Genomic DNA, 55302 nt, shown 5'->3' with positions numbered 1-55302 from the left:
AAAACCCCGGCCACGCGAAGTCGATCGTCCAGAAGATCATCGACGCCGCCGCCGCGCGCGAAGCCGCCAAGCGTGCCCGCGAACTGACCCGCCGCAAGGGCGCGATGGACATCGCCTCGCTGCCGGGCAAGCTGGCCGACTGCCAGGAGCGCGATCCCAGCAAGTGTGAACTGTTCCTAGTCGAGGGCGACTCCGCAGGCGGCTCCGCCAAGCAGGGCCGTGACCGCAAGACGCAGGCGATCCTGCCGCTCAAGGGCAAAATCCTCAACGTCGAGCGCGCGCGCTTCGACCGCATCATCTCGTCGAAGGAAGTCGGCACGCTGATCCAGGCCATGGGCACTGGAATCCGCGACGACTTCAACCTCGACAAGCTGCGCTACCACAAGATCGTCATCATGACCGACGCAGACGTCGACGGCGCGCACATCCGCACCCTGCTGCTGACGTTCTTCCACCGCCAGATGCCCGAGATCATCCGCTCCGGTCACCTGTTCATCGCCCAGCCGCCGCTGTTCAAGGTCGCGAAAGGCCGCTCGGAAGTCTACCTCAAGGACGCCGCCGCGCTCGACCGCTACCTGGTCGAGGCGGGCACCAACGGCCGCGTGCTGGAAAGCTCGGGCGGCGCGCGTTCAGGCAAGGACCTGGAAAACCTGGTCGAGCATGCGATCCGCATGCGCAACCTGATGGCCTTCGTGCCACGCCGCTACGACCCCGTGCTGATCGAGGCGCTGGCCCTTTCCGGCGCGCTCGAGGCCGACATCGAGCCCGCAGCCCGCCGCACCGCGCTGGCCGAGACCGCCGCCTGGCTGCAGCGCGGGGACACCGAGGCCCGCTGGAGCGCAGCCCTCACCGAGGACGGCAACGTCGAGATCGAGCGCCTGTGGCGCGGCGTCACCGACCACCACAAGATCGAGGCCGCCTTCCTCACCAGCGCGGAAGCCCGCAAGCTCGCGCGGCTCGTGGCTGAAAACGCCGAGGTATACTCCGGTAGCGCCCGCTTCGTGCGCGCCACTGCCGCCGCCGAAACGAGCGAGCCCGAGCCCACCGAAGCCGGCGAGGCCGACGACGAGAACGCCGCGACCGAAGCCGCACCCGTGCGCCTGACCAAGGGCGACGATGCGATCACCCGCCCCAGCCAGCTCCTCGAACTGGTGCTCGCCGCTGGCCGCAAAGGCCTCTCTATCGCGCGCTACAAGGGGCTGGGCGAGATGAACGCCGACCAGCTCTGGGAAACCACGCTCGACCCCGACAATCGCATCCTGCTGCAGGTGAAGGTGGAAGACGCCGACGTCACCGACGAGATCTTCACCCGCCTGATGGGCGACATCGTCGAGCCGCGCCGCGACTTCATCCAGGAAAACGCGCTGAACGTCGCCAACCTCGACGTCTGAGGCACTTCATCTCTGACCGAGATTTAATCGGCTCCTTGCTGACGACGGCGATTTGCTTCGCTACCTTGCCCTCGCGCGCCTCCATCTGTTCGGATGCGCGAAGGCAAGGGGCAATAATGAAGACGGGAACGGGCCGGAAGTCCGGGGGACGCAGGCTGTTGCTTGCGCAATTGATCATGGCCCAACTCGCGGTGATCGCATCGCCTTCGGGAGGGGCCGTGCGGGCAGATCCAGGCGCAATCCTGAACACGGCACTGGCTCAGGCCCAGCAGGCGTTTCGTCGTGGCGATTGCGCCAGTGTACTCGGCAACCTTTCCCCCATTATCACGGGCCGCGAGTTTCCATCCCTTCCCGATCGGACCCGGAGTTCCGCGCTCTTCATGGCGAGCCTGTGCGAAGCGCAGACCAGCCGTTTTGACGAGGCGCTGCTGCATATTCGCGCTGCCACCACGCTGCCGGCCGCCCCGGCGGAATTCTGGATCGCGCGCCTGCGCATCGAAATCTACTCCGCCAACCCTGCCGACGCAGTCTCCACGCTCGAAAAGCTGCAACGTGGCATACCGGGCGCGCTGAGCCGCCTCGAGGTGACGTGGCTCCACGCGCTGAACCGCCGCCTCAAGGGGATGCCGTCTGGCGCCGCCGCCCGCGACCGCCTCCTGGCCTTCGTCAGCGACCCGGCTTTCGTTGCAGCCCGCTACGATCCCGGCTTCGAATACATGTTCCTCGACAACGCGCGGCGGCTTGCGATCTCCGGCGACCGTGCCGGCGCACAGGCACAGGTCGACCGCCTGAGCAGCCATGTGGCCCTCATCACCGCCAGCCTCGACCCGGCGCTGCGCTTCGCGGTCCCCCCGGACTACGACATGCGGGCCGCGACACGCCGCGAGATCGCGCACCTCGAACGGTTGAGTGCGGAAAGGCCGAGCCTGCTCGCGCTGGTCATCGCCCAGGCCGAGGCCCACCGCGCGATAAACGAGCCGGACAAGGCGCTGGCGTTACTGCTGTCGGCGGCGCCGGAAGGATCGCTCGCTCCGATGTTCACGGACCGAGCGGCCAAGCTCAACTGGTGGTGGGACGAACTGGCCTCCACTTATGCGCACCTGGGCCGCTACGACGACGCAGTGGCGGCGCTGAAATCGGGGATGAAGGTCGGCGAACATGGGAATTTCAACGTAAGCCAGTTGCTCAACCTCGCCTCCCTGCAGCTTCGGCTCGGCAAGCCGCAGGACGCGCTCGATACGCTCGCCGGTCAGGAAACGGCGCTGGGTGCGGGGTCGAGTCCTTACGGCAAGATGGTCTATCGCCGCATACATGGCTGCGCGGCAAAGCGGACGGGCAAGGCGGACATCGCCGCGCAGGATTTCGCATACGCTCTGGCGCACCGGCAAGACGAGCCCAGCAACCTGGTGGCGATACAACTGTGCATGGGCGACCTCGACGGCGCGGCCGCGTCCATCATCGCGCGTCTCGACAATCCCGAGGAGCGCGGCGACGCGCTCCGCGACCTGAGCACATATGAAGACTGGCCCGCTAACATACCGCCCAGCCCGGACCTCGCCGCCGATGCGAGCCTGCTCGCCCGCCCCGATGTGCGGGCAGCGATAGAACGGGCCGGCGGGATACGGATCTTCAACGTGCTGCCCCGCGCACTCTGAGAGGCATTCGCTTACCCCGACACCCCCTTGCCCGGCGCGATTGCTGGTGCATTATGGCCGCGAACAGGGAAGGGCGCGACATCTCGCTCTTTCACGCCGGGAGGGCATGCGTCGAGCCAAACGGGGCGAAGCATGGGCGTCGCTTTTCGTCGTAGCAGGGGACATCGGCATGGATCGGCAGCAAACGCGCATCGAAGATCGTCTGGTAGCGGATGAGGCCGGGGAGGAACTCGTTTCGCGCGGCTACAACAGGCGCGATTTCGGGCGGATCGCAGCGCTGCTCGGCGGCGGCATCGCGGTAGCGCAGGCAGCGCCCGCCATCGCGCAGGCACCACGCCCGGTGCCGGGCATGGTCCGTCTCGAATCGAACGAGTGCTGGACAGGCCCCTTCCCCGTCGGGGCCGACGCGGCGATGCGGGCGATCGCACAGAGTAACCGCTATGAACCCGACGCCGACCGCGCAAAGCTGTTCGCCGCTGTCGCCGCGGTCGAGGGCATTCCCGCCGACCGCATCCTCGCCTGGCCGGGATCGAGCGACCCGCTCTGCCGCAGCGCAGTGAGCTTCGCCTCGCCCACGCGCGGCATCGTAACGGCGGACCCGACCTTCGAGCCGATCTGGATGACCGGAGAATGGCTCGGCGCGAAAGTGTCGAAAGTCCCGCTCACGCCAGACAACAGCCACGACGTGCGCGCCATGCTCACCGCCGATCCCAGCGCGGGGCTCTACTACGTCTGCTCGCCCAACAACCCCACGGGTACGCTGACGCCGGTCGGGGACATCGCCTGGTTGGCCGAAAACAAGCCGAAGGACGCGGTGATCCTCGTCGACGAGGCGTACATCCACTTCGCCGGCGCGCCCAGCGCCGCGAAGCTGGCGGCGACCCGCGACGACGTGATCGTCATGCGCACCTTCTCGAAACTGTTCGGCATGGCCGGCATGCGTCTCGGTCTGACCTTCGCGGCGAAGGCGCTGCACGAGCGGATGATGCGCTACGACGGCCCGCTGGTGACCGAGATGCTGCCGATGACCGCCGTCGCCTGTGCCACCGCCTCGCTACCGCTCGCCGACCAGATTTCGGCGCGGCGCGCGCAGATGGTTTCCGTCCGTGACGAGACCATCGCCCACCTTACCCGGCGCGGGCTGAAAACGGTGCGCGGCAGCCGCGCCAACATGTTCATGGTCGAATGGAAGACCGCCACTCCGAAGGAGATGACGGCGGCGTTCCTCGCGCAGGGCGTACAGATCGGCCGCTCGTGGACCGCGCTGCCGGCGATGTCCCGGATCACCGTGGGTTCGGGCGAGGACATGCAGAAGTTCCGGCTGGCGCTTGATCGGATACTGACGGCCTGAGGCCTCACCTCGTCCCCGCGAACGCGCGGACGGGGGCCCTGTCGAGGCGATAGCTCGCCGTGGGCGCCTACCGCGCCCTGTTCAGACGCGAGGTGGCTCGGCCTCGCCGGCGATCCCCGGTGGAGCCAGGGACGACGTATCGATTCGGCGCCTCAGTTCTTGACCTGGCAGCTCATGCCCGCCGCCTTCATGCCCGAGCACAGCGAACGCGCGGCGGCGGCGTCGCCGGGGACGGCCTGGAGGCGGTAGACGGTACCGATGTCGGCCTGGCCCTGGACGATGCGGTGGCTGACGCTGCCGAGCGGTTCATACTGCGATTTGAGCGTGACCCAGCCCGCCTCCGCCTGCTCGCGCGAGGCATAGGCGCCGACCTGCACACCGACGCCGCCGACCGGCGCAGCGGCAAGCGCCGCGGCGGAGGGCTTGGCTTCGGGCCTGGCGGACGGCGGTGCCATCGTTTCGAAGCCCGGTCCCGGCGTCTTGGCGCTGCCGTCGATCTGCGGGGCGCGCGACTGGCCCTCGGCGACGGCGAAACTGGTGTCCCCGGTGCCGGCGACGACTTCGCCGCCCGGGTTCTCGGGCTTGACCTTGTAGGGCTCCTTGGGCGCGGCGATCACGCCGCCATCGGCGACCAGCACCTGTTCGGGCCGGCTATTGATGACCCAGAAAACGGCCGCCGCGATCAGGGCGAGCGCGACCACGCCGAGACCCGCCAGCAGCAGGCCCTGGCCCATGCCGGGCTTCTCGTCCTCAAGCTCCTCGTCGTCGCCTTCGAGCCAGGGGAGGCGGACCTCCTCTTCGCCCATGTCGAGCCTGCCCGGCTCCTCAAAACCGGTCTGGAAAGGCGGCGCAACGCCGGCCTCGCCATGCGGCTCGAAGTACGGCGTCGTCGGAGACCCGTCGCCGAAGACGGGGTTCTTCTTCGCCGGCCGGGGGAAGTAACCTTCGTCAGCGCCCGCCATAACCTACATTTCCTCCACCGCCTCGACACCGAGCAAGGCCAGCCCGTTACGGACAAGTTGCCCGATCTGCGCGGCCAGGAAAAGCCGCGCTTCCGTAAGCTTACCATCAGCCACGTTAATAAAGCGCTTGTCCACCCGGTCGTTACCCAGGTTCCAGTAGCCATGGAACGCTGCCGCCAGGTCGCCGAGGAAGAAGGCGATGCGGTGCGCTTCGCGTGCGGAGGCGGCGGCTTCGACGATGCGCGGGAACTGCGCGGCCAGCTTCACCAGCTCCAGTTCCTCCTCGCCGAGCAGTTCGACGTTGTCGCCGGACGGCGCGAAGCCTGCTTCCGCGCCCTTGCGCAGCGTCGAGTGGACGCGGGCATTGGCGTACTGGACGTAGAACACCGGGTTGTCCTTCGAGGCTTCGACCACCTTGGCGAAGTCGAAGTCCATCTGCGCCTCGGGCTTGCGGGTCAGCATGGTGAAACGCACCACGTCCTTGCCCACTTCGGTGACGACCTCGGCAAGCGTCACGAAGTTGCCCGAGCGCTTGGACATCTTCACCGGCTCGCCGTTGCGCAGCAGCTGCACCATCTGGACGAGCTTGATCTCGAACGGGGTGGCGTCGCCATCCGCACCGGTCATCGCGGCGACGGCGGCCTTGATGCGCTTGACGGTGCCTGCGTGGTCCGCGCCCCAGATGTCGACGAGGGCATCGGCGTTCCGGGCCTTCTGGAAGTGGTAGGCGAGGTCGGCGCCGAAATAGGTCCAGGTGCCGTCCGACTTCTTGATCGGGCGATCCTGGTCGTCGCCGAACCGGGTCGAGCGGAACAGCGGCAGTTCCACCGCTTCCCAGTCGTCGAGCGTCTTGCCTTTGGGCGCCTCGAGCACACCGTCGTAGACGAGGTCACGCGCGCGCAGCCAGGCTTCCGCCTCGTCGGGCTTGCCCGAGGCCTGGAGTTCGGCTTCGGAACTGAACAGGTCGTGGTGGATGCCCAGCAGCGCGAGATCCTCGCGGATCATCACCAGCATCGCGGCGACGGCCTTCTTCTGGAACAGCGCCAGCCATTCCGATTCGGGCGCGGCGGCGTACCGGTCGCCGAACTCGGCGGCGAGGCTCTGGCCGACGGGCACGAGGTAGTCGCCCGGGTACAGCCCCTCGGGGATCGCGCCGACGTCCTCGCCGAGCGCCTCGCGGTAGCGCAGGTGCGCCGAGCGGGCGAGCACCTGTACCTGCCCGCCGGCGTCGTTGACGTAGTATTCGCGGATGACCTTGTGGCCCGCGAACTCCAGCAGGCTGGCCAGCGCGTCGCCCACCACGGCGCCGCGGCAGTGGCCCATGTGCATCGGCCCGGTCGGGTTGGCCGAGACATATTCGATGTTCACGGTGGTGCCGCCGCCCATGACCGAGCGCCCGTAGTCGGCGCCGAGGTCGGCGATAGTGCGCAGTTCGGCGAGCCACGCGGCGGGCGACAGGCGCAGGTTGATGAATCCGGGTCCGGCGATCTCGGCCGAGGTCACCGAATCGAGCTTCGACAGTTCGGCGACCAGCGCCTCGGCAAGGTCGCGGGGCTTCAGGCCGGCGGGCTTGGCCAGCACCATCGCCGCGTTGGTCGACAGGTCGCCGTGCGCGGTATCGCGCGGCGGCTCCACCGTGATCGCCCCTCGCTTCAGGCCCGCCGGCAGCGTGCCTGCTGCTTCCAGCGCATCGAGCGCGGCGTGGAGGTGCCCGGTGAAGGCGGCGTAAAGGGTCTGCGTCTTGCTCATGCGGGCGCGGATAGCCGAACTGTGGGCAAAGGGGAACAGGCGCAAGGCGACACCGGGTTTACACCGTTTACACGGTCCTGGGGCAAAACGGTGTCAACTTGCGGCGTATGAACCCGTCCGGGTGTCAACTTGCGGCCCAAAGTGTCAACTTGGGCACCGGAGGCGTCAACTTGCGCACGGGATGTGTCAACTTGCGCGGGCACCCGGGTGTCAACTTGCGCACCAAGCGCCCGCCCCTCGTCCCAGACTTCCGCGAAGCCCTCACCCAGCCGCGCGCGCAGGTAATAGGCCGACTGCCGGCTCATCCCCACCCCCCGCGCGGCTTCGGCAACCGTGGCCCCGCGAGCAAGCGCATGCAGGAAGGCGAGCGCCTTGTCCCGGGTCCAGCGGTACTGGGCGTTGGGACGGCGGGCGGAGCGGGGTCGCGGCGTGGTCATGGCGGCGAGCGTAACGCGGGCCGGGGTATGTAGGAAAACGATGACCGCCATTAAAATCCTGTCGTCATCCCAGCGAAGGCTGGGATCGCTTTCCTCACCATGTACCCTGTCGTCATGGGCGGCTGGACGTACATCCTCACCAACAAACCACACGGCGTGCTCTATATCGGCGTGACCAGTGATCTAGCCGCCCGAATGGCGCAGCACCGTGCGGGAACTGGCTCCGCCTTCTGCCGGAAATACGGTTGGACCCGGCTGGTGCTGGCGGAGCCGCACGCCGAGATTGTGGCAGCGATCCGGCGGGAAAAGGCCCTCAAGGCGTGGAAGCGGGACTGGAAGGTACGGCTCATCGAAGCCGGCAATCCCGATTGGAGCGATATCTTCGAGCGTCTGGTGTGAGCGAGGGCGATCCCAGCCTTCGCTGGGATGACGGTAAGGGTTGGAGTGACGCTGAAGAAGTCGGTGCGGTGGAGGATGGATGACGGGAAAGGAGAGTCTCACCCCCTGTCAAAACCGCCCGTTTTCCGGTAACGGGCCCGCCATGCCCACCATCACCGCCCCCCAGACCTACCGGGTCAAGAGCTTCGGCTGCCAGATGAACGTCTACGACGGCGAGCGCATGGCTGAGCTGCTGGCCGAGCAGGGTATCGCGCCCGCGCCCGAGGGCGAGGATGCCGATCTCGTCGTGCTCAACACCTGCCACATCCGCGAGAAGGCCGCCGAGAAGGTCTATTCCGACATCGGCCGCCTGCGCCGCGCGGACGGCTCCAGCCCGCTGATCGCGGTCGCCGGCTGCGTCGCGCAGGCCGAGGGCAGCGAGATCATGCGCCGCGCGCCCGCCGTGAAGATGGTCGTCGGCCCGCAGGCCTACCACCGCCTGCCCGAGATGATCCGCGAGGCCGGCGAAGGCCGCCGCGTCACCGATACCGACATGCCGGCGCAGACCAAGTTCGATGCCCTGCCCCGCCGCCGCAAGTCCGGACCGAGCGCGTTCCTCACCGTGCAGGAAGGCTGCGACAAGTTCTGCACCTACTGCGTGGTGCCCTATACGCGCGGCGCCGAAGTCTCGCGCCCGCACGCCGCGCTGGTCGAAGAGGCGAAGCGCCTCGTCGATGCCGGCGCGCGCGAGATCACGCTGCTGGGGCAGAACGTCAACGCCTGGACCGGCGAGAACGCCAAGGGGCATAGCGTCGGCCTCGAAGGCCTGATCCGCGACCTGGCGGCGATCCCCGACCTTGCCCGCATCCGCTACACCACCAGCCACCCGAACGACATGACGCAGGGCCTCATCGACGCGCACGGCGACACGCCCAAGCTGATGCCTTTCCTCCACCTGCCCGTGCAGGCGGGGAGCGACCGCGTGCTGAAGGCGATGAACCGCAGCCACACGGTCGACAGCTACCTCGCCATCCTCGAGCGCTTCCGCGCGGCGCGGCCCGACATCGCGCTGTCGGGCGACTTCATCGTCGGCTTCCCCGGCGAAACCGACGCCGAGTTCGAGGAGACGCTGAACGTGGTCGACGCGGCCCGCTACGCGCAGTGCTTCAGTTTCAAATACTCGCCCCGCCCCGGCACCCCGGCGGCGACGATGGACGGGCAGGTCCCGGCCGAGGTCATGAGCGAGCGCCTCACCCGGCTCCAGGCCGCGCTCATGCGCGACAGTCTCGCCTTCAACGCCCGCGCTGTCGGCAAGACCTGCGAAGTGCTGGTCGAGCGCAAGGGCAAGCTGCCCGGGCAGTGGGTGGGCAAGTCGCCGTGGCTGCAGTCGGTCCATTTCAGCGCGGATGCCGAGATCGGGCAGATCGTCTCCGTCGAGATCACCAGCAGCGCCCTCACAAGCCTGGGCGCGGTGCCGCTGGCGATGTTGGCGGCGTGAACGGACCAGAACCGCTCGTCCTCGTCCCCGGCCTGACCTGCGACGCCGAAGTCTGGCGCGCGCAGATGGAGGGGCTTTCCGGCGCGGCGACGATGACGATCGCCGATACGCTGAGCGACGACAGCATCGCCGCCATGGCCCAGCGCCTGCTGGACACGGCGCCCGAGCTTTTCGCCCTCGCCGGGTTTTCGATGGGGGGCTACGTGGCGATGGCAGTCGCGGCCCGCGCGCCGGAGCGGGTCACCCGCCTCGCGCTGCTCGACACCAACGCCGGGGCCGATGACGCGGGCCGCGCCGCCGTGCGCCGGGCCGCGGTGCGCACCGCGCGCGAGCGCGGGTTCGAGACAGTGCTGCGCGGCAGCCTCGGCCTGCTGGTCCATCCGGACGCCGATCCCGCCCTGGGCGAAGCGGTGGTGGCGATGGCGCTACGGGTGGGCATCGATGCCTTCGAGCGGCAGCAGGCGGCGATCATCGGCCGGCCCGACGCCTTGCCCGGCCTCGCGGCGATCGGCGTGCCGGCGCTGGTGCTCGTGGGCGCGCAGGACCGCACCACCCCGCCCCGCTATGCCGAGGAAATCGCTGCTGCCATCCCCGGCGCGGTGCTGCGCAAGATCGAGCGCTGCGGTCACATGGTGACGATGGAGCAGCCCGAAGCCGTCAACGCCGCGCTGCGCGAATGGCTTGCCTCCTGACGAAAGACGGCCCCGGAGCGATGGGCTCCGGGACCGTCCCTGCGTTCCGCCGTGGCGGAGAATCAGCTTACCAGAAGAAGCTGTTGTAGGCCGTCACGACACGGCCGGTCCGAGTATTCACCATGACCACGTCGTTACCGTAGCGGACCCAGCGGTGGCCGGCGCGCGGGGCGGGCAGGCGGTAGGTCGAATAGTTGCGCACCCAGTAGCGGTCGCCGTAATAGGCGCGGTCGAAGCGGTGGCCGACCGCGACAGGGCGGTAGGCGTAGCCGCGCGGGCCGACGTAGGCGGGGCGCTTGTAGGTATTGCGGTGGCTCTGGCGATAGTCGCGCCAGTCCTCGCGCAGTTCCTGGCGCGAATCGCGTACGTCGCGGCGGGCGTCGCGGACGTCGCGCTGGCTGCCGTAGCGCTGGGCATCGCGCAGGTCGCGCTGGTCGCGGCGGACATCGCGCGAACTGTCGCGGACTTCGCGGGCGCTCTGGGCCGAGGCCATCGTCGGAACCGCCAGGGTAGGAAGGGCAACGCTCGCGGCGATCGCGGCGAGGAAGAACTTGCGCATGGTGACATCTCCTTATTTTTATCGTCGACTTCGAGGGCCGGAGCCTGAGCAGGGCGAACCGGTCTTCTGTAGGCAAAGCTGCGCGTAACGCCCTGAACGACCCGGTAACATCACGTGCAGCGACCGGTCATAAGTGTCGCACCCCTGCGACAGTTGCCGGGGCAATTGCTTTTTTGTCGGCGAACCGCCCGGTTATCCCCCACGAAACGAAAAGTTTTCCGACGCCCCCTCCTTGCCTGCCGGGCCATGCGGAGCCATCTTCACGATAGAACGAGAGAGCAATCCTACCTGAAAGGAGCGCATGGCCCGCAAAGCAGCACGTGCCGTTGATCCGGCGCAGTTCCGCCCAGAGACTCACCGCCGGGCGCGTGTCGAAATAGAGTTCGACGAACCCACGCTGCTGGGGGCCGTGTTCGGCCAGTTCGATGCGAACTTGGTGCAGGTGGAGAACCGCCTCGGCGTCTACATCGCCGCCCGGGGCAACAAGATCCAGATCGAAGGGCCCGACGATTCCGTCGCCCGCGCCCGCGACACGCTCAAGGGCATGTATCACCGCCTCGAGATGGGCCAGGACCTCGACGCCGGGGCCATAGAATCGCTGATCGCCATGAGCTCCGAACCCACCCTCGAAGGCATCATCTCCGGCGACACCGGCGGCGAAGCGCCGATCATGATCCGCACGCGCAAGAAGACGATCGTGCCGCGCTCGGCGACGCAGATCGAATACATGCGCGCGCTGGCCCGCACCGACGTGATCTTCGCGCTCGGCCCGGCCGGCACCGGCAAGACCTACGTGGCGGTCGCGCAGGCGGTTTCGCAGCTCATGACCGGCTCGGTCCAGCGCCTGATCCTCTCGCGCCCGGCTGTCGAGGCGGGCGAGAAGCTGGGCTTCCTGCCCGGCGACATGAAGGACAAGGTCGACCCCTACCTGCGCCCGCTCTACGACGCGCTGTACGACTGCATGCCGCCCGAGCAGGTGGAGCGCCGCCTCGCCAACGGCGAGATCGAGATCGCCCCGATCGCCTTCATGCGCGGCCGCACGCTGGCCGATGCCTTCGTCATCCTCGACGAGGCGCAGAACACCACGCGCGAGCAGATGAAGATGTTCCTCACCCGCTTCGGCCAGAACAGCCGGATGGTGGTCTGCGGCGATCCCAAGCAGATCGACATCCCCGGCGGCGAGCGCATGAGCGGGCTGGCCGACGCGGTATCGCGGCTCGAAGGGGTGGACGGCATCGCCGTCACCCGCTTCACCGTGGCGGACGTGGTGCGCCACCCGATCGTCGGCCGCATCGTCGAGGCCTACGAGGGTAAGACGGAGTAGTTGGAAAGCGCCGCCCCCGACCGGGGCGGCGCTTTCAACCGCTTACTCCGGCTCTGCATCCATCACGGCATCTTCGGCGTTGTCCATCACCGCTTCGCCGGCATCGTCGGTCACGACATCGTCGGCAGCCTTCGCCGCCTCGTTCTCGTCGAGCTTTTCGCGCGAGATGCCGAGAATTTTGGCCAGCTTGTCCTTCTCCGCGTCCGACAGATCGGCGAAGGTTCGCGGCTTGGGCAGCCCGGCGGTGGCGTCCTTCACCTTGCCGATGATGGCGGGCATGGCCTTCATCATCTGCGGCATGAAGGCGGTCATCTTCTCCATGACGTCGGGCGACATCATGATGAGGTACGAATCGGCAGCATAGGCCTTGCCGGTCGGCGTCGCGAAGAAGCGGTTCATCTCGGCCAGCTGCCCCCCGTCGAAACGCCGGGCATAAGCGCTGGCGAGGCCGCTGCGGATTTCCGGCTCGAACGTGGTCATCAGCCCCATCATCTCGTCCATCATCGCGCGGGTCGAGAGGCGCATGCGCTCCTTGTAGGCGGGGTCGTAGATTTCCATCATCTCGGCGAGCGAGCCCTCGCCCAGCGTCTCGGTATCGACGCCGGTCATCCCGGCGAGGTCCTTCAGGGGCAGGCGCATGGTCGAATCCATGATCGTGTCCATGAGCTTGTCCATCGTCCCGCCCATCATCCGGCCGTAAGTGCCGGCGGGGAACACGTAGTCGACGGTCTGCCGCGCGGCGGCGAGGCGCGCCGGATCGACCGGCGCGGGCGCGACCGGCGCAGGCTCCGCGGCGAGAACGGGAGCCGCAAGGGCAAGGAAAGCCGCACCGGCGGCGGCAAGGACAGGACGCATCGGAAATTCCCCCAGAAGCCCGCACGAACGGGGCCGGCACAGGCTAGACCGTTCGTGTGACAGGGAAAATCGAAATGTGCGGGCGGGCCGTGCGCCCGGTCTAGAGCCCGGCCTGCAGCAGCCACTCGTGGAAAATGCGCACGGGGCGCGATTCCAGCGACTTGGGGCGGCAGACGAACCAGTACCGGTAGGGGCTTTCCACGTCGATGTCGTAGAGCCGCGCGAGGCGGGTGTCGTGGGCACGGCGGAAGTGGTCGTCGTGCATGATGGCGATGCCCAGGCCCTGCGCGGCGGCTTCCAGCACCAGCTGGCCCGAATCGAAGCGGTCGATCGAGGCGGGCTCGAGGTCGGGCAGGCCGATGGCGTTCTTCCACGCCTCGACGCTTTCGGGCAGGTCCTGGTGAATCAGGAAGGTCTGGCGCGACAGCTTGACCTCGTCCGGCACCGGGCCGAGTTCCTCCGCCAGCTCCTTGGAGACGATCGCGAAGACCTTGTTGTGGTCGAGCTGGACGCGGTAATAAGCCGGGTCCGGTTCCTTCGCGAGGATCACGGCCGCGTCCAGCGTGTCACCCACGCGGTCTTCCAGGTGGGCGCCGGTGTCGATGTCGATGTGCAGGCGCGGGTGCAGCTTGCGCAGCTCGGGCAGGCGCGGGAACAACCGCTGGCCGCCGAACAGCGACGGCACGCCCAGATGCAGGCGCAGCACCTGCCCGCGATCGATCTGCGCCTCCACCGCCTCGGCCAGCTCTTCCAGCTTGGGGCCGATGGCATTGTAGAAGGCGAGGCCCTCGTCGGTGAGCTTCATCGCCTGGTGCTGGCGCGTGAACAGCCTCTTGCCGGTGAAGTCCTCGAGCGCGGCGACGCGGCGCGACAGGGCGGACGGGCTGAGCGCGAGTTCGTTCGCGGCAGCCTTGGCGGAACCAAGGCGCACGACGCGCACGAAGGCTTCGAGAGCACGGAGGGGGGGAAGACGGCGTACAGGCAATTTCTGTGTCTTTTCACTCGTTTATGATCGCCCACCGCGGGCGCGGGGACGGCGATTAATTTGCCTCTCTCTCCAATTCTTCCACCGGCGGGTGCAGCCGGAGGCGGGTGACGTGGCGTTCGTTGCCGTCCGTCACCTCGATCCGCCAGCCGCTGTCGTGATCCACGATCGTGCCGACCTGCGGGACCTGTCCGGCCAGGACGAATGCCAGGCCGCCGAGCGTGTCGACGGCTTCCTCGACTTCGGCGAGCCGTGGGTCGATCCGCCGCGCCACTTCGTCGAGTTCGACGCGGGCGTCGGCGTCCCACATACCTGCATCGATTGCAACCAGCAATTCCTCGGGCGCATCGTCGTGCTCGTCCTCGATATTGCCGACGATCTCCTCGACGAGGTCCTCGATGGTGATGATGCCGTCGGTGCCGGTGTACTCGTCGATCACCACCGCGAGGTGGATGCGCTGGGCGCGCATGTCGGCCAGCACGTCGAGCGCCCCGCGCGACTGGGGCACGTAGAGCGGCTGGCGCATCAGCCGCGTCCAGTCGTCCGGCGGCGGGGTTCCGCGCGCGAGCAGCGGGAACACGTCCTTGATGTGGATCATGCCCTTTATCTCGTCGAGCGTCTCGCCGTAGACCGGCAGGCGGCTGTGGCCGTGCTCGGCGAAGGCTTCGACCACCTCGGCCCAGGTGGCGGCGGCCGGGATCGCGATGATCTCGCCGCGCGGGATCGCCACGTCGTCGGCGTCGTGTTCGCTGAAGTGGAGCAGGTTGCGCAGCATCTGGCGCTCGATCGAGGAGAGGTCGCCCTTCGAGGCCGCTTCGGCATCGCCGTCGCCCTCGTGGTCGTTGATGACTTCCTCGATCTGCGCCCGCAGCGACTGGTCGCCGTCGCCCTGGAACAACCGGCGGAAAGCACGCCAAAGCGTGCCGCTACTGTCGCCTTCTCCCGAGCCCGTCTCGGAGTGGCGGCCATTGTCGGCCATTGTGCGTCGTAATCCCTGCTGCCTAGAAACGGTCCCCATATGGGTCGGGAATGCCGAGAATCGCAAGTGCCTTTGTTTCGAGCGCTTCCATCGCCTCGGCATCGGCCTCGCCGGTCTCGTGGTCGTGGCCCGCGAGATGCAGCAGTCCGTGCATGATGAGGTGGGCCGCGTGATGCTCAACCGGCACCCCCTTCTCCGCCGCCTCGCGTGTGCAGGTTTCGCAAGCGAGCGCCAGGTCACCGAGCATTTCGGGGGGGCCGTCGGGATCGAGGTCCAACAGATCGTCCCGCTCCAGCATCGGGAAGGACAGCACGTTGGTCGGCTTGTCCTTGGCCCGCCACTCGCGGTTGAGGACGTGGACCTCGGCGTCGCTGGTGAACAGCACGCTCGCGACGAGGCGCGGATTGTCCAGCTCCGGCGCCACTTCCACCAGCGCCTCAAGCGCGCGCTGCGTGAGGTCGGCCCAGTCGGTCGCGGGGAGCCAGGGTTCTTCGATGTCGATTTCGAGGTCCATGGGCCGGCTTTAACGGCGCGGCGCCGGGCCCCCAAACGAAAAAGGGCGGCCCGACCGGACCGCCCTCCCGTATCGATGCAAACCGAAATCAGCCTTCGCTGATGGTCGCCTTGACGATCTTGCCCGGCTCGCGCGGGGGCTCGCCCTTGGGAAGCGCGTCGACGAATTCCATGCCTTCGACGACCTGGCCCCAGACGGTGTATTGCTTGTCGAGGAAGGTCGCGTTGTCGAACACGATGAAGAACTGGCTGTTGGCCGAGTGCGGATAGCTGGTGCGCGCCATCGAGGCGACACCGCGCACGTGCGGCTCGGCGCTGAATTCGGCCTGCAGGTCGGGCTTCTTCGAGCCGCCCATGCCGGTGCCGTCGGGGCAGCCGCCCTGCGCCATGAAGCCGGGGATGACGCGGTGGAACTTGACGCCGTCGTAGAAGCCCTCGCCGGTCAGTTCCTTGATGCGTTCGACGTGGCCGGGGGCCAGGTCGGGGCGCAGCTTGATCTTGACGTCGCCGCCTTCGCCATTGCCCGTATCGAGCGTGAGGGTGAGAAATTCGTCAGCCATCGCATGTCTCCTTCTGCCGGCGCGCCGGTCCTGATCGGGCGCCGTTGGGCTCGCGCCACGATATAGGGCGCGGCGCGGCAATGTCACCACTCCCCGACAAGGCATCGGGGAAACCGCCGAAGCCGCGCCTTCCCCCTGTTGCAATTGCGAAATAGCTGCGTAGACCGGCCCCTATGAGCGACGCTGACCTCAAGGACGAACTGCGGGACGAAGCGGAAGACGCCGCGCGCCCGGATTCGCCCGAGAATTCCGGCGAATCCGAATCGCTGGACGAGGACAACCGCCTCAAGCCCGAATTCGTCCGCAGCGTTAAGGAAGCCCTCGACGACGAGGATTCCGACCGCGTCTACGACCTCGTCGAACCGCTGCACCCCGCCGACATCGCCGACCTGTTCGAGCTGGTCGACGCGGACGAGCGCCTGACGCTCGCCACCTCGATCCGCGACCTCATGGGCGTGGAGGTCATCGCCGAACTCAACGACTGGGTTCGCGAACTGCTGATGGAGGCGCTGCCCGCCGACGTGGTGGCGGAAATCGCGGGCGAGCTGGATACCGACGACGCCGTCGCCATGCTCGAGGATCTGGACGAGGCGGACCAGCAGGCCGTCCTCGCCGAGATGGAGCCGGAAGACCGCGCCGCCATCGAGACGGCGCTGGCCTTCCCCGAGGAATCCGCCGGCCGCATGATGAGCCGCGACCATGTCGCGGTGCCCGACACCATGACGGTGGGCGACCTCATCGACTACCTGCGCGAACACCGCGAGCTGCCGACCGAGTTCTGGGAAGTGTTCTGCGTCGATCCGATGCACCGCCCGGTCGGCACCTGCGCGCTCTCGTGGATCCTGCGCTGCCCGCGCAACATCCCGCTCTACGACGTCATGGCGCGCGACCAGACCCTGATCCCGGCGGACATGGACCAGGAGGAAGTCGCGCTGCGCTTCCAGAAGTACGCGCTGATCTCGGCCGCGGTGGTCGACCCGTCGGGGCGGCTGATCGGTCAGATCACCGTCGACGACATCGTCCACATCATCTCCGAGGAAGCGGGCGAGGACGCCCTGCTGCTCTCGGGCGCGGGTGATGGCGACATCAACGAGCCGATCCTGCTCACCGTGCGCGCCCGCCTGACCTGGCTGGTGGTGAACCTGGGCACGGCGATGATCGCCTCCTCGGTGGTCGGGCTGTTCCAGGGCGCGATCACCCGCTTCGCGCTGCTGGCGGTGCTGATGCCGATTGTCTCGGGCATGGGCGGCAACGCCGGCACGCAGACCCTGGCCGTGGTGGTCCGCGCGATCGCCACCAACCAGCTGACCGAATCGAACACCGTGCGCATGATCTGGCGCGAGCTGCGCATCGCGCTGGCCAACGGTGCCGCGCTCGGGCTGCTGATCGGGGTCGGGACCGCTCTGGTCTTCGGCAATCCCCTGCTCGGCGCGGTGATCGCCTCGGCCATGGTGATCAACAACCTGGTGGCGGGCCTGATGGGCATCCTCGTGCCGGTGACGCTGGACCGCTTCAACGTCGACCCGGCGGTGTCCTCGTCGGTCTTCGTGACCACGGCGACCGATACCATGGGCTTCTTCTCGTTCCTCGGCCTTGCGGTGCTGACGGGACTCGCCTGACGGCGCCGCGCACCCTATCTTGGCCATGATGCCGCTGCACATGACCAAGATCGCCTTCTCCGCGACAAGCCCCGCCTCCCTGCGCGCATGGCTCGAAAGCCATGCCGGGGCCAACGGGGGCGCGGGCGAAGCGCTGATGACCACGCGCTACCTGCCGACCCGTCATGCCGAGATGATCGGCGGCTCGCTGTTCTGGATATTCGAGCATACGCTGATCGGCCGCTCGCCCATCATCGGCTTCGAGCAGCGCGCCGAGGACGGCCGCTGGCACATCCGCCTCGAGCCGAAACTGATCCCCATCGTCTCCAAGCCCAAGCGGGCCCACCAGGGCTGGCGCTATCTCAAGGACGAGGATGCCCCGCGCGACCTCGGCGAAGGCGAGGACGCGGGCGATGTGATCCCGCCCAGGCTGGCGCGCGAACTGATGAAGCTGGGGCTGGTCTAGAACCCTCCTGCGGGGAGGATCAGCCTATCCCCGGTCCACCCACCAGCGCAGCAGGACATGCGCGACCGCGTATTTCGGCGGCGCCCCGAAGGCACGGCCCACCTCGCCTGCTTCGATGGCCTCCAGCGCTTCGACCACCTCTTCGCGGGTGAACCAGCGGGCGTCCTCCAGTTCGGTGGTGTCGATGGTGATGGCCCCGTCGTCGGTGAAGGCGTGGCAGCCGATCATCAGCGAGGAGGGAAACGGCCACGGCTGGCTGGCAACGTACGTCACGTCGCGCACGCGCACGCCCGCTTCCTCGAACGTCTCGCGCGCGACGGCTTCCTCGATCGTCTCGCCGGGCTCGACGAAGCCCGCGAGCGCCGAGTAGCGCCTCGCCGGAAAGCGCGGCTGGCGGCCAAGGAGCAGCTTGCCCTCGTGCTCGACGGTCATGATCGTGACAGGGTCGACGCGGGGGAAATGCTCGGTGGCGCAGGACGTGCAGGTGCGCTGCCAGCCGCCCTTGGCGAGCACGGTGGCATGGCCGCAGACCGCGCAGAAACGGTGGCGGGCATGCCAGCCGACCAGCGCGCGGGCGCCGCCGTAGGCCGCCAGCTCGCCCGGTTCGAGCACGGTCATCGCGTTCCAGCTCGCCGGGCCGGCATGAGGTCCGCCCGAAGGGTTGGCCGGGGGGACTTCGACGAAGCAGCCGCGCGCCTCGTCGTCGAGGCCGAGGAACACCAGTTCGGCCCCGGATGCGGCATCGGCTAGGCTGCCCCAGTCGAGCAGGCTGTCCGGCGTCAGCACCGGGTCGAGCCCGTCGAGCCGCATGAGCCGGGCCTGCGCGGTCATCAGGGCGGCGATGGCATCGGGGTCGCCGCGGACGTGATCGGCGCGGTCGATGTGCGATCCGGCGAAGGCGATGGGGGCGGATGGGGTGAGCAGCACGTCAGCGGGTCTCCAGGATCGCAAGGACATCGGCCTTCAGCGCCGACTGGAATTCGGGAAGCAGGTCCAGCGCGTCGGGCGGCATGAACTGGACGAACAGCTGCGAGCGCAGGCCATGGACCATGTCGACCATGCCGACCGTCCCGGCCGCGCCCGACCAGCCGTAGATCCCGGCCTCCGCGCCCCGGCCCACGCGCCCGCCCGCGCCGAACCCGGCGGGGCCGCCGAAGCTGGCGGGCATGGTGACGCCGGGCGGCAGTAGGTCCGAGGTGCCGGTACGTACCGCCGCCTCGCCCAGCACGCGCGTGCCGTCGATCGTGCCCATCTGCGCAAGCAGGCGCAGGAACCGGTCGTAGTCGCGCGGGGAACTGACGAGACCCGACCCGCCGAAGGGAAACGCGGGCGCGTCGAGGTAGATCGAGGTCGCGCCCTCGTCGATCGGCAGGAGCACTTCGCCCACCGCGAGGTAATTGGTGGTCAGCCGGTGTGCCTCGCCGGCAGGTACTCGGAACCATGTGCTGGTCATGCCGGCAGGCGCGAAGATCGTGTCTTGGAGGTAGGCATCGAAAGGCCGCCCGGTCACCACCTCGATCACCCGGCCCATCAGGTCGAGGCCCATCGAGTAGCTCCAGCGCGTGCCCGGGTCGGCGACCAGGGGCACCTGCGCCAGCCGGTCGGCAAAGTGGTCGAGCCCCCTGACCGGCGTGCCCCAGTCGAGGCCGGGCGCCGAGAGGCGGCTGATCTGGCCGGGGACGAGACCCCTGCTCTCCATCAGCGCCTTGATCGGCCCCTGCTGGACGATCGTGTAACCGAGCCCCGAGGTGTGCGTCATCAGGTGGCGCATGGTGATCGGGGCGGGAGCGGCGTGCAGCGCAGTGACGGGACCGTCGTAAGTGTCCTGCACCGACATGTGCCGGAACTGCGGCAGGATCTCGTGGACCGGCTGGTCGAGCGCGAGGCGGCCCTCGGAGATCAGCTGCATCGCCGCCATCGCGGTGACCGGCTTGGTCATCGAGTAGATGCGGAACAGGCTGTCCGGCGTCACCGCATCGGCGTCGGTGAAGCCCTCGCTCCCGCGCGCCACGAATTCCGGCTCGCGTCCGGGCAGGCCGAGCGAGGCGACCATGCCGGGGAACTTGCCCGGCCCGGTCCAACGCTCGACCAGCGTGCGGACCTTGGGGAGCAGCTCGGGCTGCGTCGCCGCCCAGGCCAGCCGGGGCATCAGCGCGGCGCCGAGCCCTGCGGCGGCGCCCATGCGCAGGATCGCGCGGCGGTCCATCGCCGCCCCGAGCCGGTCGATCATGCGTCCTCCCTCTCGGCAGCGAGGGCGAGGCGCGCGGCCTTGGCGAACAGCGTGGGAAGGCCAGCTTCGTCCAGCCGGTCCAGCGGCCACCATTCGCCGTCCTCCAGCCCCTCGACCCGCTCGCCAAGGTAGACCGCGAGCTCGAGTTCGAGCGCGAAGTGGGTGAAGACATGCCCGACCGCGCCCGCGCTTTCCCAGGGTCCGGCTATCGGCCCCTCGCCCGAACCATCGGCGCGCGCGGCCCAGCCGTCGTCGGGAAGCGCGCGCATGCCGCCGAGCATGCCCTTGCCGGCGCGGCGCACCAGCCAGACCTCGGCCTGGCCGCCGCGCTCGCGCTCGATCCAGAACGCACGGCCCTTGCGCGTCGCCCTTGCCTTCTTCGCCGCCTTCACCGGCAGGCGCTCGGGCTCACCGCTCGCCCTCCCCGCGCAGCCGGCCGAGAGCGGGCAAAGCAGGCAGCGGGGCGCGCGGGAGGTGCAGACGGTGGCGCCGAGGTCCATCATGGCCTGCGCGAAATCGCCCGCCCGCGCGTCCGGGGTGATGACCTCGGCGTATTCGCGGATAAGCGGCCGGGCTGCGGGAAGCGGCGTGTCGATCGCGAACAGCCGGGCGACGACGCGCTCGACATTGGCGTCCACCACCACCGCGCGCCGCCCGAACGCAATCGCGGCGACGGCGGCGGCCGTATAGGCGCCAAGGCCGGGCAGCGCGCGCAGGCCCTCTTCGGTGTCAGGGAACGCCCCGCCGTTCGCCGCGACTTCGCGGGCACAGGCCAGCAGGTTGCGGGCCCTTGCGTAGTAGCCGAGGCCCGCCCATGCCGCCATCACGTCCCCCTCGGGCGCGGCGGCGAGCGCCTCAACCGTCGGCCAGCGCGTGGTGAAGGCGGTGAAATAGGCTTTCACCGCCGCCACCGTCGTCTGCTGGAGCATGACCTCGGACAGCCAGACACGGTAGGGATCGGGCGCGGGCTCATCCAGCCGCACGCGCCAGGGCAGGGTGCGGCCATGGGCGTCGTACCAGTCCAGCAGGTCCTGCGCGATCCTGGGCGTAGCGGTGGTATCCGAACTGGCGTCCATCCGACCGCTATGGCATTGGAGACCCGGCAATGGAACGGCCATGAAACGGGCCCATAACGGAATCACGGCAAACAGTTGGACAAGGTGGAAAAACCCGGCGCAGGCAAGCCCGCGAAAGCAGCCAAGGTCGCGTCCGGCCTGAAGCGCTACGAGCGCCCGCGCGGCGGCGGCGCACGCCCGATCTCCGAACTCATGCCCGAGGTGGGGCGCACCGCCTTCCGCCGCTTCGGCTTCGTCCAGTCGAGCGTGGTGTCGCGCTGGCCGGAGATCGTCGGCGCCCGCCACGCGCGCGTCTGCTCTCCGGAATCGATCCGCTTCCCCCCCGGTGAAAAGAGCGAGGGCATCCTCCAGCTCGTGGTCGTCGCCGCCCACGCCCCCATGATCCAGCACGTCATCCCGGAAATCATGGACCGGGTGAATCGCTTCTTCGGCTACAAGGCCGTCGCCCGCGTGAAGATCCGGCAAGGCGACGTTAAGCCGCCGCCTGCTTCAAAGCCGCGCACCGCTCCGCCCATGCTCAAGCCGGTGCCGTTCGAACTCGGCGAATCGCTGCGAGACATCGGCGATCCCGAACTGCGCGCGGTGCTGGAATCGCTGGCGCGCAGCATCGAGGCCCGGAAAGACGAAGACTAACCTTAGCGATGGCAGACAAACCCCAGATGAAGACCCGCTCATATCTCCGCATCGCCGCCCTGCTCGCCTGCGCCGCAGCGAGCGTCGCCGCCGCCCCCGCAAAGAAGCCCGCGCAGTTGCCCGCCGGTAAAGTGAACTGGGTCGCCCAGGTCGCGACGACGGCGAACGGCAGCCACCGCTACGGCAATCCGGACGCGCCGGTTAAGCTGGTCGAATACGTCAGCTACACCTGCCCGCATTGCGCTCACTTCCACAAGGAGTCCGACGCGGTCCTGCGCGCCACGGTGGTGCCCAAGGGCCAGGTCTCGGTCACCGTCACGAACTTCCTGCGCAACCCGATCGACCTGACCGTGGCGATGCTCACCAACTGCGGCGATCCCAAGCGCTTCTTCGTGCGGCACAGCGCCTTCTTCGGCACCCAGGACACCTGGCTCGCCAAGGCCGAGGGCTTCAGCAAGGACCAGCAGGCGCGCTGGTATCAGGGCGAAATGCCCATCCGCATGCGCGCCATCGCCAACGATTTCGGCTTCTACGAGAAGATGGAAAGCTGGGGCATCAGCCGCCCGCAGGTCGATGCCTGCTTCGCCGACAAGGCCAAGCTCGACACGCTGCGCGGACAGCAGGCCGAAGTCGAGAAGTTCGGCTTCCAGGGCACGCCCAGCTTCACGCTCAACGGAGAAGTGCTGCCGGCCAACGACTGGGCATCAGTCTCGAAGGCCCTGACCGCCAAGATCGCCGAAACCCGCGCCGGCAACATCTGAAATACGCCCCGGCCGCGCATCGGCTGTGGAGACATCGCGTGCCGGGCATGCCGCCCGCTTTGTCTTCGCAGCCCCCATCGGCTAGCCATGCAACAAGCGTCTACCTAAGGATTCGCCTCCGATGATCCGCAACCGTCTCCGCCTGACTTCACGCCACGCCGTCCTGGCCCTGATCGCCGCGCCGCTGGCCCTCGGCCTCGCCGCCTGCGGCAAGAAGGATGACGCCGCTGCGCCAACTTCGGGCGAGCCGATCGCCAAGGTCGCCGCGCCCGCCGGCAAGGCCTGGGCCGACACCGTCACCAAGACCCCCGAGGGCGGCTACCGCATCGGCAACCCGGAAGCGCCGATCAAGCTGGTCGAATATGGCGCCCTCAGCTGCTCGCACTGCGCCGAGTTCGCCAAGGAAAGCTTCGAGCCCCTGCGCGACGACTACGTCGCCAGCGGCCGCGTGAGCTACGAAATGCGCTACTACATGCTCAACGCGCTCGACGTGCCCGCATCGCTGCTCGCCACCTGTGGCTCGACCGAGGCGGTGATCCCGCTCAGCGAGCAGTTCTGGGCCTGGCAGCCGACCATGTTCCAGAACCTGCAGAGCGCCGACAAGGCCAAGCTCGCCGCGCTGGACGCACTGCCCAAGGAACGCCAGATCGGCGCGTTCGCCGATGTCGCCGGCATGACCGAGTTCTTCGCCTCGCGCGGGATCGCCCGCGACCAGGCCAATGCCTGCCTCGCCGACACGACCAAGGCCAAGGCACTCGCCGACCAGACCCAGAAGGCGACGGACGAGTTCAACATCACCGGCACGCCGACCTTCATCATCAACGGCAACAATGTCGGTTCGATGGGCTGGAAGGAACTGGAAGCCAAGCTGCAGCAGGCCGGCGCGCGCTGATGGCGCGCAGGTAACCCGACAGATGCGCATCCACCGGCTCAAGCTCAGCGGATTCAAGAGCTTCGTCGAGCCGGCCGAACTGCGCATCGAGCCGGGGCTGACGGGCGTCGTCGGCCCCAACGGCTGCGGCAAGTCCAACCTGCTCGAGGCGATCCGCTGGGTCATGGGCGAAAGCTCGCCCAAGTCGATGCGCGGCGGCGGCATGGAAGACGTGATCTTCGCCGGCACCGACAAGCGCCCGCCGCGCGCCTTCGCCGAAGTCGTCCTCAAGGCGGAAACCAGCGCCCGCGCCGACGGCACGCGCGAGGATCTCGAAGTCGTCCGCCGGATCGAGCGCGGCGCGGGCAGCGCCTACCGCGTCAACGGCCGCGACGTGCGCGCCCGCGACGTGGCGCTGATCTTCGCCGACGCCGCCACCGGCGCGCACAGCCCCGCGCTCGTCAGCCAGGGCCGCATCGCCGCCGTCATCGCCGCCAAGCCGACCGAGCGCCGCGCCATGCTGGAAGAGGCGGCGGGCATCGCCGGCCTCCACGTCCGCCGCCGCGACGCCGAACAGCGCCTGCGCGCCACCGAAACCAACCTCGCCCGCCTCGACGACATCATGGCGAGCCTCGACAAGCAGGTCGGCACGCTGCGTCGGCAGGCGAAAGCCGCCGAGCGCTACAAGGCCCTGACCGACCAGATCCGCCTCGCCGAAGCGCGCCTCGTCTTCGCCCGCTGGCGCGATGCCGCCGCCGCCGCCGAAGCCGCGAAGCGCGAAGCGCAGGCCGCCGAAGCGCGGGTGAGCGCCGCGCAGCAGCTTGCCGTCGAAGCACAGTCGCAGCAGGCCGCCGCCGCCGAAGCGCTGGCGCAGGCGCGTGACGAACTGGCCGACCGGCGCGACGACGCCTCGGCGCAGGGGCACCGCATGGCGACGCTGACCAGCCAGCTCGAAGCCGCCGAACAGCGCCTTGCCGACCTCGACCGCCAGCGCACCCGGCTGGAGGAAGATCGCCACGATGCCGACCGCCTCACCCGCGATGCCGCCGAAGCGCTCGCCCGGCTGGAACGCGACCTCGCCGAGGGCGAGAAGCAGTTGGCGGCCGACGAGGCGCAGCGCCCGCGCTTCGCCAACGCGCTGGACGGCGCGGAGCAGGCCGGCCGCGCCGCTGAACTCGATCTTGCACAGGCCACCGCGCGGCAGGCCGGGGTCGAGGCCGAGTGGCGCATCGCCGAGGCCGAACTGACGCAGGCCCGCGCCCGCCAGACCCGCATCGAGCAGGACGCCGCGCGGATCGAGGGCCAGATCGCCGCCCAGCCCGGCGCCGCCGACCTCGACGCCGCCATCGCCGCCGCGCGGGCCAAGGCCGAAGCGGCCGGTGCAGCCGTCGCCGACGCGCGCGAGGGCCTCGACGAGATGCAGGCGCGCAAGGCCGCACTCCAGGCCGAGCGCGATGCCGCCGCCTCCGCGCTCGCCGGAGCCCGCGCCGACCTCACCGGCATCGAGCGCGAACACACCGCCCTCGTCCGCGACCGCGAAGCGCGCGCCAAGGGGGCGAAGGCCGCGCACGGCCTGCCCGTCGCCATCGACGCCCTGCGCGCCGCGCCGGGTTACGAACGCGCGCTCGCCGCCGTGCTCGGCCGCGACGCCAAGGCCCCGCTGGGCGCGGTCCCGGGCGCCGACGGCCGCTTCTGGACGGGCGCGCAGGCCCCCGCGCCGGTCGCCGACAGCCTCGCCGCCCATGTCGCGAAATGCCCGGCGGAACTCGCCGCCCGCCTCGCGCTCGTTCACGTCGTCGAGGCGGATGACGGGCGGGCGCTCAACCCCGGTGAATGGCTGGTGACGCGCGGCGGTGTGCTGCGCCGCTGGGACGGCTTTGTCGCGCGCGGCGAAGGCGCGGCCGAGGCGGCGCGGCTCGAGGCCGAGAACCGCTTCTCCGAACTCGACGCGCAGTTGCCGCCGCTGCGCGAGGCTGTGGCGATTGCCGAAGCCCGCCAGCTCACCGCGCAGCAGGACCTCGCCGCCCTTTCCTCGCAAGCCATCGCCGCCGAGCGCGCGATCGCGGCCGCCGCCGATGCCGAGCGCGGGGCGCTGCGCTCGGTAGACCAGGCCGAGGACGCGCGCAGCCGCCAGCGCGCGCGCCGCGCCGAACTCGACGCAGCCGTCGCCGAACTCGCCGACCAGCGCTCCGCCGCCGCCACCGACGTCACTGCCGCCGAGGCCAAGCTAGCCGCCCTGCCAGACCCTGCCTCGGGCCGCGCCGAGCTGGAAACCGCGCGGGGCCGCAATGCCGAGGCCCGCGCCGCGCTCCAGGCCGCGATGGCCACCCTCGCCGCGCACGACCAGGCGCTCGCCGTCGCGCGCGAGCGCACCACCTCCCAGCGCGGCGACATCCGCGGCTGGCAGGCCCGCGCGGGGGATGCCACCAACCGCCTCGCGCAGATGGCCGGCCGGCTAGAGGAGATCGAGACCGAGCGCGCGATCATCGCCGCCAAGCCCGCCTCGCTGATGGCGCAGATCGAGCAGGGCGAAGGCGTCCGCACCCGCCTTGCCGACGAACTGGCGAAAGCCGATGCCGCCGTCACCACCGCCGCCGAAGCCGCGAAGCGCGCCGACACTGCGCTTTCCGCCGCGCAGGAAACCCTCGCCGCCACGCGCGAGGGCCGAGCCGGGGCGGTCGCCCGCGCCGAGCACGAGGACCAGCGCCGCGTCGAGATGACCCGCGTCTCGGGCGAACGCTTCCAGTGCCCGCCCCCGGTCCTGCCCGAACGCTTCGCCTTCGCTTCCGCCGAAGTCGTCAGCGCCGAAAACGAGGCGGCGGCGATGGAGCGCCTCGTCGCCGAGCGCGAGCGGATCGGCCCGGTCAACCTCGTCGCCGCCGACGAACTGGCCGAGGCCGAGGGGCAACTGGGCACCAGCGCCGCCGAGAAGGCCGAACTCACCGAGGCGGTCAACCGGCTGCGCGGCTCGATCGGCAACCTCAACCGCGAGGGCCGCGAACGCCTGCTCGCCGCGTTCGAGGCGGTAGACGGCCACTTCCGCCGCCTGTTCCAGCAGCTGTTCCAGGGCGGCAAGGCCCACCTCGCGCTCGTCGATTCGGACGATCCACTTGAGGCCGGGCTGGAAATCTACGCCCAGCCTCCCGGCAAGCGCCTGCAGTCGCTCACCCTGCTGTCGGGCGGCGAGCAGGCGCTGACGGCGGTGGCGCTGATCTTCGGCCTGTTCCTCACCAACCCGGCGCCGATCTGCGTGCTCGACGAAGTGGACGCCCCGCTCGACGACGCCAACATCGAGCGCTTCTGCGACCTGCTGGAGGCGATGACGCGCGAGACCGACACGCGCTATCTCGTGGTCACCCACAACGCGGTGACCATGAGCCGCATGCACCGCCTGTTCGGCGTGACCATGGTGGAAAAGGGCATCTCGCGGCTGGTGAGCGTGGATCTGGGCGGGGCGGAGGAACTGCTCGCGGCGCAGTAGGCCACGGATTGACCCGCGCCATTTTCGTAGTTACATTTATTTAACTCGCCAATCCGGTTGCCGACGCTGAAGCTGATTCCTGGATGGGGGAGACATCGGCGTTGGAGATCGAGTTCGACGAAGCGAAGCGCAGCAGGACGCTCGCCGAACGCGGTCTGGATTTTGCCGATGCGCCGCTCGTTTTCGCCAATGAGCATTTCGACCTACCGGACGAGCGGATCGAATATGGCGAAGAACGGTATCTGACGTTTGGCTGGCTGAAGGGCCGGGCCGTCACCATCGTCTGGACACCGCGCGGTTTGCGCCGGCGCATCATTTCAATGAGGTTCGTCCATGGAAAAGAACTCAGAAGCCGCAAAAGAGGAATGGATTGATCCGGACGATGCTCCCGAATGGACCGAGGAGATGTTCCGGATGGCCGCCATCTACAAGGGCGCCCAGCTGATTCGGCCTGCCTCCGGCACACTAAAGTCCCCCGGCCGGCCGGTCTCCGCCCATCCCAAGCGGCAGGTTACGCTGCGGCTCGATCCAGATGTGGTCGAGAAATTCCGTGCCACCGGCAAGGGCTGGCAATCGCGGATCAATGCGGAACTGCGCAAGGCGCTCGGGATCTGACGCCGCGCTTCACCCGCTCCGGAACGCATGGGTGATCGGGTAGCGGCGGTCGCGGCCGAAGTTGCGGGCGGTGAGCTTCACGCCCGGCGGGGCCTGGCGGCGCTTGTATTCGGCAAGGTGCAGCATCCGCTCGACATTGCGGACGGCATCGCGCTCGAAGCCCTCGTTCACCAGCTGCTCGACGCTCTTGTCGTTTTCGACCAGCCCGATGAGGATCGGGTCGAGCACGTCGTAGGGCGGCAGGCTGTCGTCGTCGCGCTGGCCTTCGCGCAGTTCGGCGCTGGGGGCGCGGGTCAGAGTGTTCTCGGGGATCACGGGCCGCGCGGGGCCGAGGCCAATGCGCGGGACGTGGTGGTTGCGCCAGCGGGCGAGCGCGAAGACGGTCATCTTGTAGGCGTCCTTGAGCGGATTGTAGCCGCCCGCCATGTCGCCGTAGATGGTGGCGTAGCCGACGCTCATCTCGCTCTTGTTGCCGGTGGTCACCAGCATCGGCCCGAACTTGTTGGAGAGCGCCATCAGCGCCGCGCCGCGGATCCGGGACTGCAGGTTCTCCTCGGCAATGTCGCGCGGGAGGCCGTCGAAGGCCTCGCCGAGCATCGAATCGAACCCGTCGATGGCCGTGCCGATCGGCATTTCGGTGTAGCGGATGCCCAGCGCCCGGGCGCAGGCGGCGGCGTCCTCGAGGCTCTCGGCGCTGGTGAATCGCGAGGGCATCATCACGCCCCAGACGCGGTCGGCCCCCAGCGCATCGACGGCGATGGCGGCGCAGGTGGCCGAATCGATCCCGCCCGAAAGGCCGAGCACCACGCCGGGGAAGCCGTTGCGGTTCACGTAGTCGCGCAAGGCGAGAACCATCGCGCAGTAGATGTCCTCGGGGTGGACGGCGAGGCTTTCCACCGTGCCGCGATCGCAGCGCCAGCCCTTGGCGGTCTTGGTCCAGCGGGTTTCGGCGACCTGCTCCTCCCAGTCGCGCAGCTGCACGGCGAGGCCGCCATCGCCGTTGACCACGAAGCCGGCGCCGTCGAACACCAGCTCGTCCTGCCCGCCGACGCGGTTGAGGTAGGCGAGCGGGAGGCCCGTATCGACCGCGCGGCGCTTGGCGACGCCCTCGATGCGCAGGGCGTCCTTGTTGATCTCGTAGGGGCTGCCGTTGATGCATACGAACATCTCGGCTCCGAAGTCGGCGAGGTGGCGGCAGACTTCGGGCTGCCAGATGTCCTCGCAGATGGGAACGCCGATCATCGTGCCGCGCAGGATCACCGGTTCGGGGAGCGGGCCGGGCTGGAACAGGCGCATCTCGTCGAAGGTGCCGTAGTTGGGCAGCTCGTGCTTGAGGCGCACGGCGGCGACGCGGCCCTGGTCGAGCAGGGCGACCCCGTTGTGCAGCGCACCATCGAGCACGAAGGCCGAGCCGACCAGCATCGCCGGGCCGTCACCGGCGCTGGCCTCGGCCAGTAGCTGGAGTTCGGCCGCTGCGCGCTCGATCAGCGAGGGCTTGAGGATCAGGTCCTCGGGCGGGTAGCCGATGAGGTGGAGTTCGGGGAAGACGATGAGATCGCTGCCCTTCGCCTGTTCCCGCGCGGCGAGAACGCCTGCGGCATTACCGGAGATATCCCCCACCGACTGGTTGAGCTGGGCGAGGGTGATCTTCAGCGTATCGGGCATGGCCCGGTTGATGCCCGGCAGGCGGGGGCAGTGCAAACAAAAAGCCGCGCGCCGTCAGGACATCGCGGTCCGGCCGACGAAACCCGCCCCGCGTCTGCGCCGGATACAAAAAACCCTCCCGCAGGGGAGGGCTTCTGTCCGTTGTGAAACGGACTTTCCATCGGTTCCCGTGAAGGTTCCGAAACGGAAAGCGGCGGGGATCAGCAGCCTGCCGAAGCAGCGCCAGCCCCCTGCGCCGATTACATCGCCTCGGACGGAGCCTCGGTCGGAACGTCGGTGGCGTCACCGGTCATCATCTCTTCCGGCGTGGTCTCAACCGACTCAGTGGCTTCAGGAGCCGGGTCACCACCGCAAGCAGCGAGCGACAGAGCGGCAACCGACGCGAACGCCGCGAAAGCAATCTTCTTCATGCGAATCCCCTTGCATTGTTTGACCCATAGGCCAACGCTTGCAGGCAAGCCTGCAGGGCCATTCTTTAGACGAGACAATGGTGCAACGCAAATAGGATTGTTAAGGGCCGAAATCCGCTGATTTCCTAGGGCTTGCGAACATATAAAGATATCTTTATATGACGCGGCATGCGGATCGACCCCCTCCTGAGAGCTCTTTCGGAGCCGACGCGGCTGCGCATCATGCGCCTGCTCGCGCATATGGAGCTGGCCGTGGGAGAGCTTGCCCAGGTGCTCGGGCAGAGCCAGCCGCGCGTCTCGCGTCATATTCGCATCCTATGCGACGCGGGCCTGGCCGAACGGCGCAAGGAAGGCAGCTGGGTGTTCCTGCGCAGCGCCGTCAACGAAAACGATCCACCTTCGCTGGGCAGCGCATCGGCGCAGCTGCTGGAACTGGCCGAGCGCGACGATGCGCAGTTCGCCGCGCGCTGCGCCGAGGACCGGCGCCAGCTCGCCGCGATCCGCGCCGGGCGTGAAGCGAGCGCCGAGGCCTACTTCGCGCGCCACGCGGTGGAATGGGATACACTGCGCCGCCTGCACGGCGCCGACGCGCCGGTGGAAGCCGCGCTGCTCGGCGCGCTGGAAACGCAGCCGCTCGGCGCGCTGCTCGACGTGGGTACCGGCACCGGACGCATGGCCGAGTTGCTCGCCGCACGCGCCGGCCGCGTGACCGCGCTCGACAAGAGCCCCGAGATGCTGCGGATCGCGCGGGCGCGCCTGCAGGCGCTGCCGGCGGACAAGGTCGACCTCGTCCAGGGCGACTTCGGCGCCCTGCCCTTCGCCGCCGACGCGTTCGACACCGTGCTGTTCCACCAGGTGCTGCACTATTCGCAGGACCCCGGCGCGGTGCTGGGCGAAGCGGCCCGCGTGCTGCGGCCGGGCGGTCGCATCGCGGTCGTCGACCTCGCCGCGCACGAGCGCGAGGAACTGCGCGAGCGCCACGCCCACGCGCGCCTGGGCTTTTCGGACGAGCAGATGCTGGCGCTGCTGGCCGGAGCGGGGCTTGAGCCCGCTCCTCCGGTGGCGCTTCATGGCGACCCGCTCACCGTGAAGATCTGGACGGCGCGGCGCGACTCCACCACCGACACTGCCAACCGAGAGACGAGCCTGACATGACCGCTGCTTCACGCCCCGCAGAATCCCCGCTTTTCGCAGGGCTGCCCGGCGACATCAACGTCTCCTTCGAATTCTTCCCGCCCAAGACGGAGAAGATGGAGGAGCAGCTGTGGGATGCGATCACCCAGCTTGCCCCGCTCGACCCGAGCTTCGTGTCGGTGACCTACGGCGCCGGCGGCTCCACGCGCGAGCGCACGCATTCGACGGTGTCGCGCATCGTGCGCGAAACGTCGCTGGTGCCCGCCGCGCACCTCACCTGCGTGGCGGCGAGCAAGGACGAGATCGCCGAAGTCGCCGACCAGTACTGGGAAGCGGGCGTGCGCCATATCGTCGCCCTGCGCGGTGATCCGCCGCCGGCCGACGGCGGTCGCTTCACGCCTCATCCCGAAGGCTACGCCAGCGCCGCCGCGCTGGTCGAGGGGCTGAAAGCGCGCCACGATTTCGAAATTTCGGTCGCCGCCTATCCGGAGATTCACCCGGAGGCCATCAGCGCCGAGGCCGACCTCGACAACCTCAAGCGCAAACTCGATGCGGGCGCGACGCGCGCAATCACGCAGTTCTTCTTCTCGACCGACGCCTACTTCCGCTTCCTAGACAAGGCGCTGGCGGCGGGCATCACCGCGCCGATCCTGCCAGGTATCATGCCGGTGACGAGCTTCGCCGCGATCCGCCGGATGAGCGGCAACACGCTGGTGCCCGACTGGCTGGAGACGATGTTCGCCGGGCTCGACGAGCGCCCCGGCCCGCGCGCGCTGGTCGCGGCCGTCGCCGCCGCCGACCTGTGCAAGCGCCTGTACGAAGGCGGCTCGCGCGATTTCCACTTCTATACCCTCAACAAGGCCGAGCAGGCCTACGCGATCTGCCAGCTGCTCGGCCTTCGCCCCAAGGAGAACGCGGCATGAGCGCACGCGAAACATTCCTCGCCGAGGCCGCCAAGCGCATCCTCATCACCGACGGCGCCTTCGGCACCGAGATCCAGAACTGGAAGCTGTCGGAAGCCGACTATGCCGGTGATCTGGGCCTGACCCACGACCAGAAGGGCAACAACGACATCCTCGCGCTGACCAAGCCCGAGGTGCCCGAGGCGATCCACCGCGCCTACTTCGAGGCCGGCGCCGACATCGCCGAGACCAACACCTTCTCGGCCAACCGCATCAGCCAGGCCGACTACGGCGCCGAGCATCTCGTGCGCGAGATCAACGTCGAATCGGCCAAGCTCGCCCGCCGCCTCGCCGACGAGTACCAGGCCAAGGATGGCCGCCCGCGCTTCGTGGCGGGCGCGATCGGGCCGACCAACAAGACGCTCTCGCTCAGCCCCGACGTCAACGACCCCGGCTACCGCGAGATCGACTGGGACACGCTGACGGACGTCTACAAGGAACAGGCCGCGGCCCTCGTCGAAGGCGGCGCGGACTTCATCCTGATCGAGACGGTGTTCGACACTCTCAATGCCAAGGCCGGGATCATGGCGGTGCGCCAGCTTGAGCAGGAACTCGGCCGCGAAGTGCCGATCATGCTGTCGATGACGCTCACCGACCTGTCGGGCCGCAACCTCTCGGGCCATACGGTCGAGGCGTTCTGGCACGCGGTGCGCCACGCGAAACCGATCACCATCGGCCTCAACTGCTCGTTCGGCGCGACGCAGCTGCGCCCGCACGTCAAGACGCTGGCCGAGACCGCCGACACGCTCATCATGATCTACCCGAACGCGGGCCTGCCCAACGAACTGGGCGAGTACGACGAGATGCCCGGCACCACGGCGGGCTTCGTCGGCGAATGGGCGATCGCTGGGCAGGTCAACGTGCTGGGCGGCTGCTGCGGCTCCACTCCGGCGCATATCAAGGCCATCGCCGACAAGGTCGCCGCCATGCCGCCGCGCACGTTGCCGCAGCTTGAGGCCGTCACGCGCCTTGCCGGCCTCGAACCCTTCATCCTGCCGGCCTGACGTGCCCGAAGACATTCCCATCTGGCGCATCCGCCCGGCCGGGCCGGAGGATGCCGAGGCGCTGGCACTGGTCGGCGCGGCGACGTTCCTCGAGGCTTTCGCCGGCTTCATCGACGGCGCGGGCCTCGTCGCGCACTGCACGGCCCAGCACTCGGCCGGGAAGTACCGCGCCTATCTCGCGAGCGGCGCGAAGGCGTGGCTGGCCGAGATCGAACCCGGCGGCGCGCCCGTCGGCTATGCGCTGTCCTGCGAACCCGAACTGGAACTCGCCGAGCCCGGCGACCTCGAACTCAAGCGCATCTATCTGCTCTCGCGCTTCCAGGGCTCGACGATCGCCGGCGCCCTGATGCAGGCCGTCATGGCCGAGGCGGGGGACGCCCGCCGCCTGCTGCTCGGCGTCAAGGACGATAACCACCGCGCGCTTTCCTTCTATGCCAAGCACGGCTTCGAGACGATCGGCACGCGCCGCTTCGACGTGGGCGGCAAGACCTATGACGACTTCGTGCTCGCACGACCTCTCTGATTCAACGAGAAGAACAATGACCTCGATTGCCCCTGCATCCACCGGCGCCCGCTTCGTCAACATCGGCGAGCGCACCAACGTCACCGGCTCGGCGAAATTCAAGAAGCTCATCATGGCCGGCGACTATCCCGCCGCCGTCGAGGTCGCGCGACAGCAGGTCGAGAACGGCGCGCAGGTCATCGACGTCAACATGGACGAGGGCCTGCTCGACGCGGTCGAGGCGATGACCACCTACCTCAAGCTGATCGCCGCCGAGCCCGACATCGCCCGCGTGCCGGTGATGGTCGACAGCTCGAAGTGGGACGTGATCGAGGCGGGGCTCAAGTGCGTCTCGGGCAAGCCGATCGTCAACTCGATCTCGATGAAGGAAGGCGAGGGCCAGTTCCTCGAACAGGCGCGCAAGTGCATGGACTACGGCGCCGCCGTGGTCGTCATGGCCTTCGACGAGACCGGCCAGGCCGACACCAAGGAGCGCAAGATCGAGATCTGCAAGCGCGCCTACGCCCTGCTCACCGGCATCGGCTTTCCCCCTGAGGACATCATCTTCGATCCCAACGTGTTCGCTGTCGCCACCGGCATCGAGGAGCACGACCGCTACGGCCTCGACTTCATCGAGGCGGTGGCCGAGATCCGCGCCGCCTGCCCGCACGTCCACTTCTCGGGCGGCCTCTCGAACCTGTCGTTCAGCTTCCGCGGCAACGAGATCGTGCGCCGGGCGATGCACTCGGTCTTCCTGTACTACGCCATCCCCGCCGGGCTCGACATGGCGATCGTCAACGCCGGCCAGCTCGATGTCTACGACCAGATCGACCCGGCCCTGCGCGACGCCTGCGAAGACGTCATCATGATGCGCAATCCCGGCATCGGTCCCGACGGCAAGACCGCGACCGAACGCCTCATTGACCTCGCCGAAAGCTACAAGGGCAAGGACGTCGTCGCCGAGAAGGCTGCCGAGGAATGGCGCGGCTGGGACGTGGTGAAGCGGCTGGAGCATGCGCTGGTCCGCGGCATCGACGCCTATGTCGTCGAGGATACCGAGGAAGCGCGCGCCGCGATTTTCGCGCGCGGCGGTCGCCCGATCGAAGTCATCGAAGGCCCCCTGATGGGCGGCATGAACGTGGTCGGCGACCTGTTCGGATCGGGCAAGATGTTCCTGCCGCAGGTGGTGAAGTCCGCGCGCGTCATGAAGAAGGCCGTCGCCCACCTCATCCCCTACATCGAGGCGGACAAGCTCCCCGGCGCCAAGGCCAAGGGCCGGATCATCATGGCCACCGTCAAGGGCGACGTCCACGACATCGGCAAGAACATCGTCGGCGTCGTCCTGCAGTGCAACGGCTACGAGGTGATCGACCTCGGCGTCATGGTGCCGTGGAGCCGCATCCTCGAATCGGCGAACGAGAACCAGGCCGACATCATCGGCCTGTCCGGCCTCATCACCCCCTCGCTCGACGAGATGGTGACCGTGGCCGAGGAAATGCAGCGCGCCGAGATGAACATCCCGCTGCTGATCGGCGGCGCGACGACCTCCAAGGTCCACACCGCGCTGCGCATCGACCCGGCCTACACGGGACCTGTGATCCACGTCCTCGACGCCAGCCGCGCGGTCGGCGTCGCCTCGCAGCTCCTGTCGGACACGCAGGCGGAAGGCTTCAAGTCCTCCGTCTCGATCGACTACGAGAAGGTCCGCGAGGCCCGCGCCAACAAGGGCCAGAGCGACCTGCTCCCGCTCGCCGACGCGCGCGCCAACGCCTTCCCGGCCGACTTCGCGCTCAAGGCCGCCGCGCCGATCGAGCCGGGCCTCCACGTCTTCGAGGAATGGGACCTCGCCGACCTCGCCGAGACCATCGACTGGACGCCGTTCTTCCGCGCCTGGGAACTCGCGGGCAACTACCCGGCGATCCTGACGGACGAAGTCGTCGGCGAAAGCGCGAGCAGCCTCTTCGCCGATGCACAGGCGATGCTGGCCAAGATCATCGACGAGAAGTGGCTGACCGCGAAGGGCGTCTGCGCCTTCTGGCCCGCACACCGCGACGGCGACGACGTGCTTCTCGAAGACGGTACGCGCATCCCGATGCTGCGCCAGCAGGTCAAGAAGTCACGCGGGCGCGCCAACTTCTGCCTTGCCGACTTCATCGACACCCAGGATGACTGGCTGGGCGGCTTCGCGGTGGGCATCCACGGCATCGAGCCGCACCTCGCCCGCTTCCAGGCCGCGCACGACGACTACTCCGACATCCTGCTCAAAGCCCTCGCCGACCGCTTCGCCGAAGCCTTCGCCGAGCGCCTGCACGCGCATGTCCGCACGAAGCTGTGGGGCTATGCGCCGGACGAGCAGTTCACCAACGAGGCGCTCATCCGCGAGGAATACCGCGGCATCCGCCCCGCGCCGGGCTACCCGGCCTGCCCCGATCACTCCCTGAAGCCGATCCTGTTCGACCTGCTCAAGGCATCGGACAACGCCGGCATAATCCTGACCGAAAGCCAGGCGATGCTGCCGACAGCGGCGGTCTCGGGCTTCTACTTCGCGCACCCGGAGAGCCAGTACTTCGGCGTCGCCCGCATCGGCCGCGACCAGCTGGAAGACTACGCGACCCGGCGCGGCGTGGACCTGCCCACGGCGGAGCGCTGGCTGCGCCCCAACCTCGACTGATCCGAAAACGTCGTCCCCGGCCGCACCGGGGACAACGCTTTCACGCGATCGACTGCCCCGCCCGCCACAGGGCGCGGTGGCGCAGGTACGCCTCGCCGACGCTGCCGCCGGTCGCCACCGAAAGCACGCCCAGCGCGGCGTCAAGGCCATGCTGCGCCAGTTCGTCTATGGCGGGCGTGGTATCCTGGCCCAGTTCCCGCGCCAGCATCTTCAGGACGTGTGCCTTCTCGGCGAATTCCATCTCGTTCTGCCAGCACCACCGGCTCTCGCCGCGCCCGACGAACGCATCCTGCACGTAGCGACCCATAGTTCTTGTTTCCGATCCTGAGAGTGCTGCGACCCGACCGGATCCCCGCGATCCGTAATCGTTTACAACACCTTCCTGCTATCATCGGACCACCCAACTGCCGCTGAAGGACGCGCTCGGGATTTCTACGAGCTAGCTAAAAAATCAGATCGATCGCCCCGCCGCGCGGCGCCTCCATCGCACTACTTCGCACTTGCAACATCCGCCGTACCCGCACACGATTCGGTCCATGACAACGGCACGCATCGCCAACCGCACGCTCGTCTACGACGGGTGGTACAAGTTCTTCCGGCTGGAGGTCGAAATGCCGGACGGCGCCATTGTCGAGCGCCACCTGCTCGACAATGGCTCGGCAGTGGCGGTCCTCCCTTACGACCCCGCAAGGCGCGTGTGCATGCTCATCGAACAGCCCCGCGCGGCGGTGCTCGCGGCGGGCGAACCGCCGCTGCTCGAGGCGATCGCCGGCAACCTCGATGGCGCCGCGCCCGAGGCTCGCATCGTCGAGGAAGCCTTCGAGGAAGGCGGGCTGCGGCTGGGCGCACTCGAGCCCGTCGCCAACGTCTGGCCGCTCTGCCCGGTGTCGACCGAGCGCGTGCAGCTATACCTCGCGCCGTATTCCGCCGAGCACCGGGTCGGCGAAGGCGGCGGCGCGCATGGCGAGGACGAAAACATCACCGTCCACGAGATCGCCCTCGACACTTTGCGCGAGCAGGCCCTGTCCGGCGCGCTGGCCGACGCGAAGACCCTGATCCTCGTCCAGGCGCTGCTGCTGAGGCACCCCGAGCTTTGGGCCTGAAGGTCGCAATCAGGCCCGGTTGACCGCGAAAGCGGAGGAAACTCGCGCGCCCACGGTTTCCATGTCGCGCCCGCCTCTGCCATAGTCGCCCGCGTGAACGACGACGACTGGCCTTTCGAGACGACCTTCTACGGCGAACCCGACGCCGACATGATGGACCTCCACGCCCCTGACGTGGACTGGTCGCCCGCTATTCCGCCCAGCGAGGAAGCGGTGGCGAAAGCGCTGCACGACGTCTTCGGCTTCTCCTCGCTGCGCGGCGTTCAGGACCAGGTCGTCGACCGCGTACTGCACGGCCGCTCCACCCTCGCCATCATGCCGACCGGCGCGGGCAAGTCGCTGACCTACCAGCTTCCCGCCGTGCTGCTGGAGGGGACCTGCGTGGTCGTCTCGCCGCTGATCGCGCTGATGCACGACCAGCTGCGCTCGGCCCGCGCCAACGGCATCCGCGCGGCGACGCTGACCAGCGCCGACAACGACCGAGGGGCAACGCTCGACGCCTTCCGCGCCGGCGAGCTGGACCTGCTCTACATCGCCCCGGAACGCGCCAGCCAGCCGCACTTCCGCGAGCTGCTGATGAACGCGCGGGTCGGCCTCTTCGCCATCGACGAGGCGCACTGCGTTTCCGAGTGGGGCCATGACTTCCGGCCCGATTACCGCCTGCTGCGCCCGCTGCTCGACGCCTTCCCCAACGTGCCCCGCCTGGCACTGACGGCGACGGCGGACAACCACACCCGCAAGGACATCCTCGCCCAGCTCGGCATCCCGGACGAGGGCCTGATTGTCGCCGGGTTCGACCGGCCGAACATCCGCTACACGATCCAGCCGCGCGACAATGCCGGCCGCCAGCTGAAGGCCGTGGTCGAGGACAACCCCGGCCCCGGCATCATCTACGCGCCCACCCGCGCGCGGGTGGAGCAGCTGGCCGAAAGCCTCGCCGCCGCCACCGGCCGCCGCGTGCTGCCCTATCACGCCGGCCTGCCGCCCGAGGTGCGCGCGCGCAACCAGGCCGCCTTCGTCGCGTCCGAGGACATGGTGATGGTCGCTACCGTCGCCTTCGGCATGGGCATCGACAAACCCGACGTCCGCTTCGTCGCCCATGCGGGCATCCCCAAGTCGATCGAAGGCTACTACCAAGAAACCGGCCGCGCCGGGCGCGACGGCGACCCCTCGGTGGCGGTGATGTTCTGGGGCGCGGACGACTTCGCCCGCGCCCGCCAGCGCCTCTCCGAGATCGAGCCCCACCGCCTCGCGAGCGAACGCCAGCGCCTCGATTCCCTCGCCGGCCTTGTCGAAACCGCCGCCTGCCGCCGCGCCGTGCTGCTGCGCCACTTCGGCGAGCATCCGCCCGAAACCTGCGGCAACTGCGACAACTGCCTCAATCCGGTCGGTGTGGTCGACGTGACCGACCTTGCGCGCAAGCTGCTCTCGGCGGTCTACCGCACCGGGCAGACTTACGGTCTCGGCCATCTGGAGAAAGTCCTGACCGGCGTCTCGGACGACCGCGTGCTCCAACGCGGGCACGACCAGCTCTCGGTCTTCGGCATCCTCACCGAGGATGAAAAACCGCTGCTGAAAGCCCTCGCCCGCGCCCTGCAGGCGCGCGGCAGCCTGACGCCCACCGAACACGGCGGGCTTGCGCTCGGGGGAGACGCGCGCGCGATCCTCAAGGGGGATGCCTCGGTGGCGATCGTCGTGCCGCCCAAGTCCGAACGCAAGCGCCGCCAGCGCGGCAGCGGCGACACCGCCAACCCCATCGGCGATCCGCTGTTCGAGGCCCTGCGCGAACTTCGCCGCGAGCTGGCGCTGGACGCAGGCGTCCCGCCTTACGTGGTGTTCCACGATTCGACCTTGCGCGAAATGGCCGCGGCCAGGCCATCGTCGCTATCCGAACTAGGCGGTGTCGGCGGAGTCGGCGCGCGCAAGCTCGATGCCTACGGCGACGCGTTCCTTGCCGTCATCAAGCGGTTCTGACGTCAGCCACCGGGCGTCGGCTGCACCTGCGAAGGCTGCAGCGCCTCGGCCGGCGGCCGGCGTTCGTCGAGCATCGCGGCGGCTTCATCCAAAGCGCGCGCCTCGCCCATGGTGACGCCCCCCGGCCCAGGCGCGGTATCGGGTTTGGAGCAGGCGCCCACGGAGAGGACGATGCAGAGGGGAATGAGGCGGGCCGCTGTCATGCGCCACCCATAGCGGGATGCAACCCGGCGCGAAAGCGTCAGCCTTCGATCACGCGCGTATGCGGATGGTGCTTGTCGAGGTGTTTGCGGATGATCTTCAGGTTGCGGCTGTTCGAGCGGAACAGGAAGTCGAACAGGTCCCCCGCCAGCGGGATCGCGCCGACAAGCGTATCGAAGCCGACATTCGCAGTCATGCGCGCCAGTTGCCACTTCGACATGCCCAGGTTGCGCGCTTCCCAGACGAGGTACATCCCCATGGCCGCAGCGATCAGGTCGCCTGCCACCGGAACGAGGCCGACGATGGAATCGAGGCCGACCTGACGGTTGATGCCGGGCACGGTGATCGCGCGCTCCAGCACACGCTCCAGCGCCTCGACGCGGCGACGCACCGAAACCGGATCGTTGCCGAGCGGGAGGTCCAGTTCCCTGCGCCGTGCGGCGCCGGGTCCCGTGGTGCCTGATCCTGTGACCAAATGCCTGACCTCTCTTCGAAAGCGGCCGATCGCCGCTCGTCTTACTTGGGGAGCCAGGACAGGGGCATCAAGGGATGCCAGCCCCAGGCGTTGGTCGCGAAGCCGTCGACGCTGCCGCGCACGAGCGACCAGCGGATCGGCGTGCCGAAGGGAATGAAGACGTTGGCCGAGGTCAGTTCCGCCTCGCCCTCGGTCAGCAGAGCCGCGCGCTCCGCGGGCGTCGCCGCCTTCGCCGCCTTGGCGACGCGGGCATCGGCTTCCGGCGAGCAGAGCGCCCTGCCGCCCTGGCACGAGAGCCGGTTGAGGAACCAGGCGGCACGCGGATAGCGCGCGACGTCGTCGACCAGAGCAAGGTCGCCGCCTTTCACATCGGGCGCGCGGTCCAGCCGCACGCCGATGGCCGCGAAATCAGCAAGGAGGCGATCGAACAGCAGCTTCGAACCGCCCCCTTCGGGCAGCCACACGCTCAGACGAATGGGGCCCGAGGGGACGGCGGGCCTATCTTTGCTGTCCGACGGCGCCTTCGCCCGCGCCTGCCAGCCACGCACCCGCGATGCCGCCAGCGCCCGCCTGTCCTCCAGCGACTGCTCGCCCCAGCGCTCGCCGATGGCGCCGAGGTCGCCATCGAGGCTGGGCGTAACGAGGCGCGTGGTTTGCGACCAGCCGCCGACGCCGAACGGCGCGATCAACGCGGGGCGGTCGATCGCCATGGCCAGGGCCTCGCGGTTGGCCGGGTCTGCGAGGAAGCCCTTGTCGGTCATCACCTGCAGGCCGAACAGCCCCACCACCGGGTCCAGCTGGATCGTACCGCGCAGGATGCCGACCGAGCGGGTCAGCATGAAATCCTGTATCCGGCCGCCGAGCACGAGATCGACCTCGCCGGCGTTGAAAGCCTCGATGGCGGCGGGGCCCGGCAGCGCATGGAGCTGGACACGCCGGGTGCGGTCGGCCCAGTTCTCGATTCCCGGAAGACCGAGGCGCGAGGGTTCGATCGGAGTGAGCGCGGCGACGTCGCCCTTGCGCGACAGGGTCATCGGGCCGGCACCCTTGCCCTCGTGGTCGAGGCCGAGTTCGGGCTGGGCGAGCAGTTGGAGCAGATAGGGCATCGGCCGGCTGAGCCGGATCTCGATGACGCGCCCGGCCATGGCGCGCACGTCGTCGATACCGTCGAGGTCGCGCGCCAGCGGCGCGTTGCCGAGCGCCTTCAGCGCCGCACGGATCGCCCGGCGCGCGGAATCGGCAGTCAGCGGATCGCCGCCCGGCCAGTTGCCCTCGCGCAGGCGGAAGATGTAGCTCTGCCCGTCGTCGGTGACAATCCAGCGGTCGGCAAGTGCGGGGATGACCCGCCCGGCGTCGTCGAAGGCGACGAGCCCCTCGGCCGTGGCGGCGCGCAGCATCTGGTCGGCCGGGGCGAGACGGGTGTCGTCCTGAAGCGGATGGGGCTCGTCCACGACGGCGACGTCGAGCGCGGAATTGTCGTAAGCACTGCACGAGGCCAGCGACAGCGCCGCCAAAACGGCCAGAACCCCACTACCGGGGCGCTTGGGACGCTGGGAGAGCATGCGGGACCGAGTAGTCCATTTGGCCCGCGCCGCAAATGCGTGCGGGGAAAAAAGCAGACGGGAAATTTTCCGGAGCGGTGTCAGATCTTGCGCACGACGGTATCGGCAGCCACGCGAACCTGCGCCTTGCGGATGAATTCGGGCGTCGGGTCCTCCACCCGGCTGACCGGCTCGCGGGCGAGACGGGGATCGATGTCCTCGCGGAAGGCGACGCCGAAACGGCTGTCCTGGACCCAGGCCACGGAACCTTCGACCCAGCCGACGTTGCGGATGTTGACCTGCACCACGGTTCCGCGAACCACGCGCACCGAGCCCTCGCCCATCATGCCGCCGGCCGACAGGTTGCGGACCTTGATGCGAAAATCGCTGTCTAGGCCATCGACGCGCAAGTCAGCCATGAGGAACAGGCTGTCGCGCGCAATCTGCCGATTTTCACCTTCGTTCATGCGCTCCGTCCGGCATTCGAGCCTGCACGTTCCATTCGGCCGCGCCGAGGGGGCGGGCACGCGCAGGATAACGCGCCTCAGCCTCGATGCCTAGCAGGCAATGGCAAACAAAGGCTTAATGACCGGGTCCCGGCCCCGCGCCGGCCCGGTCATCAAGGATAGCTCAGTCGTCGCGGGAGACCTTTTCGCGGCGCTCGTGCGCTTCCTGCGCCTCGACCGTCATCGTCGCGATGGGGCGGGCTTCGAGCCGGCCGAGGCCGATCGGGTCGCCGGTGACCTCGCAGTAGCCATATTCGCCTTCCTCGATCCGGCGCAGCGCCGAATCGATCTTGGCGATCAGCTTGCGCTGGCGGTCGCGGGTGCGCAGCTCGATACCCCAGTCGGTCTCGCTCGAGGCGCGGTCGTTGAGGTCTGCGTCGCGGATCGGACCGTCCTGGAGCTGCTGCAGCGTACCCGCCGAAGCATCGAGGATGGACCTTTTCCAGGCCATGAGCAGCTTCCGGAAATAATCCTGCTGCCCTTCGTTCATGTAGGTTTCGTCGGCAGTGGGGAGATAGGCGCCGCCAATCGCGCGCTTCGCCTTTGCCAGTACATCGATTTCGTCAGCTAGGGCCGTTGCCATCCAGAGAAACTCCGCAAGTGTCTCCATCGGATCGCCAACGCCCTGCAGCCCCGGGTTTTTCCCGGTAACCGTACAACGATCCGCGGTTCGTGGGGCCTATAGTTGCGCACAAATCTCGGCACAAGCGGATATGATCGATCGTCCACAAAAAAGTTAACGCAGGTTCGGAATGGGACAGGTACAGCGCCTTGACCGGGAAGGCTCGCAGTCGACGTTAACTATATGTTCGGGCGAATCATCGAAATTCGGATCATCGATTGCAAAGGAATGCGTCGATCTGAGGATCATGGAACTGACGATGGAAGCTGCCTGGATTAAGCATACCGATGCGGCCTCGGCCGATGTGCTCGATTTCGCCTCCGCTGGCGACATGGTCGTGGCTGGAGCCCTGGTCGCCGCCGCCGACGGCGACTGCGACGCCTGTTTCGACCTTGGCGTCGCCTATTCGACCGGCAGCAACGGCGTGGCATGCGACCTCGTCGAAGCGCACAAGTGGTTCAACCTCGCCGCCGTCGCCGGACACGAGGAAGCCACCCACTGCCGCGCCGAAGTCTCCGACGACATGACCGCCCGCGAGATCGCCGAAGCCCAGCGCCGCGCGCGCCAGTGGCTCGCCGGATCTATGCGCAAGGCAGCCTGAACACTCCGCGGAGCGAGAGGACCTAGGCTTTCTTGAAAGGCGTCCGCCCGCCGAGCGACAGCTGGTCCTGGGCGATGCCGGCGCGCTCCATCTCGAGATAGTCGGCAATCGCGCTGCGCAGCGATTCGTGGACGATGTAGTGCGCCGAAACCGTGCGCACCGGCTCATATCCCCGCGCCAGCTTGTGCCCGCCCTGCGCGCCCGCCTCGACGCGCTTGAGGCCAAGGGCGATCGCGGCGTCGATGGCTTGATAATAACACAGCTCGAAGTGCAGGAACGGCTTGTCCACCCGCGCCCCCCAGTAGCGGCCGTAGAGCGCTTCCTCGCCGATGAAGTTGAGGGCGCCGGCGATCGCCTCGCCGTCCTCGTCGAACGCCAGCACCATCAGGATGCTGTCGGCCATCGTCTTACCCAATAGGCTGAACGCCTCGCGCGTAAGGTAGGGGCGGCCCCATTTGCGTGCGCCGGTGTCCTGGTAGAAGTCCCAGAACGCATCCCAGTGTTCTTCCTTGAGCGCCTCGCCGGTGAGCACGCGGATTTCCACGCCCTCCTGTGCCTTCGCGCGCTCCTTGCGCAGGTCCTTGCGCTTGCGCGATGACAGGGCGCCGAGGAAATCGTCGAAATTTCCGTAGTCGCGGTTCTCCCAGTGAAACTGGATATCCTCGCGCAGCAGCCAGCCGGCCGCCTCGAACACGGCGACCTGCTCGGGCTCGATGAAGGTCGCGTGGGCGGAGGACAGTCCGTTGTCGCGGCACAGCGTCTCGGCCGCGCGCAGGAGCGGCAGGGCGAGTTCGGGATGCGGGGTCAGCAGGCGCGGGCCGGTGGCGGGGGTGAATGGCACCGCGATCTGGAGCTTGGGATAATAGGACCCGCCGGCTCGGTGCCAGGCATCCGCCCAGGCGTGGTCGAAGACGTATTCGCCCTGGGAGTGGTCCTTGAGATAGGCGGGGAGCGCAGCGGCGAGACTGCCGTCGGGCCCGTCGATGACGATAGGGAGCGGGGTCCAGCCGCTGCGCGGACCGACGCTGCGCGACTGCTCCATCGCGGTCAGGAAGGCGTGGGAGACGAAGGGATTGCCGCCGCCGGTCAGCGCGTCCCACGCCTCCGCCGGCAGTTCGCCGACCCCGCCGAGGACCCGTGCGGAAAAACTGCCCCGATGTTCGTCAGCGCTCACAGGTGCCCGTCACTCCCTGCATGAATCTCGAAGATGGCGGCGTCGGCGTAAGCCTCGGCGCGTTCGTCATGTTCGGTCTCGCGCACCGTCCAGGTCGCTACCGGAAGGCCCCGCCGGCGTTGCCCGGCGGCGAAACGGCTGGGCAGGTCGCGCACGTCGTAGGCGAGAAATTCGGGCCGCGCATGCCACAGCCCCAGCCGGCGGCGCAGCTTGCCCGGCAGTGCCCTGTCCTCCCCCTCCGAAACGATCAGGCCGCGGACGGTGTGCGGGGAATTGCGCCAGAACCAGCGCGAGACGCGCGGGTCGAAGCTCATCACTGCATGCTGGCCGGTATAGCCTTCGAGGACGCGGCGCACCGCGAGGCACAGCGCGGCGATGCGGGTATGGCGGTCGGACTTGACCTCGATCAGCAGGGGCACCTTGCCCGCGACCTGGGCGAGGACCTGGCGCAGCGTGGGGATCGTCTCGGTGGCGCCCTCGACCGTGCCGGACAGGGCGATGGCGCCCAGCTGCGCGGCGCTGCGGCGGGCCACTGGCCCGGCCTCGGCGGTCAGGCGCTCCAGCAGGTCGTCATGGAAGACCACCGGCTGCCCGTCGCTGGAGCGCTGCACGTCCAGTTCGATGCCGTGCCCCTCGGCGACGGCCCGTGCGAAGGCCGTGCGCGAGTTCTCGGGAATATTGCCGCCGTGCAGCCCGCGGTGGGCAAAGTCCTGCTCGCCGATCCACGCGACCTTGCGCGGATCGGGAACAGGCGAAAGCCAGCGGTCAAGCAGGGCGAACGGCAACGATGGCGTCCACTTCGACAGCGGCGCCCAGCGGCAGGACGGGCACGCCGACGGCGCTGCGGGCATGCTTGCCGGCCTCGCCGAAGACCGCGACCATCAGTTCCGAAGCGCCGTTGGCAACCTTGGGCTGGTCGGTGAAGCTGCCGGCCGAATTGACGAAGGCACCCAGCTTGACGATCCGCTCCACCCGGTCGAGCGAGCCGAGCGCAGCCTTGAGCTGCGCCAGGATCATCACCGCGCAGGCCTGCGCCGCCTCGGTCCCGGCCTCGAGCGAGACGTTCTCGCCAAGCCGCCCCGTGACGAGCTTGCCCTCGACGAAGGGCAGCTGCCCCGAGACATGGGCGAGCCCGCCCGCAACGACGACCGGCACGTAGGCCGCCACCGGTGCGGCGGCTTCGGGCAGGGTGAGGCCGAGTTCGTCCAGGCGGGCGTCGATGTTACTCATGAATGTCCTCTTCTTCACGGGTCAGGCTGTCGAGCAGCCAGGGGAGCGCGCTGCCCCAGTCGTCGATGCGCGCGTGCGCATGACCGAGTTTCAGCGCGCACTTGATGCCGGGGGCGATCTGCGGTTCGCCGCAAAGGTGGAGGCGGCGAACCGTGGGCGCAACCTCGAAGACCGAGCCGTGATGCTGCGACAGGTCGTCGATGAAGACAGCGCGGCTGGGCTTGTACTCGTCGAGGATCGCTTGGAGCGCCGGGCCTTTCGGCCCCTGGTTGGTGAAGACCCGCAGCGGCATGCCGTGGCCTGCCAACTGGGCCTCACGCGCCTCGCGGCGGAAATCGAGGAGATTGGTGAGCACGACCACGTCGGCATGCTCGCGGATCGCGGCGATCGCGTCCACCGCGCCCTCGATCGGGGTCTGGCGGTGCATCTGGCCGTCGAAGAAACGATTGAGCAGCGCCCACATCTCCTCGTTTTCCAGCGGCACGTCGCTGCCGACGCGGCGCATCGAGCGGAAGAACTCGCCGCCGGCCATGTCGAATTCGATGCCTTCGTCCTCGGCCAGCCAGTCGCGGAAGTGCTTGATCATGTGCAGCAGCACTTCGTCGCAGTCGGTGATGAGCAGCGGACGTGTCATGCGCCGAGCCCTTCACGCGCGGCGACCAGCGTCTGCGGCGATACGCCCAGCGCATCGGCGGCGCCCAGCAGGTCCGGCTCGTGCTGGCACAGGAATTCCTGCACCGCCGCCAGTGTCGAGGGCTCACCCAGCGAAGCGCGCAGGTCCTCCGGCGTCAGGCCCGTCAGCGACAGGAAACGGTCGGCGCGGTCCTGCTCGCCCAGCACCCAGCCCAGCGCGTTGAGCGCCAGGGCCTGCGGGTCGCCGTCGGAACCGGATGGGGATGGCGTATCTCGAAGAATTGTCAGCCTCGCTCTCGTGCAATAGACGTGTGCCGAACCCTGGCAGGGGTATGTTCCCTCCAGATGGTCATCAGGGCGTCGAATGGCAAAGCGAATCCTCGTTGTCGAGGACAACGATCTCAACCGGAAGCTCTTTTGCGACGTGCTCCGCAGCCAGGGCTTCGCCGTGGAGCCGGTGGGCGACGGGCTCGACGCACTGGAACGCGCGCGCCAGTTCGTGCCCAACCTCGTCATCATGGACATCCAGCTGCCCAACGTCTCGGGCCTCGACCTGATCGAGGCGGCGAAGAAGGACCCGGTGCTGCGCGCGATCCCCATCCTCGCCGTCACCGCCTATGCCGGCAAGGGTGACGAGGAACGCATCCGCGAGGCAGGAGCGGAAGGCTACCTCGCCAAGCCGGTGTCGATCGGGCCCTTCATGCAGGCGGTGCGGGCGCTTCTCTGATACACCCCGCTTGACATGATACCCTCGCGCCGCTTTTGCGCCGCAATTCCCGGCCAGAGCGCCGACGACCTTTCGGAAGGATACCCCATGGACCGCGAAGAGACCTCGGCCCGCATCGCCGCCCTGATCGAGCCCTTCAACAAGAAGGGCGTCGCCGTGACCGACGCGACCCGCTTCACCGACGACCTTGAGTTTGACAGCCTCACGGTGATGGACTTCGTCGCCGCCATCGAGGACGAGTTCGACATCATCATCTCGATGAACGCCCAGGCCGAGATCGAGAACTACGGCCAGCTCGTCGACGCCGTGGTCAAGCTCCAGGGCTGAGAGAAAGAATACCCATGACCGAAGCCGTGAACCAGCCCGACCAGCCCGAAACCCTCGTGGGCGGCGAGAAGGACCTGTTCAGCAAGTTCGATTCGCTGATCCAGATGCGCACCGACCTGCTCTCCACCGGCGTGACCGACCCGTTCGGCATGGTGATGGAGCGCGTGGTCTCGCCCACCGTGGCGATCTGCAACGGGCGCGAGACGATCCTGCTCGGCACCTACAACTACATGGGCATGACCTTCGACCCCGACGTCATCGCCGCGGGCAAGCAGGCGCTCGACGACTTTGGTTCGGGCACCACCGGCAGCCGCGTCCTCAACGGGACCTATGCCGGGCACAAGGCGGTCGAGCAGGCGCTTTGCGACTTCTACGCCATGGATCACGCCATGGTCTTCTCGACCGGCTACCAGGCGAACCTGGGCATCATCTCGACCATCGCCGGCAAGGGTGACTACATCATCCTCGACATCGACAGCCACGCTTCCATCTGGGACGGCTGCAAGATGGGCGACGCCGAGGTCGTGCCGTTCAAGCACAACGACATCGAGGCGATGGAAAAGCGCCTGCGCCGCATTCCCGAGGGCGCTGGCAAGCTGGTGATCCTCGAGGGCGTCTATTCCATGATGGGCGACATCGCCCCGCTCAAGGAGATGATCGCCGTCGCCAAAAAGTACGGCGCGATGGTGCTGGTCGACGAGGCGCATTCGATGGGCTTCATCGGCCCGAACGGACGCGGCGTGGCCGAGGACCAGGGCTGCCTGGACGACGTCGACTTCGTGATCGGCACCTTCTCCAAGTCGGTCGGCACCGTCGGCGGCTTCTGCGTGTCGAACCACCCCAAGTTCGAGATCATGCGCCTGGTCTGCCGCCCCTACGTCTTCACCGCCAGCCTGCCGCCGAGCGTGGTCGCCACCGCCGCCACCTCGATCCGCAAGCTCATGGACGGCAAGGCCAAGCGCGAGCACCTCTGGGAGAACTCCAAGGTCCTGCACAAGGGCCTGACCGACGCCGGCTTCCAGCTCGGCACGGAGAGCCCGCAGAGCGCGATCATCGCCGTCATCATGCCCGACCTAGAGCGCGGCGCCGCGATGTGGGAGGCCCTGCTGCATGAGGGCCTCTACGTGAACCTCGCCCGCCCGCCGGCGACGCCTGCCAACATGACGCTGCTGCGCTGCTCGCTCTGCGCCGAGCACTCGGCCGAACAGGTCCAGCAGATCATCGGCATGTTCACCCGCGCCGGCAAGGCCGTGGGGATTCTGGGCTGACCGACAGCCGGCGTTCCCGCGAAAGCGGGGACCGCCGGGCAACCTTGAGGCGAGACCTCTCCGAACGCCACCGAAGCGCCGCGCCCGGCCTGACACCGGGCGCGGCCTTCCAGCGGTCCCGGATCAGGTCCGGGACGACGTCGTCTTCAGCCCTTGTGGACCTCGACAAGCCCCAGGAACGCGGTCATCCAGCCGCCGAGGAATTCGGCGGAGCCCTCGCCCACGGTGCCGTCGGGATTCAGCAGGCCATCCTTCCAACCTATGAACGCCTCGGGCTGCGTCAGCGTCGGCATGTCGAGGTAGGCGAGCACGTTGCGCAGATGCTGCTGCGCCAGCGCGGTGCCGATCGCGCCGATCGATACGCCGATCACGCCTGCAGGCTTGCCGGCCCAGGCGCTCTGCCCATAAGGGCGCGAGGCGTGATCGATCGCGTTCTTGAGCAAGCCGGGGATCGAGCGGTTGTACTCCGCCGTCACGAACAGCACGCCGTCCGAGCCTGAAATCAGCGCCTTGAGATCCTTGACGCCGGGCGCCTGGTCGCGGTCGTCGTCCTGGTCGTAGAGCGGCAGGGACCCGATGTCGGCGAATGTGAAGGCATGGCCTTCTGCGGCGGGCAGGCGGACCAGCGCCTCGGCCAGCTGGCGGTTGTACGATTCGGCGCGAAGGCTGCCGACTACGACTGCGATATTGAGGGGCATGGAAACTCCTTGCGGGAGTGGAACGGGCGGCAAGGATCGCCGCATTCGGTGTCAGGGGAAAGACCGTTTCGCTGGGGTCGGTTCCCCCCGCCCCCGTTTCCGCTCAGTGGATCGAGATGATCCCGTCCACCGCGCGCCACTCGTGCGGGCCGATGAGGTGCTGGTGAGCGATGCGCACCGAATGCAGCGCGCCCTCGATCTCGCGGCGCCAGTAGTCGAGGAACCCGCGCAGTACCGGGAAGCGCGGGGCGACGTCGTACTGCTGGAAGGCAAAGAGCTGAAGCAGGCTGGGATGGTCGGGGAGGAAGTAATGGACCTCGATCGTCGTCAGGCCATAGCCTTGCAGCTGGCGCAGGAAATCCGGCGCGGCTTGGGTCGGGGTTGCAGGCGGCAGGCAGGCCATGTTCCTCCTTCCGGCACCGCGTGCGGATGGAGCGCCCTGCTCCATGTTGCGGTGCAGCAGTCGAAAGATGACATATCGGCGGCGGCAGTCAAGCGGCTGGAAGGGCGAACAAAAAACGGCCTTCCCGTTCGCGGCGAGCGGGAAGGTACGAGCCTGCCGGCTCTTAAACCGCTTTCGGTCGCCTCGGCACGGGCGGGCGGTGATAGCTGACGTCGCTGCGGTCGCGGCTCGCCTGGCAGGGTTCCTCCGCCGTGTAGGCCGTCATCGGCGAGGGCGCGAGGCCGGCCTTGGGCACGTCGTAAGTGCCCTCGACGATGGTCACGCGGTTGGCGATGCGCCATTCGCCGCCGCGCTTGGCGAAATGATCCACGTATCGCCCGGTGGACATGAAGTTCGGCCCTTCGGCGGTGACGCCCGAGAAGTGGTAGTATGTCTCGCAGAACGCCTCGTCTCCCTGGAGGTCGCAGACGTGGTTGAGGATGGCGTGCTGCGTCGCCTCGAACATCAGGGTGGTGCCATCGGCCCAGGGCACGAAGTCGTCCGGCGTGCCGACGAAATGGCCGTGGTCCTCGATCGCATCGTCCCAGTAGCAACCGCGCGCCAGTGCATTGTCCAGCCGGTCGAGCCCACGTGCGTAGCGCAGCAGGACCTGATGGATCTGGTGCCGGTCGATCAGTTCCGCGAGTTCCATGGTCAGTCCTTCAGCCAATCGATCAGCATCGGCGCCATCAGCGGCCAGCGCTCGAACCGGCCGCGGCGGGCGGCGGTGTCTACCGGGAAGGTCGAGACGTAGTTCCACTCCTGGTCGCCCCATGGCGGCTCGAACAGCGTCGAGTTCGGCAGCAGGCGGTGGACCCATTCCGACGTCTCGCGCGTGTGCGCCATGTCGCTTTTCCCCGAGCGGAAGGTCATGACCGGCATCGTCAGCTTCGCGAAGTCCGCCTCGGCCATGCCCGGCACCGGCGTCGCGTCGGAATAGGCGAAAGCCTTGGCCCAGCGCTGCATGACGGCGATGTATTCGTCCGGGTCCTGCGCCAGCAGGATGTCGCGTATCCTGGGGTTGCGGGCGGTCTGGTCGGCCCAGCTCGGCAGCGCCGCGACTGCCTCCATGCCGCCCTTGCTGGCCGCCGCGATCTGGTCGCCGCAGTAGAACCACGCCAGCCCGGCAAGGCCAACCGGCCCGCCGCTGATCCACCAGATCGCGATTTTGCGCACATTGTCCGGCATTCGCGCGGCCGCCATCAGCGTGATTCGAGAGCCTGCCGAGCCGCCGACCAGCGTCACGTCCTTCATGCCCAGCGCTTCGACGAGCCCGACCAGCGCCTCGCAGTTCATCACCGATTCGCTCGGCGCGGTGAAGGCGATGTCCGATGCGCCGCAGCCCGGACGGTCCCAGAGCAGCACGCGGTAGCCGCCCTCGGCCAGCTTCCGGCCCAGTTCCGGGACCCCGGCGGTCTCGCGAGGATAGCGCCCGCCCGGCGTCAGCACCAAAGGCGGCGCGCCCTCCTCGCCGAGCAACTCGTAGTCGAGCGTCAGCCCGTTCACCTCGATCTTCATTCCTGCCCCTCTCCCGGCCGAGCCTGATCCAAGCCCCGGCTCAGGCCATCGCGTCCGCGCCGACGGCCTGCTTCGGTTCGGTTTCCCAGCGGCCCAGCCCGTAATCTCCCGCGATCGTGGTGCGGTACATCAGCCGCTCCTCCTCCGGGTGGTTGCCCGAGACGCAGTGGAGCATGCGCAGGTTGTCCCAGATCGCCATGTCGCTCTCGCGCCACTTGTGGTGGTAGCTGCACGACTGGCCGAGCCGGTTGATCTCCTGGCACACCTCTTCGAGCAGCGCGTCGCCCTTCGACGTCTCGTCACCGACCAACCCCTGCGCCATGTAGGCCGAGACATGGAGCACTTTCTCGCCAGTCGGCCGGGTCCAGACCGCCGGGTGGATGGCGCGCGGCATCTCGGCCACCTGCTCGGCGAAACCGGCGGGCATCGGCTTGGGTTCGACCATGCGGTACTCGTCGGGGCGGCCGAACTTCAGATCGTCGTACTGGGTGCTGAGGGTATAGACCACCTCGGCGTCCTCGATCCGGCGGCGCAGGTCCTCGGGGAACGCCTGGTAGAGCGCCATGCCGTCGAGGAAGCCGGTGATGCCGCCCTCCTCGACGCGCTCGACCGAGCGAAGCACCCCGGCGCGGTTGAGTTCGTCGTTGTAGCAATGGTCGAAATGCCACGGCAGCCAGTGGGACAGCTGCTTGCCGCCCACCTCGACGATGCCGCGTCCGCGCCGGCTGCGGATCTCGATGACACCGGGCATGCGGTCCGAATCGACGCGGCCGACGCCCTTGACCGGATGCTCCTTGAGGGGGCCGAAGCAGCTGCTGATCGCCAGCTGCATGGCGTCGGTCTGCTCGACGTCCTCGAACACGATCATGCCGTGCTGCACGAACAGAGTGTCGATCTTGTCCCGCACGGCCCTGTCGCCGAGCGCTTCGAAGGTGAGCCCGCCGATCCTCACGCCGAAGGGCAGGCCCTCCTGCAGCGGGGCGGTGGTGAAGGATGACATCTTGGCGGCTCTCCCGGAATTATCGTCTCCGGGAAAATTTGGGCCCTCAACGCCGCCGGGTAAAGTCGCTCAGGCGGATTTTGCCGCCACAGCCGAGGCGCACTTCTCCGAGGTCTGCTTGGAGCCGCCGCCCAGCATGGTGACGGCGAAGAAGCCAGCGAGGATCAGCACCACGAAAGCCACGGTCACTTTGCCCAGATGCTTGTCGATCACCGCCTTGATCGGCGCACCGAAAAGCCGGAACAGCACGCCCACGATCATGAAGCTGATCGAGCGCGAGATGATAGAGGCGCCGATGAACACCCACAGGTTCATGCCGATGAAGCCGGCGGTGATCGTCAGCAGCTTGAAGGGGATCGGCGTCGCGCCCTTCACGATGATGATCTCGGCGCCGTAGTCGCGCAGGTAGCAGGCGGCCTTGGGGAAGCTCTCGTCAAGGCCCAGGGCGTGGAGCAGCGCGTCGCCGAACGCGGCATAGGCGAAGTGACCGATCGCATAGCCGAGGAGGCCGCCCGCGACCGAACCGAGCGTCGCGATCACCGCGAAGCGGATCGCCTTCTTCGGCTCGGCCAGGCACATCAGGCCCAGCAGCGGGTGCGGCGGTACGGGGAAGAAGCTCGCCTCCATGAACGCGAAGGCGGCGAGCCACCACTCCGCATGGCGGTGCGCGGCCTTGGCCATGGTCCAGTCGTAGAGGCGGCGAAGCATCGAATTCCCCCCAGGGCGCGGCGCCCGATCCGGGCCTTGCTTACTGGCCGCGCTGCATTGCGGCAAGCATCAAGCGCGATGCCTGTAAAACCTATTTGGTTATTTGTTCTTGACATCGTCACGCTGTTTCGGTACATACAAGGAACATCGCGAAAGACCGAGTCGCCCCGGCGACACCCCGTCTCCGAATCCCCCCAAAAAAGCAGGATCGTCCCAGATGATAGAGCCCCAGCAGGCTTCGCCGGGTGCTGCGCCAGCCAAGCGCCGCATCAGGATCAGCGCGGAACTCATGGCGACCGAGGACAAGTCCAACCGCTACTGGCGCGACGAATTCCTGGCTGCCCTCGCCGAAACATCGAACGTCAGTGCCGCCAGCGTCGTCGCCGGCGTCCATCCCGCCCGCCCCTACAAGGTCCGCGCCGAGGACCCGGAATTCGCCGAGCTGTGGCGAGCGGCCCTGCTCGAAGGCTACGAGCACCTCGAGATGGAAGTGCTCCACCGGCTCCGTTTCGGTGAACCCAAGGATGCCGCGGTCAAGTTCGACAACGCCAGCGCCCTTCGCCTGCTCGGTCTCCATCGCGAAACGGTCGTGCGCGAAAGGGCGATGCGCGACAGCGAGGACCTTGGCCCCGTGCGCGCCGCCATCGACGCCAAGCTGGAGCAGCTGCGCCAGCAGGTCGTCGCGCGGCGCTCGGCGGGCCAAGCGGACGAAAACGACCATGGCTAAGGCGGACCCGCTGAACTGGCTGTCCGAAGCCGATCCCCGCCAACTCGAACACCTCATGACGGCGCTGAATCCGAAGGAGCGCAGCGAATTTCCCTGGCTCTGGAAGCACTGGGCCCGTCCCTCGCAGGTGGCGCCCCCGGGCGACTGGCGCGTCTGGCTGGTCATGGCGGGACGCGGTTTCGGCAAGACCCGGTGCGGCGCCGAATGGGCCAATGCCGTGGCCGAGCGGAACCCCTATGCGCGCATCGCCCTGATCGCCGCGAACCTCAACGAAGCGCGGTCGGTCATGGTCGAAGGCGAAAGCGGGTTGCTGTCGGTCGGCGCGCCGTGGCGCAAGCCCAGCTTCGAACCCTCGCTGCGGCGGCTGACCTGGCCGAACGGCGCGCAGGCCATCCTGTACTCCGCCGGAGAACCCGAATCCCTGCGCGGTCCCCAGCACAGCCACGCCTGGTGCGACGAGATCGCCAAGTGGGACAACTCCGGGGAGCGGGCCACCAGCAGCTGGGACAACCTGCTCATGGGCCTGCGTCTCGGCCGCGATCCGCGCATCGTCGCGACCACAACGCCGCGCAGCGTACCACTCATCATGCGCCTCATTGCAGGGCACGAACGCGGAGAGGTCGCCGTGACGCGCGGCAGCACCTTCGAAAACAGCACCAATCTGCCGGAGCGGTTCCTTGAGGCCATGCAGCAGACCTACGAGGGCAGCCTGCTCGGTCGCCAGGAGCTGGATGGCGAGCTGATCGCCGACATCGAAGGCGCCCTGTGGACCCGCGCCCTGCTTGAATTGTGCCGTGAAAGCGCCGCGCCAGAACTCACCCGCGTGGTCGTCGCGGTCGATCCGCCCGCCTCGTCCGGCGGGGACGCCTGCGGCATCGTCGTCGCCGGCCTTGCCCCCGACGGCACCGCCCATGTTCTCGCCGACGCCTCGGTCGAGAAGGCCGGGCCCGAGCGCTGGGCCCGCGCCGTCGCCGGCGCCGCCGAGGCCTGGAACGCCGAGCGCGTCGTTGCCGAAGCGAACCAGGGCGGCGAGATGGTCCGCACTGTCCTGCGGGCGGCGCAGCATTCGCTGCCGATCAAGCTGGTCCACGCCAGCCGCGGCAAAGTCGCCCGCGCCGAGCCGGTCGCCGCGCTCTACGAAGCGGGCCGCGTCCGGCACGCGGGGTGTTTCCCGGCGCTGGAGGACGAACTTTGCGGCCTCATCGTAGGCGGCGCGTACCAGGGACCGGGGCGCTCGCCGGACCGGGCGGACGCGCTGGTCTGGGGCTTGAGCGAACTGATGCTCGGCAAGGCCGCCGAGCCGCGCGTCAGAGTTACCTAACAGCGGACGCAGGGGAGCAATGCCCCCCCGCGATGGTCCTTGGGCTTCGCCTTCCATCCTCCCGATCCCCTCCCGAAAGGAACCCCATGTCCTTCCTCGAAACCCTAGTCGCGGCCTTCAAGAGCGGGAGCCCGCGCGTGCCGCTTGCGCGCGGCACCGCCTCGCCGTGGTTCTTCGCCGACGGCGGAGCGGGCCGCGCGCCGTTCGAGTACAACGGCGCCGTCCGCCGCGCCTACCTCGAAAATCCCGTCGCCCAGCGCGCAGTACGCCTCGTTGCCGAGGGCATCGGCGGTGCGCCGCTCAGGCCCGCCGACCCGGCGCTCGCCGCGCTGGTGGCCGAAACCAGCGCCGGGCAGTCGCTGCTGGAGACGCTGGCCTCGCACCTGCTGCTCCACGGCAACGCCTACGTGCAGGTGCTGAAGGACGCGCGCGGCCAGCCGGTCGAGCTGTTCGCGCTGCGACCCGAGCGCGTCAGCGTGATCGCCGGTGACGACGGCTGGCCCGCCGCCTTCGCCTACGACGTGGCGGGCCGCCGCCTG

59 protein-coding genes (1 of these 59 only partly in view) are annotated in these 55302 nt (G+C 68.4%); 29 read left to right on the top strand and 30 right to left on the bottom strand.

The genetic code is table 11. The features are described from left to right. From gyrB to PMI02_RS23835, 3 genes are all read left to right on the top strand, one after another. On the top strand, positions 1–1391 hold the 3' portion of the coding sequence (gyrB, locus tag PMI02_RS23845; protein WP_036505307.1) for a DNA topoisomerase (ATP-hydrolyzing) subunit B. Its footprint begins 1165 nt before the window's first position; the window shows 1391 of its 2556 coding nt (coding positions 1166–2556); its start codon lies beyond the left edge, outside the window; it ends in the stop codon at positions 1389–1391. 35 nt (positions 1392–1426) lie between these two features. Next, positions 1427–3046, top strand: coding sequence for a hypothetical protein (locus PMI02_RS23840; RefSeq protein WP_157222671.1), 1620 nt, complete (start codon positions 1427–1429; stop codon positions 3044–3046). Between the two features lie 169 nt (positions 3047–3215). Next, positions 3216–4397: a pyridoxal phosphate-dependent aminotransferase gene (locus PMI02_RS23835; protein WP_007687869.1), complete on the top strand. Its 1182-nt coding sequence runs from the start codon at positions 3216–3218 to the stop codon at positions 4395–4397. 152 nt (positions 4398–4549) lie between these two features. Here PMI02_RS23835 and PMI02_RS23830 read toward each other — a convergent pair whose 3' ends face one another. Continuing rightward, the gene (locus PMI02_RS23830) at positions 4550–5359 is read right to left on the bottom strand and encodes an SPOR domain-containing protein (protein ID WP_007687868.1); all 810 of its coding nucleotides are present in this window, start codon (positions 5357–5359) and stop codon (positions 4550–4552) included. A 3-nt stretch (positions 5360–5362) separates the two neighbouring features. Beyond that, the gene (gene argS, locus PMI02_RS23825) at positions 5363–7108 is read right to left on the bottom strand and encodes an arginine--tRNA ligase (RefSeq protein WP_007687866.1); all 1746 of its coding nucleotides are present in this window, start codon (positions 7106–7108) and stop codon (positions 5363–5365) included. A gap of 536 nt (positions 7109–7644) precedes the next feature. Between argS and PMI02_RS23820 the strand changes: the two genes are divergently transcribed. The 3 genes from PMI02_RS23820 to PMI02_RS23810 all read left to right on the top strand — a co-directional run bounded on the left by PMI02_RS23820 (position 7645) and on the right by PMI02_RS23810 (position 10113). Then, a complete protein-coding gene (locus PMI02_RS23820; protein WP_007687862.1) occupies positions 7645–7944 on the top strand; it encodes a GIY-YIG nuclease family protein in 300 nt (99 codons plus the stop codon). A 142-nt stretch (positions 7945–8086) separates the two neighbouring features. After that, the gene (miaB, locus tag PMI02_RS23815) at positions 8087–9421 is read left to right on the top strand and encodes a tRNA (N6-isopentenyl adenosine(37)-C2)-methylthiotransferase MiaB (RefSeq protein WP_036505266.1); all 1335 of its coding nucleotides are present in this window, start codon (positions 8087–8089) and stop codon (positions 9419–9421) included. After that, complete coding sequence (locus PMI02_RS23810; protein WP_007687858.1) at positions 9418–10113, top strand: alpha/beta fold hydrolase; 696 nt, start codon at positions 9418–9420, stop codon at positions 10111–10113. Before miaB ends, PMI02_RS23810 begins: the two co-directional genes overlap by 4 nt. Before the next feature lie 67 nt (positions 10114–10180). Here PMI02_RS23810 and PMI02_RS23805 read toward each other — a convergent pair whose 3' ends face one another. Beyond that, positions 10181–10672, bottom strand: coding sequence for an RcnB family protein (locus tag PMI02_RS23805; protein WP_007687857.1), 492 nt, complete (start codon positions 10670–10672; stop codon positions 10181–10183). Positions 10673–10973: 301 nt separating this feature from the next. Here PMI02_RS23805 and PMI02_RS23800 point away from each other — a divergent pair, with 301 nt between their 5' ends. After that, positions 10974–11996, top strand: coding sequence for a PhoH family protein (locus tag PMI02_RS23800; RefSeq protein ID WP_007687856.1), 1023 nt, complete (start codon positions 10974–10976; stop codon positions 11994–11996). 42 nt (positions 11997–12038) lie between these two features. Here the strand turns inward: PMI02_RS23800 and PMI02_RS23795 are convergent, their stop codons facing one another. The 5 genes from PMI02_RS23795 to PMI02_RS23775 all read right to left on the bottom strand — a co-directional run bounded on the left by PMI02_RS23795 (position 12039) and on the right by PMI02_RS23775 (position 15888). Beyond that, entirely contained in the window at positions 12039–12851 is an 813-nt protein-coding gene (locus tag PMI02_RS23795) for a DUF2059 domain-containing protein (RefSeq protein ID WP_007687855.1), read from the bottom strand. Positions 12852–12951: 100 nt separating this feature from the next. Continuing rightward, positions 12952–13836, bottom strand: a complete 885-nt coding sequence (locus tag PMI02_RS23790; RefSeq protein WP_081496774.1) for a LysR substrate-binding domain-containing protein — start codon at positions 13834–13836, stop codon at positions 12952–12954. Positions 13837–13891: 55 nt separating this feature from the next. Then, positions 13892–14815, bottom strand: a complete 924-nt coding sequence (locus PMI02_RS23785; RefSeq protein WP_007687853.1) for a hemolysin family protein — start codon at positions 14813–14815, stop codon at positions 13892–13894. Positions 14816–14837: 22 nt separating this feature from the next. Next, positions 14838–15329, bottom strand: coding sequence for an rRNA maturation RNase YbeY (ybeY, locus tag PMI02_RS23780; protein ID WP_007687851.1), 492 nt, complete (start codon positions 15327–15329; stop codon positions 14838–14840). An 88-nt stretch (positions 15330–15417) separates the two neighbouring features. Beyond that, positions 15418–15888 carry a peptidylprolyl isomerase gene (locus PMI02_RS23775; RefSeq protein WP_007687849.1) on the bottom strand — a complete coding sequence of 157 codons (471 nt, stop codon included), beginning with the start codon at positions 15886–15888 and terminating at the stop codon, positions 15418–15420. Positions 15889–16061: 173 nt separating this feature from the next. On the opposite strand from PMI02_RS23775, the gene mgtE reads away from it, so the two are divergent. Together mgtE and PMI02_RS23765 are read left to right on the top strand one after the other, a co-directional pair. Then, positions 16062–17507, top strand: a complete 1446-nt coding sequence (gene mgtE / locus PMI02_RS23770) for a magnesium transporter (RefSeq protein ID WP_007687847.1) — start codon at positions 16062–16064, stop codon at positions 17505–17507. Positions 17508–17535: 28 nt separating this feature from the next. Beyond that, entirely contained in the window at positions 17536–17952 is a 417-nt protein-coding gene (locus tag PMI02_RS23765) for a DUF1489 family protein (RefSeq protein ID WP_036505305.1), read from the top strand. 24 nt (positions 17953–17976) lie between these two features. Here the strand turns inward: PMI02_RS23765 and nudC are convergent, their stop codons facing one another. The 3 genes from nudC to PMI02_RS23750 are packed head-to-tail and all read right to left on the bottom strand — an operon-like array spanning position 17977 to position 21258. Further along, entirely contained in the window at positions 17977–18909 is a 933-nt protein-coding gene (gene nudC / locus PMI02_RS23760; protein WP_052025717.1) for an NAD(+) diphosphatase, read from the bottom strand. Continuing rightward, complete coding sequence (locus PMI02_RS23755; RefSeq protein WP_007687841.1) at positions 18881–20182, bottom strand: serine hydrolase; 1302 nt, start codon at positions 20180–20182, stop codon at positions 18881–18883. Before PMI02_RS23755 ends, nudC begins: the two co-directional genes overlap by 29 nt. Then, positions 20179–21258 carry an A/G-specific adenine glycosylase gene (locus PMI02_RS23750; protein WP_007687839.1) on the bottom strand — a complete coding sequence of 360 codons (1080 nt, stop codon included), beginning with the start codon at positions 21256–21258 and terminating at the stop codon, positions 20179–20181. The genes PMI02_RS23755 and PMI02_RS23750 overlap by 4 nt, the downstream gene beginning before the upstream one ends. Positions 21259–21342: 84 nt before the next feature. Between PMI02_RS23750 and PMI02_RS23745 the strand changes: the two genes are divergently transcribed. The 6 genes from PMI02_RS23745 to PMI02_RS23720 all read left to right on the top strand — a co-directional run bounded on the left by PMI02_RS23745 (position 21343) and on the right by PMI02_RS23720 (position 27619). Then, entirely contained in the window at positions 21343–21891 is a 549-nt protein-coding gene (locus PMI02_RS23745) for a DUF721 domain-containing protein (RefSeq protein WP_007687837.1), read from the top strand. A gap of 26 nt (positions 21892–21917) precedes the next feature. After that, positions 21918–22652, top strand: coding sequence for a thioredoxin domain-containing protein (locus tag PMI02_RS23740; protein ID WP_238539156.1), 735 nt, complete (start codon positions 21918–21920; stop codon positions 22650–22652). Between the two features lie 121 nt (positions 22653–22773). Continuing rightward, a complete protein-coding gene (locus tag PMI02_RS23735) occupies positions 22774–23544 on the top strand; it encodes a thioredoxin domain-containing protein (RefSeq protein WP_007687834.1) in 771 nt (256 codons plus the stop codon). Positions 23545–23566: 22 nt separating this feature from the next. Further along, on the top strand, positions 23567–27004 hold the full coding sequence (locus PMI02_RS23730; RefSeq protein WP_007687832.1) for a chromosome segregation SMC family protein: 3438 nt from the start codon (positions 23567–23569) through the stop codon (positions 27002–27004). A gap of 101 nt (positions 27005–27105) precedes the next feature. Next, positions 27106–27378 carry a BrnT family toxin gene (locus tag PMI02_RS23725; protein ID WP_007687829.1) on the top strand — a complete coding sequence of 91 codons (273 nt, stop codon included), beginning with the start codon at positions 27106–27108 and terminating at the stop codon, positions 27376–27378. Continuing rightward, the gene (locus tag PMI02_RS23720; protein WP_007687827.1) at positions 27338–27619 is read left to right on the top strand and encodes a BrnA antitoxin family protein; all 282 of its coding nucleotides are present in this window, start codon (positions 27338–27340) and stop codon (positions 27617–27619) included. Before PMI02_RS23725 ends, PMI02_RS23720 begins: the two co-directional genes overlap by 41 nt. Before the next feature lie 9 nt (positions 27620–27628). On the opposite strand, the gene PMI02_RS23715 is transcribed toward PMI02_RS23720, so the two are convergent. Together PMI02_RS23715 and PMI02_RS27630 are read right to left on the bottom strand one after the other, a co-directional pair. Beyond that, on the bottom strand, positions 27629–29284 hold the full coding sequence (locus PMI02_RS23715) for an NAD+ synthase (protein WP_007687825.1): 1656 nt from the start codon (positions 29282–29284) through the stop codon (positions 27629–27631). A gap of 239 nt (positions 29285–29523) precedes the next feature. Then, positions 29524–29694 carry a hypothetical protein gene (locus PMI02_RS27630; protein WP_007687823.1) on the bottom strand — a complete coding sequence of 57 codons (171 nt, stop codon included), beginning with the start codon at positions 29692–29694 and terminating at the stop codon, positions 29524–29526. A gap of 168 nt (positions 29695–29862) precedes the next feature. Here PMI02_RS27630 and PMI02_RS23710 point away from each other — a divergent pair, with 168 nt between their 5' ends. The 5 genes from PMI02_RS23710 to metH are packed head-to-tail and all read left to right on the top strand — an operon-like array spanning position 29863 to position 35967. Then, the gene (locus tag PMI02_RS23710; protein WP_007687821.1) at positions 29863–30849 is read left to right on the top strand and encodes a metalloregulator ArsR/SmtB family transcription factor; all 987 of its coding nucleotides are present in this window, start codon (positions 29863–29865) and stop codon (positions 30847–30849) included. Next, complete coding sequence (gene metF, locus PMI02_RS23705) at positions 30846–31751, top strand: methylenetetrahydrofolate reductase [NAD(P)H] (protein WP_007687819.1); 906 nt, start codon at positions 30846–30848, stop codon at positions 31749–31751. The genes PMI02_RS23710 and metF overlap by 4 nt, the downstream gene beginning before the upstream one ends. Continuing rightward, complete coding sequence (locus PMI02_RS23700) at positions 31748–32794, top strand: homocysteine S-methyltransferase family protein (protein WP_007687817.1); 1047 nt, start codon at positions 31748–31750, stop codon at positions 32792–32794. The genes metF and PMI02_RS23700 overlap by 4 nt, the downstream gene beginning before the upstream one ends. A gap of 1 nt (position 32795) precedes the next feature. Next, positions 32796–33317, top strand: coding sequence for a GNAT family N-acetyltransferase (locus PMI02_RS23695; RefSeq protein ID WP_007687815.1), 522 nt, complete (start codon positions 32796–32798; stop codon positions 33315–33317). A 16-nt stretch (positions 33318–33333) separates the two neighbouring features. Then, on the top strand, positions 33334–35967 hold the full coding sequence (metH, locus tag PMI02_RS23690; RefSeq protein ID WP_007687813.1) for a methionine synthase: 2634 nt from the start codon (positions 33334–33336) through the stop codon (positions 35965–35967). A gap of 40 nt (positions 35968–36007) precedes the next feature. On the opposite strand, the gene PMI02_RS23685 is transcribed toward metH, so the two are convergent. Beyond that, positions 36008–36274, bottom strand: a complete 267-nt coding sequence (locus PMI02_RS23685; protein ID WP_007687811.1) for a hypothetical protein — start codon at positions 36272–36274, stop codon at positions 36008–36010. A gap of 229 nt (positions 36275–36503) precedes the next feature. On the opposite strand from PMI02_RS23685, the gene PMI02_RS23680 reads away from it, so the two are divergent. Continuing rightward, positions 36504–37070 carry a hypothetical protein gene (locus PMI02_RS23680; RefSeq protein ID WP_007687810.1) on the top strand — a complete coding sequence of 189 codons (567 nt, stop codon included), beginning with the start codon at positions 36504–36506 and terminating at the stop codon, positions 37068–37070. A gap of 93 nt (positions 37071–37163) precedes the next feature. After that, a complete protein-coding gene (gene recQ / locus PMI02_RS23675) occupies positions 37164–39044 on the top strand; it encodes a DNA helicase RecQ (RefSeq protein ID WP_007687809.1) in 1881 nt (626 codons plus the stop codon). Positions 39045–39046: 2 nt separating this feature from the next. Here the strand turns inward: recQ and PMI02_RS23670 are convergent, their stop codons facing one another. The 5 genes from PMI02_RS23670 to dksA form a co-directional block, all read right to left on the bottom strand. After that, complete coding sequence (locus PMI02_RS23670) at positions 39047–39247, bottom strand: hypothetical protein (RefSeq protein ID WP_007687808.1); 201 nt, start codon at positions 39245–39247, stop codon at positions 39047–39049. Positions 39248–39285: 38 nt separating this feature from the next. Beyond that, the gene (locus PMI02_RS23665) at positions 39286–39669 is read right to left on the bottom strand and encodes a DUF4112 domain-containing protein (RefSeq protein ID WP_036505291.1); all 384 of its coding nucleotides are present in this window, start codon (positions 39667–39669) and stop codon (positions 39286–39288) included. A gap of 92 nt (positions 39670–39761) precedes the next feature. Next, positions 39762–41282, bottom strand: a complete 1521-nt coding sequence (locus PMI02_RS23660) for an ABC transporter substrate-binding protein (RefSeq protein WP_007687806.1) — start codon at positions 41280–41282, stop codon at positions 39762–39764. 80 nt (positions 41283–41362) lie between these two features. After that, positions 41363–41728 carry a PilZ domain-containing protein gene (locus PMI02_RS23655; protein WP_007687805.1) on the bottom strand — a complete coding sequence of 122 codons (366 nt, stop codon included), beginning with the start codon at positions 41726–41728 and terminating at the stop codon, positions 41363–41365. A 163-nt stretch (positions 41729–41891) separates the two neighbouring features. Next, positions 41892–42350: an RNA polymerase-binding protein DksA gene (dksA, locus tag PMI02_RS23650; protein ID WP_007687804.1), complete on the bottom strand. Its 459-nt coding sequence runs from the start codon at positions 42348–42350 to the stop codon at positions 41892–41894. A gap of 298 nt (positions 42351–42648) precedes the next feature. Here dksA and PMI02_RS23645 point away from each other — a divergent pair, with 298 nt between their 5' ends. Then, positions 42649–42990, top strand: coding sequence for a sel1 repeat family protein (locus tag PMI02_RS23645; RefSeq protein ID WP_036505287.1), 342 nt, complete (start codon positions 42649–42651; stop codon positions 42988–42990). A gap of 22 nt (positions 42991–43012) precedes the next feature. Here PMI02_RS23645 and PMI02_RS23640 read toward each other — a convergent pair whose 3' ends face one another. The 5 genes from PMI02_RS23640 to PMI02_RS23620 are packed head-to-tail and all read right to left on the bottom strand — an operon-like array spanning position 43013 to position 46234. Next, positions 43013–44164 (bottom strand): GNAT family N-acetyltransferase, encoded by a 1152-nt coding sequence (locus PMI02_RS23640; RefSeq protein ID WP_007687801.1) that lies wholly within the window; start codon positions 44162–44164, stop codon positions 43013–43015. Beyond that, entirely contained in the window at positions 44161–44949 is a 789-nt protein-coding gene (locus PMI02_RS23635; RefSeq protein WP_007687799.1) for a glycerophosphodiester phosphodiesterase family protein, read from the bottom strand. Before PMI02_RS23635 ends, PMI02_RS23640 begins: the two co-directional genes overlap by 4 nt. Beyond that, positions 44930–45394, bottom strand: a complete 465-nt coding sequence (locus PMI02_RS23630) for a RidA family protein (protein ID WP_007687797.1) — start codon at positions 45392–45394, stop codon at positions 44930–44932. Before PMI02_RS23630 ends, PMI02_RS23635 begins: the two co-directional genes overlap by 20 nt. Further along, positions 45387–46028: a hypothetical protein gene (locus PMI02_RS23625; RefSeq protein WP_007687795.1), complete on the bottom strand. Its 642-nt coding sequence runs from the start codon at positions 46026–46028 to the stop codon at positions 45387–45389. The genes PMI02_RS23630 and PMI02_RS23625 overlap by 8 nt, the downstream gene beginning before the upstream one ends. Continuing rightward, positions 46025–46234 carry a DUF3572 family protein gene (locus PMI02_RS23620; protein WP_007687792.1) on the bottom strand — a complete coding sequence of 70 codons (210 nt, stop codon included), beginning with the start codon at positions 46232–46234 and terminating at the stop codon, positions 46025–46027. Before PMI02_RS23620 ends, PMI02_RS23625 begins: the two co-directional genes overlap by 4 nt. 157 nt (positions 46235–46391) lie before the next feature. On the opposite strand from PMI02_RS23620, the gene PMI02_RS23615 reads away from it, so the two are divergent. The 3 genes from PMI02_RS23615 to PMI02_RS23605 all read left to right on the top strand — a co-directional run bounded on the left by PMI02_RS23615 (position 46392) and on the right by PMI02_RS23605 (position 48349). Next, positions 46392–46754, top strand: coding sequence for a response regulator (locus tag PMI02_RS23615; RefSeq protein ID WP_007687790.1), 363 nt, complete (start codon positions 46392–46394; stop codon positions 46752–46754). 87 nt (positions 46755–46841) lie between these two features. Further along, the gene (locus tag PMI02_RS23610) at positions 46842–47081 is read left to right on the top strand and encodes an acyl carrier protein (RefSeq protein ID WP_007687789.1); all 240 of its coding nucleotides are present in this window, start codon (positions 46842–46844) and stop codon (positions 47079–47081) included. Positions 47082–47095: 14 nt separating this feature from the next. Then, positions 47096–48349 (top strand): aminotransferase class I/II-fold pyridoxal phosphate-dependent enzyme, encoded by a 1254-nt coding sequence (locus PMI02_RS23605; RefSeq protein ID WP_007687788.1) that lies wholly within the window; start codon positions 47096–47098, stop codon positions 48347–48349. Positions 48350–48495: 146 nt separating this feature from the next. Here PMI02_RS23605 and PMI02_RS23600 read toward each other — a convergent pair whose 3' ends face one another. The 6 genes from PMI02_RS23600 to PMI02_RS23575 all read right to left on the bottom strand — a co-directional run bounded on the left by PMI02_RS23600 (position 48496) and on the right by PMI02_RS23575 (position 52715). Beyond that, the gene (locus PMI02_RS23600; protein ID WP_007687787.1) at positions 48496–49047 is read right to left on the bottom strand and encodes an NADPH-dependent FMN reductase; all 552 of its coding nucleotides are present in this window, start codon (positions 49045–49047) and stop codon (positions 48496–48498) included. 103 nt (positions 49048–49150) lie between these two features. After that, positions 49151–49450 carry an usg protein gene (locus tag PMI02_RS23595; protein ID WP_007687786.1) on the bottom strand — a complete coding sequence of 100 codons (300 nt, stop codon included), beginning with the start codon at positions 49448–49450 and terminating at the stop codon, positions 49151–49153. A 163-nt stretch (positions 49451–49613) separates the two neighbouring features. Continuing rightward, entirely contained in the window at positions 49614–50141 is a 528-nt protein-coding gene (locus PMI02_RS23590; protein WP_007687785.1) for a nuclear transport factor 2 family protein, read from the bottom strand. A gap of 2 nt (positions 50142–50143) precedes the next feature. Beyond that, on the bottom strand, positions 50144–51007 hold the full coding sequence (locus PMI02_RS23585) for an alpha/beta fold hydrolase (protein WP_007687784.1): 864 nt from the start codon (positions 51005–51007) through the stop codon (positions 50144–50146). Between the two features lie 40 nt (positions 51008–51047). Beyond that, positions 51048–52007 (bottom strand): TauD/TfdA family dioxygenase, encoded by a 960-nt coding sequence (locus tag PMI02_RS23580; RefSeq protein ID WP_007687781.1) that lies wholly within the window; start codon positions 52005–52007, stop codon positions 51048–51050. A 69-nt stretch (positions 52008–52076) separates the two neighbouring features. Next, a complete protein-coding gene (locus PMI02_RS23575; RefSeq protein ID WP_007687780.1) occupies positions 52077–52715 on the bottom strand; it encodes a YqaA family protein in 639 nt (212 codons plus the stop codon). A gap of 217 nt (positions 52716–52932) precedes the next feature. Between PMI02_RS23575 and PMI02_RS23570 the strand changes: the two genes are divergently transcribed. From PMI02_RS23570 to PMI02_RS23560, 3 genes are all read left to right on the top strand, one after another. Beyond that, positions 52933–53442 (top strand): hypothetical protein, encoded by a 510-nt coding sequence (locus PMI02_RS23570; RefSeq protein WP_007687779.1) that lies wholly within the window; start codon positions 52933–52935, stop codon positions 53440–53442. Then, entirely contained in the window at positions 53435–54763 is a 1329-nt protein-coding gene (locus tag PMI02_RS23565; RefSeq protein ID WP_007687777.1) for a DNA-packaging protein, read from the top strand. The genes PMI02_RS23570 and PMI02_RS23565 overlap by 8 nt, the downstream gene beginning before the upstream one ends. Positions 54764–54849: 86 nt before the next feature. After that, the coding region (locus PMI02_RS23560; protein ID WP_007687775.1) for a phage portal protein at positions 54850–55302 on the top strand (453 nt) is incomplete at its 3' end.

Source organism: Novosphingobium sp. AP12, assembly GCF_000281975.1.
Taxonomy (GTDB): domain Bacteria; phylum Pseudomonadota; class Alphaproteobacteria; order Sphingomonadales; family Sphingomonadaceae; genus Novosphingobium.
This window is presented reverse-complemented; position numbering and strand designations above follow the sequence as displayed.

Coding starts and splice junctions, on each gene's coding strand:
- PMI02_RS23565 (WP_007687777.1), top strand. CDS start 53,435: ATGGCTAAGGCGGACCCGCTGAACTGGCTGTCCGAAGCCGATCCCCGC.
- PMI02_RS23570 (WP_007687779.1), top strand. CDS start 52,933: ATGATAGAGCCCCAGCAGGCTTCGCCGGGTGCTGCGCCAGCCAAGCGC.
- nudC (WP_052025717.1), bottom strand. CDS start 18,909: ATGTCCTTGCGATCCTGGAGACCCGCTGACGTGCTGCTCACCCCATCC.
- PMI02_RS23575 (WP_007687780.1), bottom strand. CDS start 52,715: ATGCTTCGCCGCCTCTACGACTGGACCATGGCCAAGGCCGCGCACCGC.
- PMI02_RS23710 (WP_007687821.1), top strand. CDS start 29,863: ATGCGGATCGACCCCCTCCTGAGAGCTCTTTCGGAGCCGACGCGGCTG.
- PMI02_RS23670 (WP_007687808.1), bottom strand. CDS start 39,247: ATGACAGCGGCCCGCCTCATTCCCCTCTGCATCGTCCTCTCCGTGGGC.
- PMI02_RS23720 (WP_007687827.1), top strand. CDS start 27,338: ATGGAAAAGAACTCAGAAGCCGCAAAAGAGGAATGGATTGATCCGGAC.
- PMI02_RS23730 (WP_007687832.1), top strand. CDS start 23,567: ATGCGCATCCACCGGCTCAAGCTCAGCGGATTCAAGAGCTTCGTCGAG.
- PMI02_RS23740 (WP_238539156.1), top strand. CDS start 21,918: ATGAAGACCCGCTCATATCTCCGCATCGCCGCCCTGCTCGCCTGCGCC.
- PMI02_RS23830 (WP_007687868.1), bottom strand. CDS start 5,359: ATGGCGGGCGCTGACGAAGGTTACTTCCCCCGGCCGGCGAAGAAGAAC.
- PMI02_RS23655 (WP_007687805.1), bottom strand. CDS start 41,728: ATGAACGAAGGTGAAAATCGGCAGATTGCGCGCGACAGCCTGTTCCTC.
- PMI02_RS23645 (WP_036505287.1), top strand. CDS start 42,649: ATGGAAGCTGCCTGGATTAAGCATACCGATGCGGCCTCGGCCGATGTG.
- dksA (WP_007687804.1), bottom strand. CDS start 42,350: ATGGCAACGGCCCTAGCTGACGAAATCGATGTACTGGCAAAGGCGAAG.
- PMI02_RS23765 (WP_036505305.1), top strand. CDS start 17,536: ATGCCGCTGCACATGACCAAGATCGCCTTCTCCGCGACAAGCCCCGCC.
- PMI02_RS23750 (WP_007687839.1), bottom strand. CDS start 21,258: ATGGACGCCAGTTCGGATACCACCGCTACGCCCAGGATCGCGCAGGAC.
- PMI02_RS23715 (WP_007687825.1), bottom strand. CDS start 29,284: ATGCCCGATACGCTGAAGATCACCCTCGCCCAGCTCAACCAGTCGGTG.
- PMI02_RS23785 (WP_007687853.1), bottom strand. CDS start 14,815: ATGGCCGACAATGGCCGCCACTCCGAGACGGGCTCGGGAGAAGGCGAC.
- miaB (WP_036505266.1), top strand. CDS start 8,087: ATGCCCACCATCACCGCCCCCCAGACCTACCGGGTCAAGAGCTTCGGC.
- PMI02_RS23755 (WP_007687841.1), bottom strand. CDS start 20,182: ATGATCGACCGGCTCGGGGCGGCGATGGACCGCCGCGCGATCCTGCGC.
- PMI02_RS23605 (WP_007687788.1), top strand. CDS start 47,096: ATGACCGAAGCCGTGAACCAGCCCGACCAGCCCGAAACCCTCGTGGGC.
- PMI02_RS23590 (WP_007687785.1), bottom strand. CDS start 50,141: ATGGAACTCGCGGAACTGATCGACCGGCACCAGATCCATCAGGTCCTG.
- PMI02_RS23685 (WP_007687811.1), bottom strand. CDS start 36,274: ATGGGTCGCTACGTGCAGGATGCGTTCGTCGGGCGCGGCGAGAGCCGG.
- PMI02_RS23680 (WP_007687810.1), top strand. CDS start 36,504: ATGACAACGGCACGCATCGCCAACCGCACGCTCGTCTACGACGGGTGG.
- mgtE (WP_007687847.1), top strand. CDS start 16,062: ATGAGCGACGCTGACCTCAAGGACGAACTGCGGGACGAAGCGGAAGAC.
- PMI02_RS23600 (WP_007687787.1), bottom strand. CDS start 49,047: ATGCCCCTCAATATCGCAGTCGTAGTCGGCAGCCTTCGCGCCGAATCG.
- PMI02_RS23595 (WP_007687786.1), bottom strand. CDS start 49,450: ATGGCCTGCCTGCCGCCTGCAACCCCGACCCAAGCCGCGCCGGATTTC.
- argS (WP_007687866.1), bottom strand. CDS start 7,108: ATGAGCAAGACGCAGACCCTTTACGCCGCCTTCACCGGGCACCTCCAC.
- PMI02_RS23660 (WP_007687806.1), bottom strand. CDS start 41,282: ATGCTCTCCCAGCGTCCCAAGCGCCCCGGTAGTGGGGTTCTGGCCGTT.
- PMI02_RS23700 (WP_007687817.1), top strand. CDS start 31,748: ATGAGCGCACGCGAAACATTCCTCGCCGAGGCCGCCAAGCGCATCCTC.
- metH (WP_007687813.1), top strand. CDS start 33,334: ATGACCTCGATTGCCCCTGCATCCACCGGCGCCCGCTTCGTCAACATC.
- PMI02_RS23820 (WP_007687862.1), top strand. CDS start 7,645: ATGTACCCTGTCGTCATGGGCGGCTGGACGTACATCCTCACCAACAAA.
- PMI02_RS23615 (WP_007687790.1), top strand. CDS start 46,392: ATGGCAAAGCGAATCCTCGTTGTCGAGGACAACGATCTCAACCGGAAG.
- PMI02_RS23585 (WP_007687784.1), bottom strand. CDS start 51,007: ATGAAGATCGAGGTGAACGGGCTGACGCTCGACTACGAGTTGCTCGGC.
- PMI02_RS23610 (WP_007687789.1), top strand. CDS start 46,842: ATGGACCGCGAAGAGACCTCGGCCCGCATCGCCGCCCTGATCGAGCCC.
- PMI02_RS23795 (WP_007687855.1), bottom strand. CDS start 12,851: ATGCGTCCTGTCCTTGCCGCCGCCGGTGCGGCTTTCCTTGCCCTTGCG.
- PMI02_RS23800 (WP_007687856.1), top strand. CDS start 10,974: ATGGCCCGCAAAGCAGCACGTGCCGTTGATCCGGCGCAGTTCCGCCCA.
- PMI02_RS23735 (WP_007687834.1), top strand. CDS start 22,774: ATGATCCGCAACCGTCTCCGCCTGACTTCACGCCACGCCGTCCTGGCC.
- metF (WP_007687819.1), top strand. CDS start 30,846: ATGACCGCTGCTTCACGCCCCGCAGAATCCCCGCTTTTCGCAGGGCTG.
- PMI02_RS27630 (WP_007687823.1), bottom strand. CDS start 29,694: ATGAAGAAGATTGCTTTCGCGGCGTTCGCGTCGGTTGCCGCTCTGTCG.
- PMI02_RS23835 (WP_007687869.1), top strand. CDS start 3,216: ATGGATCGGCAGCAAACGCGCATCGAAGATCGTCTGGTAGCGGATGAG.
- PMI02_RS23580 (WP_007687781.1), bottom strand. CDS start 52,007: ATGTCATCCTTCACCACCGCCCCGCTGCAGGAGGGCCTGCCCTTCGGC.
- PMI02_RS23775 (WP_007687849.1), bottom strand. CDS start 15,888: ATGGCTGACGAATTTCTCACCCTCACGCTCGATACGGGCAATGGCGAA.
- PMI02_RS23805 (WP_007687857.1), bottom strand. CDS start 10,672: ATGCGCAAGTTCTTCCTCGCCGCGATCGCCGCGAGCGTTGCCCTTCCT.
- PMI02_RS23630 (WP_007687797.1), bottom strand. CDS start 45,394: ATGAGTAACATCGACGCCCGCCTGGACGAACTCGGCCTCACCCTGCCC.
- ybeY (WP_007687851.1), bottom strand. CDS start 15,329: ATGGACCTCGAAATCGACATCGAAGAACCCTGGCTCCCCGCGACCGAC.
- PMI02_RS23625 (WP_007687795.1), bottom strand. CDS start 46,028: ATGACACGTCCGCTGCTCATCACCGACTGCGACGAAGTGCTGCTGCAC.